The sequence below is a fragment of the Actinocrinis sp. genome (assembly GCF_035946395.1).
Taxonomy (GTDB): domain Bacteria; phylum Actinomycetota; class Actinomycetes; order Streptomycetales; family Catenulisporaceae; genus Actinocrinis.
This window is the reverse complement of record NZ_DASYZI010000401.1, coordinates 1-56887: the sequence shown is the minus strand read 5'-3', so window position 1 is coordinate 56887 and position 56887 is coordinate 1. Positions and strand designations below refer to the sequence as shown.

At 69.5% G+C, this 56887-nt stretch carries 56 protein-coding genes (1 of these 56 cut by a window edge); 26 read left to right on the top strand and 30 right to left on the bottom strand.

Annotated features, from left to right (window positions below):
* On the top strand, positions 1-599 hold the 3' portion of the coding sequence (locus VGS97_RS25215; protein ID WP_326856137.1) for a hypothetical protein. 181 nt of this gene lie to the left of the window's left edge; the window shows 599 of its 780 coding nt (coding positions 182-780); the start codon falls outside the window, past its left edge; it ends in the stop codon at positions 597-599.
* A 49-nt stretch (positions 600-648) separates the two neighbouring features.
* On the opposite strand, the gene VGS97_RS25210 is transcribed toward VGS97_RS25215, so the two are convergent.
* The 3 genes from VGS97_RS25210 to VGS97_RS25200 all read right to left on the bottom strand — a co-directional run bounded on the left by VGS97_RS25210 (position 649) and on the right by VGS97_RS25200 (position 3929).
* Positions 649-2070 carry a class II fumarate hydratase gene (locus tag VGS97_RS25210; RefSeq protein ID WP_326856136.1) on the bottom strand — a complete coding sequence of 474 codons (1422 nt, stop codon included), beginning with the start codon at positions 2068-2070 and terminating at the stop codon, positions 649-651.
* A 110-nt stretch (positions 2071-2180) separates the two neighbouring features.
* Positions 2181-3479 carry a site-specific integrase gene (locus tag VGS97_RS25205; RefSeq protein ID WP_326856135.1) on the bottom strand — a complete coding sequence of 433 codons (1299 nt, stop codon included), beginning with the start codon at positions 3477-3479 and terminating at the stop codon, positions 2181-2183.
* 12 nt (positions 3480-3491) lie between these two features.
* Positions 3492-3929, bottom strand: coding sequence for a hypothetical protein (locus VGS97_RS25200; RefSeq protein ID WP_326856134.1), 438 nt, complete (start codon positions 3927-3929; stop codon positions 3492-3494).
* A 193-nt stretch (positions 3930-4122) separates the two neighbouring features.
* On the opposite strand from VGS97_RS25200, the gene VGS97_RS29680 reads away from it, so the two are divergent.
* From VGS97_RS29680 to VGS97_RS25190, 3 genes are all read left to right on the top strand, one after another.
* Positions 4123-4404 (top strand): helix-turn-helix domain-containing protein, encoded by a 282-nt coding sequence (locus VGS97_RS29680; protein WP_349262255.1) that lies wholly within the window; start codon positions 4123-4125, stop codon positions 4402-4404.
* Between the two features lie 240 nt (positions 4405-4644).
* Positions 4645-5925, top strand: coding sequence for an AAA family ATPase (locus VGS97_RS25195; RefSeq protein WP_326856133.1), 1281 nt, complete (start codon positions 4645-4647; stop codon positions 5923-5925).
* Between the two features lie 265 nt (positions 5926-6190).
* Positions 6191-6697 (top strand): hypothetical protein, encoded by a 507-nt coding sequence (locus VGS97_RS25190; RefSeq protein WP_326856132.1) that lies wholly within the window; start codon positions 6191-6193, stop codon positions 6695-6697.
* A 265-nt stretch (positions 6698-6962) separates the two neighbouring features.
* Here VGS97_RS25190 and VGS97_RS25185 read toward each other — a convergent pair whose 3' ends face one another.
* From VGS97_RS25185 to VGS97_RS25160, 6 genes are all read right to left on the bottom strand, one after another.
* Entirely contained in the window at positions 6963-7577 is a 615-nt protein-coding gene (locus VGS97_RS25185) for a BRO family protein (protein WP_326856131.1), read from the bottom strand.
* A 38-nt stretch (positions 7578-7615) separates the two neighbouring features.
* A complete protein-coding gene (locus VGS97_RS25180; protein ID WP_326856130.1) occupies positions 7616-8344 on the bottom strand; it encodes a hypothetical protein in 729 nt (242 codons plus the stop codon).
* 102 nt (positions 8345-8446) lie between these two features.
* Complete coding sequence (locus VGS97_RS25175; RefSeq protein ID WP_326856129.1) at positions 8447-8785, bottom strand: hypothetical protein; 339 nt, start codon at positions 8783-8785, stop codon at positions 8447-8449.
* A gap of 51 nt (positions 8786-8836) precedes the next feature.
* Positions 8837-9427 carry a hypothetical protein gene (locus tag VGS97_RS25170; RefSeq protein WP_326856128.1) on the bottom strand — a complete coding sequence of 197 codons (591 nt, stop codon included), beginning with the start codon at positions 9425-9427 and terminating at the stop codon, positions 8837-8839.
* Positions 9424-9828, bottom strand: a complete 405-nt coding sequence (locus VGS97_RS25165; protein ID WP_326856127.1) for a hypothetical protein — start codon at positions 9826-9828, stop codon at positions 9424-9426. Before VGS97_RS25165 ends, VGS97_RS25170 begins: the two co-directional genes overlap by 4 nt.
* A gap of 53 nt (positions 9829-9881) precedes the next feature.
* Positions 9882-10175, bottom strand: a complete 294-nt coding sequence (locus tag VGS97_RS25160; RefSeq protein ID WP_326856126.1) for an excisionase family DNA-binding protein — start codon at positions 10173-10175, stop codon at positions 9882-9884.
* 116 nt (positions 10176-10291) lie between these two features.
* Between VGS97_RS25160 and VGS97_RS25155 the strand changes: the two genes are divergently transcribed.
* The 5 genes from VGS97_RS25155 (at position 10292) to VGS97_RS25135 (ending at position 14701) form a co-directional block, all read left to right on the top strand.
* Complete coding sequence (locus tag VGS97_RS25155) at positions 10292-10576, top strand: hypothetical protein (RefSeq protein WP_326856125.1); 285 nt, start codon at positions 10292-10294, stop codon at positions 10574-10576.
* 5 nt (positions 10577-10581) lie between these two features.
* Positions 10582-11079: a hypothetical protein gene (locus VGS97_RS25150; protein WP_326856124.1), complete on the top strand. Its 498-nt coding sequence runs from the start codon at positions 10582-10584 to the stop codon at positions 11077-11079.
* Positions 11076-11969: a hypothetical protein gene (locus VGS97_RS25145; protein ID WP_326856123.1), complete on the top strand. Its 894-nt coding sequence runs from the start codon at positions 11076-11078 to the stop codon at positions 11967-11969. Before VGS97_RS25150 ends, VGS97_RS25145 begins: the two co-directional genes overlap by 4 nt.
* Before the next feature lie 151 nt (positions 11970-12120).
* Positions 12121-12327, top strand: coding sequence for a hypothetical protein (locus tag VGS97_RS25140; RefSeq protein WP_326856122.1), 207 nt, complete (start codon positions 12121-12123; stop codon positions 12325-12327).
* A gap of 1 nt (position 12328) precedes the next feature.
* Positions 12329-14701 (top strand): carbohydrate binding domain-containing protein, encoded by a 2373-nt coding sequence (locus tag VGS97_RS25135; protein ID WP_326856121.1) that lies wholly within the window; start codon positions 12329-12331, stop codon positions 14699-14701.
* A 54-nt stretch (positions 14702-14755) separates the two neighbouring features.
* Here the strand turns inward: VGS97_RS25135 and VGS97_RS25130 are convergent, their stop codons facing one another.
* From VGS97_RS25130 to VGS97_RS25115, 4 genes are read right to left on the bottom strand one after another with little or no spacing between them, the layout of a single operon-like run.
* Positions 14756-15283, bottom strand: a complete 528-nt coding sequence (locus VGS97_RS25130) for a hypothetical protein (protein WP_326856120.1) — start codon at positions 15281-15283, stop codon at positions 14756-14758.
* Between the two features lie 33 nt (positions 15284-15316).
* On the bottom strand, positions 15317-15502 hold the full coding sequence (locus VGS97_RS25125; RefSeq protein WP_326856119.1) for a hypothetical protein: 186 nt from the start codon (positions 15500-15502) through the stop codon (positions 15317-15319).
* A gap of 20 nt (positions 15503-15522) precedes the next feature.
* Positions 15523-15708: a hypothetical protein gene (locus VGS97_RS25120; RefSeq protein ID WP_326856118.1), complete on the bottom strand. Its 186-nt coding sequence runs from the start codon at positions 15706-15708 to the stop codon at positions 15523-15525.
* Positions 15705-15974, bottom strand: a complete 270-nt coding sequence (locus VGS97_RS25115; RefSeq protein ID WP_326856117.1) for a hypothetical protein — start codon at positions 15972-15974, stop codon at positions 15705-15707. Before VGS97_RS25115 ends, VGS97_RS25120 begins: the two co-directional genes overlap by 4 nt.
* 175 nt (positions 15975-16149) lie before the next feature.
* Here VGS97_RS25115 and VGS97_RS25110 point away from each other — a divergent pair, with 175 nt between their 5' ends.
* Complete coding sequence (locus tag VGS97_RS25110) at positions 16150-17535, top strand: hypothetical protein (RefSeq protein ID WP_326856116.1); 1386 nt, start codon at positions 16150-16152, stop codon at positions 17533-17535.
* Here VGS97_RS25110 and VGS97_RS25105 read toward each other — a convergent pair.
* The 4 genes from VGS97_RS25105 to VGS97_RS25090 all read right to left on the bottom strand — a co-directional run bounded on the left by VGS97_RS25105 (position 17492) and on the right by VGS97_RS25090 (position 20077).
* Positions 17492-18052: an NUDIX hydrolase gene (locus VGS97_RS25105; RefSeq protein WP_326856115.1), complete on the bottom strand. Its 561-nt coding sequence runs from the start codon at positions 18050-18052 to the stop codon at positions 17492-17494. The two genes, VGS97_RS25110 and VGS97_RS25105, sit on opposite strands and share 44 nt — an antisense overlap.
* A gap of 58 nt (positions 18053-18110) precedes the next feature.
* Positions 18111-18716 carry a hypothetical protein gene (locus VGS97_RS25100; protein ID WP_326856114.1) on the bottom strand — a complete coding sequence of 202 codons (606 nt, stop codon included), beginning with the start codon at positions 18714-18716 and terminating at the stop codon, positions 18111-18113.
* A 148-nt stretch (positions 18717-18864) separates the two neighbouring features.
* Entirely contained in the window at positions 18865-19608 is a 744-nt protein-coding gene (locus VGS97_RS25095; protein ID WP_326856113.1) for a DUF2637 domain-containing protein, read from the bottom strand.
* A 1-nt stretch (position 19609) separates the two neighbouring features.
* On the bottom strand, positions 19610-20077 hold the full coding sequence (locus VGS97_RS25090) for a hypothetical protein (protein WP_326856112.1): 468 nt from the start codon (positions 20075-20077) through the stop codon (positions 19610-19612).
* Between the two features lie 185 nt (positions 20078-20262).
* Between VGS97_RS25090 and VGS97_RS25085 the strand changes: the two genes are divergently transcribed.
* Entirely contained in the window at positions 20263-21429 is a 1167-nt protein-coding gene (locus VGS97_RS25085; protein WP_326856111.1) for a lactate 2-monooxygenase, read from the top strand.
* A 150-nt stretch (positions 21430-21579) separates the two neighbouring features.
* Here the strand turns inward: VGS97_RS25085 and VGS97_RS25080 are convergent, their stop codons facing one another.
* Together VGS97_RS25080 and VGS97_RS25075 are read right to left on the bottom strand one after the other, a co-directional pair.
* Positions 21580-22149, bottom strand: coding sequence for an EF-hand domain-containing protein (locus tag VGS97_RS25080; RefSeq protein ID WP_326856110.1), 570 nt, complete (start codon positions 22147-22149; stop codon positions 21580-21582).
* A 158-nt stretch (positions 22150-22307) separates the two neighbouring features.
* Positions 22308-23942, bottom strand: a complete 1635-nt coding sequence (locus VGS97_RS25075) for an acyl-CoA dehydrogenase family protein (protein WP_326856109.1) — start codon at positions 23940-23942, stop codon at positions 22308-22310.
* Between the two features lie 303 nt (positions 23943-24245).
* Here VGS97_RS25075 and VGS97_RS25070 point away from each other — a divergent pair, with 303 nt between their 5' ends.
* The 4 genes from VGS97_RS25070 to VGS97_RS25055 are packed head-to-tail and all read left to right on the top strand — an operon-like array spanning position 24246 to position 27371.
* On the top strand, positions 24246-24602 hold the full coding sequence (locus VGS97_RS25070; protein ID WP_326856108.1) for a DUF6317 family protein: 357 nt from the start codon (positions 24246-24248) through the stop codon (positions 24600-24602).
* Positions 24599-25981: a hypothetical protein gene (locus VGS97_RS25065; protein ID WP_326856107.1), complete on the top strand. Its 1383-nt coding sequence runs from the start codon at positions 24599-24601 to the stop codon at positions 25979-25981. The genes VGS97_RS25070 and VGS97_RS25065 overlap by 4 nt, the downstream gene beginning before the upstream one ends.
* Positions 25978-26745, top strand: coding sequence for a hypothetical protein (locus tag VGS97_RS25060; protein ID WP_326856106.1), 768 nt, complete (start codon positions 25978-25980; stop codon positions 26743-26745). Before VGS97_RS25065 ends, VGS97_RS25060 begins: the two co-directional genes overlap by 4 nt.
* Entirely contained in the window at positions 26742-27371 is a 630-nt protein-coding gene (locus tag VGS97_RS25055; RefSeq protein ID WP_326856105.1) for a hypothetical protein, read from the top strand. The genes VGS97_RS25060 and VGS97_RS25055 overlap by 4 nt, the downstream gene beginning before the upstream one ends.
* 326 nt (positions 27372-27697) lie before the next feature.
* Here the strand turns inward: VGS97_RS25055 and VGS97_RS25050 are convergent, their stop codons facing one another.
* The 3 genes from VGS97_RS25050 to VGS97_RS25040 form a co-directional block, all read right to left on the bottom strand.
* On the bottom strand, positions 27698-28327 hold the full coding sequence (locus tag VGS97_RS25050; RefSeq protein WP_326856104.1) for a hypothetical protein: 630 nt from the start codon (positions 28325-28327) through the stop codon (positions 27698-27700).
* A 48-nt stretch (positions 28328-28375) separates the two neighbouring features.
* Positions 28376-28840, bottom strand: coding sequence for an alternative ribosome rescue aminoacyl-tRNA hydrolase ArfB (gene arfB, locus VGS97_RS25045; protein ID WP_326856103.1), 465 nt, complete (start codon positions 28838-28840; stop codon positions 28376-28378).
* Positions 28841-28968: 128 nt separating this feature from the next.
* The gene (locus VGS97_RS25040; RefSeq protein ID WP_326856102.1) at positions 28969-29691 is read right to left on the bottom strand and encodes a helix-turn-helix domain-containing protein; all 723 of its coding nucleotides are present in this window, start codon (positions 29689-29691) and stop codon (positions 28969-28971) included.
* Positions 29692-29804: 113 nt separating this feature from the next.
* Here VGS97_RS25040 and VGS97_RS25035 point away from each other — a divergent pair, with 113 nt between their 5' ends.
* Positions 29805-31382, top strand: a complete 1578-nt coding sequence (locus VGS97_RS25035; RefSeq protein WP_326856101.1) for an MFS transporter — start codon at positions 29805-29807, stop codon at positions 31380-31382.
* A gap of 225 nt (positions 31383-31607) precedes the next feature.
* Here VGS97_RS25035 and VGS97_RS25030 read toward each other — a convergent pair whose 3' ends face one another.
* The 3 genes from VGS97_RS25030 to VGS97_RS25020 all read right to left on the bottom strand — a co-directional run bounded on the left by VGS97_RS25030 (position 31608) and on the right by VGS97_RS25020 (position 38625).
* Positions 31608-34703 carry a hypothetical protein gene (locus VGS97_RS25030; RefSeq protein WP_326856100.1) on the bottom strand — a complete coding sequence of 1032 codons (3096 nt, stop codon included), beginning with the start codon at positions 34701-34703 and terminating at the stop codon, positions 31608-31610.
* The gene (locus VGS97_RS25025; RefSeq protein ID WP_326856099.1) at positions 34700-37414 is read right to left on the bottom strand and encodes a hypothetical protein; all 2715 of its coding nucleotides are present in this window, start codon (positions 37412-37414) and stop codon (positions 34700-34702) included. Before VGS97_RS25025 ends, VGS97_RS25030 begins: the two co-directional genes overlap by 4 nt.
* 362 nt (positions 37415-37776) lie before the next feature.
* Positions 37777-38625 carry a putative protein N(5)-glutamine methyltransferase gene (locus tag VGS97_RS25020; RefSeq protein ID WP_349262254.1) on the bottom strand — a complete coding sequence of 283 codons (849 nt, stop codon included), beginning with the start codon at positions 38623-38625 and terminating at the stop codon, positions 37777-37779.
* A 400-nt stretch (positions 38626-39025) separates the two neighbouring features.
* Between VGS97_RS25020 and VGS97_RS25015 the strand changes: the two genes are divergently transcribed.
* The 10 genes from VGS97_RS25015 to VGS97_RS24970 all read left to right on the top strand — a co-directional run bounded on the left by VGS97_RS25015 (position 39026) and on the right by VGS97_RS24970 (position 50986).
* Positions 39026-40066 carry a LacI family DNA-binding transcriptional regulator gene (locus VGS97_RS25015; protein WP_326856097.1) on the top strand — a complete coding sequence of 347 codons (1041 nt, stop codon included), beginning with the start codon at positions 39026-39028 and terminating at the stop codon, positions 40064-40066.
* A gap of 40 nt (positions 40067-40106) precedes the next feature.
* The gene (gene araB / locus VGS97_RS25010) at positions 40107-41843 is read left to right on the top strand and encodes a ribulokinase (RefSeq protein WP_326856096.1); all 1737 of its coding nucleotides are present in this window, start codon (positions 40107-40109) and stop codon (positions 41841-41843) included.
* A complete protein-coding gene (locus tag VGS97_RS25005) occupies positions 41836-42567 on the top strand; it encodes an L-ribulose-5-phosphate 4-epimerase (RefSeq protein WP_326856095.1) in 732 nt (243 codons plus the stop codon). The genes araB and VGS97_RS25005 overlap by 8 nt, the downstream gene beginning before the upstream one ends.
* Positions 42564-44105, top strand: coding sequence for an L-arabinose isomerase (araA, locus tag VGS97_RS25000; protein ID WP_326856094.1), 1542 nt, complete (start codon positions 42564-42566; stop codon positions 44103-44105). Before VGS97_RS25005 ends, araA begins: the two co-directional genes overlap by 4 nt.
* A 140-nt stretch (positions 44106-44245) precedes the next feature.
* A complete protein-coding gene (locus VGS97_RS24995) occupies positions 44246-45394 on the top strand; it encodes a substrate-binding domain-containing protein (protein ID WP_326856093.1) in 1149 nt (382 codons plus the stop codon).
* 1 nt (position 45395) lies between these two features.
* Positions 45396-46961, top strand: a complete 1566-nt coding sequence (locus tag VGS97_RS24990; protein WP_326856092.1) for a sugar ABC transporter ATP-binding protein — start codon at positions 45396-45398, stop codon at positions 46959-46961.
* Positions 46958-47989 (top strand): ABC transporter permease, encoded by a 1032-nt coding sequence (locus tag VGS97_RS24985; RefSeq protein ID WP_326856091.1) that lies wholly within the window; start codon positions 46958-46960, stop codon positions 47987-47989. The genes VGS97_RS24990 and VGS97_RS24985 overlap by 4 nt, the downstream gene beginning before the upstream one ends.
* Before the next feature lie 139 nt (positions 47990-48128).
* The gene (locus tag VGS97_RS24980; RefSeq protein WP_326856090.1) at positions 48129-49094 is read left to right on the top strand and encodes a TIGR01777 family oxidoreductase; all 966 of its coding nucleotides are present in this window, start codon (positions 48129-48131) and stop codon (positions 49092-49094) included.
* A 214-nt stretch (positions 49095-49308) separates the two neighbouring features.
* A complete protein-coding gene (locus VGS97_RS24975) occupies positions 49309-50100 on the top strand; it encodes an ABC transporter permease (RefSeq protein WP_326856089.1) in 792 nt (263 codons plus the stop codon).
* Positions 50101-50221: 121 nt separating this feature from the next.
* Positions 50222-50986 carry an ABC transporter permease gene (locus VGS97_RS24970; RefSeq protein ID WP_326856088.1) on the top strand — a complete coding sequence of 255 codons (765 nt, stop codon included), beginning with the start codon at positions 50222-50224 and terminating at the stop codon, positions 50984-50986.
* 100 nt (positions 50987-51086) lie between these two features.
* Here VGS97_RS24970 and VGS97_RS24965 read toward each other — a convergent pair whose 3' ends face one another.
* The 5 genes from VGS97_RS24965 to cmk all read right to left on the bottom strand — a co-directional run bounded on the left by VGS97_RS24965 (position 51087) and on the right by cmk (position 56581).
* The gene (locus VGS97_RS24965; protein ID WP_326856087.1) at positions 51087-51911 is read right to left on the bottom strand and encodes an ABC transporter ATP-binding protein; all 825 of its coding nucleotides are present in this window, start codon (positions 51909-51911) and stop codon (positions 51087-51089) included.
* 458 nt (positions 51912-52369) lie between these two features.
* Positions 52370-53509, bottom strand: a complete 1140-nt coding sequence (locus VGS97_RS24960) for a GNAT family N-acetyltransferase (RefSeq protein ID WP_326856086.1) — start codon at positions 53507-53509, stop codon at positions 52370-52372.
* Positions 53510-53645: 136 nt separating this feature from the next.
* A complete protein-coding gene (gene der, locus VGS97_RS24955; RefSeq protein WP_326856085.1) occupies positions 53646-55112 on the bottom strand; it encodes a ribosome biogenesis GTPase Der in 1467 nt (488 codons plus the stop codon).
* A gap of 69 nt (positions 55113-55181) precedes the next feature.
* The gene (locus VGS97_RS24950) at positions 55182-55883 is read right to left on the bottom strand and encodes a lysophospholipid acyltransferase family protein (protein WP_326856084.1); all 702 of its coding nucleotides are present in this window, start codon (positions 55881-55883) and stop codon (positions 55182-55184) included.
* Positions 55880-56581 (bottom strand): (d)CMP kinase, encoded by a 702-nt coding sequence (cmk, locus tag VGS97_RS24945; protein WP_326856083.1) that lies wholly within the window; start codon positions 56579-56581, stop codon positions 55880-55882. The genes VGS97_RS24950 and cmk overlap by 4 nt, the downstream gene beginning before the upstream one ends.
* Positions 56582-56887 lie beyond the last annotated feature (306 nt).

Sequence of the window (56887 nt, the reverse complement as noted above, 5' to 3'; positions counted from 1 at the left end):
TCGAGCCGGGCAACGCCACCCCCGCGCAGAGCGTCGACTGGGTGCTGATGCGCCGCGGCTCGGGATTCGACCCGACCGTTTACATGAACCTGTCCACCTGGCCGACCGTGCGCGCGGCCTTCCAGGCGCGCGGCGTGGCCGAGCCGCACTACTGGGTCGCCTCGTACGACGACGTCGCCGCGATCCCGTCGGGCGCGATCGCGAAGCAGTACTACAACAACGACGCCGCCGGCTACGACCTGTCAGTCGTCGCCGACCTCTGGCCGGGCGTCGACGCCACACCCAATGGCGCCCCGGCCGCCGTTTCCGTCAGGAGGAACGACTTGCACGCCGATCTCCAGCTGAATCAGCCCGTCGTGCTCACCAACCCGGCCGCGGTCCTCGGCGGCACCTCGCAACTGCTGCTCGCCTCGGACTTCGGCGACGCCACCGTGCGCGTCGCGCTGTTCAGCCTGAGCGCGGCCAACTGGTCGGTGAAGCAGTACAACGTCGGCCGGCTCGCCGGCGCGGTGAAGATCGCGCTGCCGCCCGACACGAACAAGATCAGCGTCGAGCTCACCAGCGGCCCCGGCACAGTCGGCCTAGACGTGCTGGCGTGACGCCGTGACCGGACGCGCCGAGGTGGCCTGACTTCCCACGTCGGCACGCTCACGCCGGTGGGCGCGCCATCCCGAGGACGTCGAGCAGCCGGTCCAACTGTTCCTCGGTGACGGTCCCGGCGGCCACGTGGCCGCGGTCGATCACGGCCTGGCGGATCGTCGTCCCCTCGCTCAGCGCCTGCTTCGCGATCTTCGCGGCCTCCTCGTAGCCGACGACGCGATTGAGCGGCGTCACGATCGCGGGCGAGGACTGCGCGTACTCGCGCAACCGCTGCACGTTGGCCTCGATGCCTGACACGCAGCGCTCGGCCAGCAGTCGCGACGCGTTGGCCAGCAGCCGGATCGATTCGAGCAGGTTGCGGGCCAGCACCGGAAGGGTGACGTTGAGCTCGAACTCGCCCGAGGCGCAGCCGAACGCGACCGCCGCGTCGTTGCCCACCACCTGGATGCACACCATGCGCACCGCCTCGGGGATGACCGGGTTCACCTTGCCGGGCATGATCGAGGAGCCCGGTTGCAGGTCGGGCAGCGCGAGCTCGCCGAGCCCGGCGCGCGGCCCCGAGCCCATCCAGCGCAGATCGCCGCAGATCTTGAACAGCGCCAGCGCCAGGGCGCGCAGCTGGCCGGAGCACTCGGCGAACGCGTCGCGGGCGCCCTGGGTCTCGAAGTGGTTGCGCGCCTCGGTGAACGGCAACCCGGTCGCCCGCGCCAGGTTCGCGACGGTGGCGGCGCCGAATCCGGGCGGGGCGTTGAGCCCGGTGCCGACCGCCGTCCCGCCGAGCGGCAGTTCGGCCAGCCGGGGCAGCGCGGATTCGAGCCGCTGCGCCGAACGGCGGATCTGCGCCGCGTAGCCGCCGAACTCCTGGCCGAGCGTGACCGGCGTGGCGTCCATCAGGTGGGTGCGCCCCGCCTTGACCGTCTCGGCGAACCGCGCGGCGTTGGTGGCCAGCGCCTGCTCCAGCAGGTCGAGTGCCGGCAGCAGCTCGCGCACCAGCAGCGCCGTGGCCGCGACGTGGATCGAGGAGGGGAAGACGTCGTTCGAGCTCTGTGAGGCGTTCACGTGGTCGTTCGGGTGTACCGGACGGCCGAGGCGCTCGGCCGCGAGGGTGGCGACGACCTCGTTGGCGTTCATGTTCGAGGACGTGCCGGAGCCGGTCTGGAAGACGTCGACCGGGAACTCGGCGTCCCAGCGCCCCGCCGCGACCTCGGTCGCTGCGGCGCGGATCGCGTCGGCCATGTCCGCGGTGAGCACGCCGAGCGCGCCGTTCGCCTCGGCGGCGGCCGCCTTGATCCGGCCGAGCGCCGAGATCTGCGCCCGCTCCAGCCGGGCGCCGGAGATCGGGAAGTTCTGCACGGCGCGCTGGGTCTGCGCCCGCCACTTCGCACGTGCGGGCACTAGGACCTCGCCCATCGAGTCGTGCTCGACACGCACGTCGGGATCCGGCCCCACCCGCGCCTCGCTGCTGTTCATGCGGGTCACCTCCATCTACCATCCTCACCCATGGCCCCAGGAGATCCAGCCCGCGACTGGTCCGCGTTCCAGTACGAGATCTACTATGACGCCATGCCTCTGACCTGCGATTAGATAGCTTTGAGAGTTCGAGAGGGCACTTTCGGGGCACTTTGCTTGGGGACGCTTCGGCCGAACGCCGCTTCTACAGCGGCCCGCGACGTGTCTTCGGCTTCTGGCCAAAGGTGCGAGTAGACGTCCAAGGTGATCGACGGCTTGCTGTGCCCCAGCCTGCGCTGCACCGTCTTGACCGACTCGCCCGCGTCGATCAACACGCTGGCATAAAAATGTCTAATGTCGTGGAGCGTGGCCCAGTCGGGAACCACCAGCGGGACGGCGCGTTCCCGGTCCGCCTGTCCGGCGAGCAGTGTGTTCGCCTTCCGCACCGTGGCAGCCCAGATGTCCGGCCACCGGCCGCGCAGGATGGGACGCCCGGCGTGGTTGGTGAACAGGAACCGCGCTTTCCGCAACACCGGCTTGTGTGGGTTCGTGCGGTCCCAAATCTCAATGTTGCGCGGCGGGAACTTCACGATGTGCTCGGCGATCTCGTCCACGACGAACTGCGGTACCGGGACGGTCCGGTAGCTGGTCTTGGTCTTGAGCGGCCCCAAATACGGCTTGTCGTGTTCCGGGTACACGAGCTGTTGGCGGATCTTCAGTTCGCGCCGCAGAAAGTCCAGCTGCTCGACCTCCAAGCCGAACAGCTCTCCCTGCCGCAGCCCGGTGCACGCGTCCAGCCGCAGCGCGGCCCCGTAGCGGGGATCAATGGCCTGAATCAGCGCTTCGACGACGGGCACGGGCAGCGGCTCAGTCTCCGCGTGCACGACCTCGGGCAGGTTGTCCACCCCGGCGCACGGGTTCACGGAAATGAGCCGGTCGATCATGGCCATCCGGAATATCGACCCGATATAGGAATAGTCCACGCGCAACGTGGTCGGGGCGATGACCTCGGATAGCTCTTTCACCCACCCCCGGATTTCCGACGTCCTAATCGCCGCGATGGGCCGGTCCCCGAGCGTCGGGTATATGCGGTTTTCCAGGGCGCTGCGCACGCGGACGGCGGTGGAATCGCGGTGGCGACTGTTCTCCCGCCACTGTTCGGCGACCACCCGGAACGACTGCTTCCCGAGCTTGGGGTCAACGAACAGGCCCTTCCGCAACTCCGAGCCGACATCGTCCGCGCGGTCGTCCGCCTCGGTCTTTTTGGTGAAGTTCTCTTTCCGCTGAATACCGCTCGCGTCGCGGTATCGAACCTGCCAGCGCTTTCCCTTTCCGTGGTCAGCCGAGGCAACTTTCCCTTTGTGTTCAGGACATTCCGGTTCGCCAGGTCCCGGCTTGGACTTATGCCATCTGTCATATACATCAGCCATTTGCTACTCCTCTCATCCCGCTTGGCCGGGTCGGACCGGCGCGAGTAGGCGGTGACGGTGTCGGGCGACGTGGACCCAGCGGCGCGCGGTCGTCTCGTTCACCTTGAACTCGTCGGCGACGGCTTGCACTGGCTTGTCACCGGCCGTCAGCGCGTCGCGGTACACCCGCGCGACCTCTTGGTAATGCTCGACGCCGAGCACGGGCGGGCGGCCAGTGCGCGGTTTGACCCACACGGTGCTGGGGTCGGGCGTGGGTCGCTGAGCAGCGATGATCTTTCCTAGCGGCACCTCGCGCAGTAGCGCCGCGTCGATCGTGCCGCGCCGGTATGCCGTGTCTCGCAGAGCTTTGACCTCAACGGCAATCACGTCGGGCGCGTAGGCGGCGGTCCACTGGAGTGTCACACGGAACAGTCGGTCGCGGATCACCACGTCGGTGTGGGCTTTGGGCATGGGTAAAGCGTACAGCGTTTGCGAATGGCTTAGCGCACCATTCATTCTGACCTTACGCTCACGCGAGTCCGTGACGTCCACCGTTAGCGGTTGCATGCGGTACGTTAGTCAGTTCATTGGTTTACTTTCCTGCATGGCGGTAAACTTTCATCGATGGCTTGACCAGCGGTTACACCGCTGAAGGGAACGTTCGATGACCGCCGCACCACTGTGGACGCACACGCAGACCGCGCAGTTTCTTGGCCTGCCAGTGTCCACGCTATATCAGCTTGTTTCTAAGGGAATCGGCCCGCGTTCGTTCCGGGTCGGCAGGTACCGGCGCTACCAGGAGAGCGACGTCCGATCCTGGCTTGAAGAACGCGCGTCAGACGCGCCGACGTTCGGAAAGACTACGGCGCCCCGGACGTCCGCACCGGCGGTGCGAGCCGTGACCGGTCCCGCCGACCGGAAGCGCGGGCGGCCGAAAGCGCGCTGAACCGGGCCGCATGAAAGACCACGGCCCCCGCCGGATAGACGGGGGCCGCACTGCCAACCCGCGCGGTGCCGATTCCGCGCAAAAGGAGAATCTGTCAGAGACTCTTACGAAATTGTACCGAGCCGGGCCGACAGTCTGCCGAAGATCGACCTCGCGAATCTGGTCCCGCCCTGGCGCCGGAACACCACTACGGCAGCGACCGCTGAGCCAGTACGCGGCAACCAGAAGATCACTGACGCGGTGGAGGCGATCATCGATGGCTGGCTCGACTCCGAGCGCGACCGGCCGGACGAGTCGGCCGACGAGTACGAGCCGCACGACGACGGCGACCCTTGGGGCGACTTCGAGCCGCCGGACACGAACGAGGACAGCATGCCTTCCGACGAGCCGCACGGTCCCGGCGGCACGGCGTACACCGTGCACGAGTCGGACACTGCTGAATCGGCGGCGACCGACGCGTTCGAGCGGGCCGTTTCTGGGCTGCTGGGCGAACTACTCGACAGCGACGGGCTCGACGACATCCCGGCGCTCGAACCGCTGATCGACGGCTACTTGTACCGCGACACGATCGCCCGCGTCATCGGGCCGTCCGGGCACATGAAGTCGTTCGTCGCACTCGACTTCGCCGCGCACGTCGGCACCGGCCAGCAGTGGCGCAACCGACACACCGTGCACGGCGACGTGATCTATTTGATCGCCGAGGGCGCGGGCGGGTTCCGCAAGCGCGTGCGCGCCTGGGAGCAGTACTACGGCCGCAAGATGACCGGCGTCCGGTTCCTGCCGCGCCCTGTTCAGGCCGCCGACGCGGTGAAGTGGAACGTCCTGATCGAGGTGTGCCGACGGTTGAAGCCCGCGCTGATCATTTTCGACACACAGGCGCGGATCACGGTCGGCGTTGAGGAGAACTCGGCGAAGGAGATGGGCTTGATCGTCGATCGTGTCGAACAGCTCCGCACTGCCACGAGGGCGTGTGTGGTGCTGGTCCACCACCAGGGCCTCAACGGTGACCACGGGCGCGGCTCGACAACGGTCAAGGGCGCGGCGCAGACCGAGCTGCGCGTGACGAAGCGGGGCAAGAAGGCGCCGGACGCGCGCGTGATCGTTTCGAGCGACAAGCAGAAGGATGACGAAGAACTCGACGACATGGCGTTCGGGATCACCGTGGTCAAGCTCAGCGGCGAGGCGAAGGAGGACGGGTCGCCGGTGACCTCGGTCGTACTGGTACCGGCGGACCTGCCGCCGGGCGACGACGCGACAGCCTCCCTGAAGCCGTCCGGTCGCCGCGTCCTGGCCGCGCTGCAAGGCGCGCTCGGCCCGCTCACCGTCAAGGGCATCGGCGATGTGTTGGCGGCACAGGACGACGGGCCGCTGAAGCCCCGAACCATCCAAGACGCGCTTGCCGGACTGGCGGAACAGAAGCTCGCCGAGGTCGCCGGAACTGACGGTTTCGCTCAGACCTGGCGCCCGGTGGTTGCCACCGAGGTCGGCAAGCTCTCCGACGCAGCGCAATATTCGGCCTGACCTGCGCGCATGCCACGCACGCATCCGCGCATGCGCGCCGCGCGACTCTTCACCCGTAGGCGCGCACGCACGCACGTCACCCTTAGGGGACGTGCGTGCGTGCGCGCCTTGGGAGAGCGGGGCCGAGCGGTCGGCGGGGTGGAGAAAGTCAAGATCAAAGACCGGCGCCGACGGGGATGGGTGCGCACCACGTTGCCGTCGTCGCTGCGGTGTCCCGTGCCCGGCCAACCGCACCGTGCCCACGTTCCATCGACAGGAGGCTTACATGGCGGATGACGAAGTGGACGAACGGACCGCGCACCACGAGGCCGGGCATGCGGTCGCGTACCTCGCCAGCGGGTTGTCGATCCGGTACGCGACGATCCGGGCGCGCGGCGGCAACCACGGCCGGGTCGCTCCGCCGCGTAGGCGGAGGATCGGGGTCACGGATGCCTACGTAACCGCATGCGCCGGGCCGGTAGCAGAGGGTTTATACCTGTGGCATGCCGCCGACGAAGACGACCGCGCGGGATGCGAGGTGAACGATTTCATCATGGCCGCCTGGCTGGCTGGCGGGTGCGGCGACATGCAGGTCTTCGACGGTGAGCGGGAGGGCGTCTGGGACTCCTGGCAGGACACTACGAAGACGATGGTGGTCGAACGGTACTGGCCCGCCGTGACCGCGATCGCCGAAGCGTTATTGATCCACAACACGCTGCCGGGCCGCGTGTTGCGCGAACTGGCTGAAGACAGCGGCCTGCCGCTGTGGTGCATGGCCGGGCTGCGTCGGTAACTGGGCGACGACCGGTAGTGGCAGCAAACCCGCGACCCATTCCCCGTCGGCGCGGGTTTTGGCCGTTCACCCATTCGGCCCAGTGCAGGTCCGTTTCTCCCGAGCCACCTGGATTTCGTGAAACATGGCCTCAACGGCGACGACCCCCCGGTGCAACGGGGGGTCGTCAGTGCCGATCCGCTCCTGAGAAAGGAATTGGCATGGACCACCTTAAGCGCCCGAGCGATCCGTCCGCAGTGCCCGCCCCCGACTCGCCGGACGTTGCTCAGCCGGACCCGTCGCACGCGCCGAACCGCCCGCGTCGGCCAGTCGCAGTGCCCTGGACTGTGGCGGCCGGGGTCGTCGTCGCGCTGCACGGTCCGATCGCCCCGATAGTCGTCCCCGTCGCGTTCGGTGCGGCGCTGGTCATCGTGGCGCGGGGAGGCGGTAGGCGCGACTGACGGGCCGCGCGGGAGCCGATGAAGACGGTCGTGGCTGACGCGACCACGACCGTCTTCAGGTCGGCCGTCAAGATGGCCGTCGTGGAGAACCGGCTCGGCGTGGTGATGTCGGGCAGGTCGATCGGCAGCGCCGTCTCAGCCTCGCGGGTCTTCACCGCGAAGTACGTTTGCGCGGCAGCCACTTCGGGCTTGCGGGGGTCGCCGTTCTGAGCGGTCAGGTAGCACGCATAGCGGGACAGGTGGACGTCGAGCGCGTCGGGGCCGCTAGCTGCAACTTTATGGGCGTCCATAAAGTGCTCGTCAGGGTCCATGCCGCTGCCCTTGCACGCGACACGTGCCCGCTCGATGGCCCGCGTGAAGTCTTGCCACTTGGTGTAGCCCATCAGCGGCATGAGGTCGCGTGCGGACCAGTACTCGCGGCCGTCGTCGTCGATGCACATGATCGCGTCGACCTGAGCGCGCTTCGCCGCGTGGTGCGTCAGACGGTGAACGTTTGGATGCCGATTTCCTGCATGTACTTGCTCCACTCGTCCGGTTCGAGGGCGCGAACCGGCATCATGATCGGCTTAGGCTTGACGCCGTCGGCGACAACCGTCACGACGATCAGTGGCTGGGTACTCGCTGGATCGACCTGAGCATCGATCAACGTGAACTCGCGCAGGACCCTGGCTACGCCTTCATGGACGAGCTGATCCGCTCCGCCGTCCCACTGGAACGCGGTGGCGCCGACCATGTTCGCCGAGGAGATGACCAACCATCCCGGCACCGGCTGCACGTTCATGAAGCCTCGAAGCCTGATTTGGACGCTGGCGTTGCGGGCGGAGTACTTCGACCGGTTGTAGACCACGACGCGGGCGCGGTTCTGTTTGAACGGCTCGATCGGGCGCCAACTCGTTCCGGGCAGCGGAGTGCCTAGCTTGAATACCGGCTCGTTCGGCTTGGAGTAGTTGAACGTAAGCTCGACATGAAGGTCGGCCGTACCGCTCGCCGCCCAGTACGCAGACAAGGCCAAGACCGTGGCGACGAGCCCGGCAAATAACGCGTCGGCCGTCAATGCGACTGTGACGGTGACACCGCGATCGTGTGTGCCAAGCCCGAGCGTCCACCCGGCGTAGGCCATCGCGACGATTACGACGCTCCCGACTATGACCACGACCGTCCCGACGACAACCCATTGCCGCAGGGACACCTGACGTAGACGCTTCATGGCCGGAGCATGTCAGAGCACGTCGCGCAGCGCGCCCATGTTCGCGAAGTTCGTTTGCGCGGTGGCAACTGCGTCCCAGTGACCAGCACAAACGCCGAGCTGTCAGCGTGCTGAGGGCTGGCCGGCCGGTGCACCCAACGCTTCGACGCGGTTGGCGATGCGCCGGGCCGATGCGGCGAGCGTTCGGTTCGGCCATGCGTTGGCGGCGACGACACGGCCGAGCGTTCCGAGGTAGTTCAGCGCGTCGCTGTCGGTCCGGTCGAAGAGCAGACGGAACTGTGCGCGGTCGCCGTGACGGCGGCGGGAAGCGTCGTCGAGCAGTTCGACAAGTCGTCGCCCAGCGGGGTCATCGACGCTGCGGAGCGCGGGAAGCACGGCTCTGACAAAGGTCGCCGAGACCGACACGACGACCGCGCTGCCGATGGTCGTCGGGATCGTCACGGCGACCTCCGATTACGAATCAAGGCTCGGATACTCACAACATAATCGGGATTATGAGGGGTCTGACAGTTGGGCATCGTCCTGGCCGGTCAATGCCTGTGCGGACGGTCCGGACGCAATGCCGCGTGCGTCGGCCAACTGGTCCAGCAGTCCGGCAATCTCGGCGTCCAGCTCGCTCGCCGACCGCATTTCGATCTTCGCTGGGGCGTCCACACCGTGCAGCTTCGCCCGGCGCTCCATGATCTTCAGCAGCCGGTCCACGGCCTGCAGGCGCGGCATGTCGTCCAGGAGCGGATCGCCGGTCGCCGGGTCGCGTGCCACCTGCCCGCCGGAGCCGGTCACGAGATGACGCGTGCCGAGGATCGTCAGGCACACCATGGTCAGTTGATCCAACTGCGCATCCATCAGCGTGCGCAGCTCGTCGGCCGGTTCGCGTACTGTGTCGCGCAACGCCCGTTCCACAGCTGACCGCGCGCTCGACGCGTCCGCTAGCCCCAGCTCGCGGGCGATGCGCGGATAGGACATCCCTTGGCTGCGCAGACGGCACGCCTTCGCGTCACGCTCCGCCGTAGCCAGTGAGCGGGTGAACTTCCCGTCGCCGCCGCGCACTAGGGCGCGGCCATCCTTGGTGTCGGCCGTCACAGTCGGCTCATCTCGGTGACGCCGCTGATCAGCTCACTGTCGAGCCGGATCGCCTTTTGAGCTGTGGCAACGGCAGCATCGTACGCGTATTCGGATATGGATTTGCCTTCGATGCGTGCCATCAGGATTCTGCGGTACACCTCGGGTCGGGCCAGCCGAGCAGCCCATGCCTCGCATCCGGTGAACGATTCGAGGTTGAGCGGATCATCGATGACCGATTCGACGATGCCGATATCCACCAGGGCGCCGATACGTTCATCGTCGGCGGTTTCGGCTTCTGTCGCCGACCGGGCACTCTCGGCATGGATTTCGGCGAGGGCGAGATCAGTGTTCGCTACGATCCACCGTTCCAACACGTTCGCCACGATGTCCATTGCGTCAGCTTCGTCGAGTGCGGTCATCGCGTTAGCCCTTATTGCTTTTGCTGATTTCCGGAGCGCTTCCGGGCTGCGGTTCACAAGGTCACCGCTTTCGCATGCACGGCGGCGAGCGACTTCTGGATTTCGTCGATCTGGTTTCCGTAACGCTCGATCTGCGCGCTCAGGGTGGCGAGGTCAGCGCGCACGTCACGGTATCCGTCGGTGTCCGTGACGGCCTTGACCATGACGGCCGACCGGGGGATGCGCACAGTGCGGCCGAGCCGTTGGGCGGGCAATTCGCCGACGCGGACCGCTTTCCGGATCGTGTCAACACTCACCGCGAGCAATGCGGCCGCTTCTGCGATAGTCACTGAGCCTTCGTCGGCCATTGCTTTCCCTCCGTCGTTTCGTCGAACGACTGTTCCCAACAATGCTAGCCTGTGCTGAGAGTGGTTTTCACGGCTGCGCATTGTGCGGGAGGTCTGTGGGTAAGGCGAATGGCGGCGTGGCTGTCGCGACGCTGCGAAAGATTGCGCAGCCGCCCGCGCGAAAAGCGGCGGCGAATACGTATCGGTACGCCTGGGAACGTGGCCCGGCGTATTCGGATGACCCGGCCGTGCGTGAACGCGCGTGGCAGGCCGAGAACGCCGGACCGGTGACGAAGAGTGCGTCGGTCGGGGACCGATCGCAGACGGTTGCGGCGCTGCTGGAAGTGGCGCGCACCGACCCGGACCCTGGACAGCGGGAAGCTGCATGGGCCGCGCTCGACGAGCTGACCAAGGCACGGTGAGATCAATGTTCGAAATCACAGAGCAGGCGCGCGCCGAGGTCGAGAAGCGCAGGCAGAAGAAGGAACGTGTGCACGTCGGCGGGACGCCCGCGCACGCGGCGGCCGAAGCCCACGTCGAAGCCGATCGTAAGGCGACGCGGACACCCATGGCTGAATCGGCGAAGGATCGCCACGACGTGCGTCACCCGACGTCGGGTCAGTTCATGCCGGGAACTAAGCACCCGTACTTAACCGATGGGCATGCGGCCGATTCGCCCGGCAACGCGCCCGCGACACCGCGCAGCGAACCCGCGCCATCGTTCCCTGTGCCGGTGATCACACCGAGCCCGGACGTGGTCGTCCACCAGTTGACCGGCTCGGACCACCCGGAGCGGTGGGTTCACGACGGCAACGTTCCTGTTCAGCGGCTTTCATTTGCTGATCCGCCGGTCCCGCTCAGCCCGTCGCCTCAGCAGTTGCCGTTCCACACTGCACCGATCAGCCCGACGGGGAGCGCCCGATGATCCTGACCGATGCCGTGTTCGACTCGTTGCCGCCTGAGGTGCGCGCCGCGTTCGATGCGAACCCTGGGCTTCGCGATGTCCTGGCCGGGGTGATGGAGTCGGCGGTTCCGGCCGAACTGACCGCGATGCTTACCCGCGCCGAGGCCGCGCAGTTCCAGCAGAGGGCCGCCGATCTTCTCGACCAGGCGGACCGCATCGACCATCAGGCCACGCTCGCCGGGGTGTCGGCGAAGGCTGACGCCGCGCTGGCGCAGACCGAGGACGACGCCGATCGGCTGGCGGCGGAGCTGAAAGCCCTGGTCGAAGCTGAACGCGACGCCGCCGACAAGTCCGGCGCGGCGGCCGACCATGCGCGCGAGCTGGCCGAACTCGCCGAGGACTTGGCGTCGCAGGGCGCTGACCCGGCGCAGCAGACGGACGCGATCGTGCGCCGGGACGCTGCCCGGCAAGTGGCCGACCGGTTCCACCAGGTCGCCGAACGCACCACGGCGCGCCGGGTGACCGGCGAGGCGGACCTCACGGCCGCGCGCGGCGCTGTGCGTCAGGCCAAGGCGGCGGCGAAGACGGCGCACGACGCCGAGTCGAGCCCCGGTACCGCACCGCTGACGTGGTGGACGCTACAGCTCGACGGTATCCGTCGCCTGATGGCCGGTCAGCTCAAGGCGGCCGACGACAAGGCGTTGGCCAGCGAGTTGGTCGAACAGGCGGCCGTGGCGGCTGGCGTGGACAAGCTGTTCGCCGCGCGCACCCGACAGAAGCTGGCCGACGATGAGCGGGCGCGCGTGTCGCAGCGGCTTCTAGCGCCGGTCCCGACGGGCAACCGCGACGCGTCCACGATCGTGGCGCCGCCCGGTGTCGGACCGATAGCCCCGCTGGCCGGCAGTCGCTGACCTGCGGTAATGACTCCGGGAACCGCAGCCTCCCGGACGCGCGGAGCTCCCCGCGCAACAGGCGCCACCCGGTCGGGGACTCTCCCTCCGGCGACCGGGTGGCGTCGGCTGCATATCAACTTTCGGTAACGCGAACGGCCAGGTGGACGCGGTGAGGGTGATGCAGGTGCTTGCGGAGAGCAAGCCTGAGGACGACGCGGACCGCGAGGAAATCAGGATTCTGCTGGCTATCGCGAAGTCCGCGTGCCCGGCGCTGCTCGCCGACGAGCTGGTGACAATGTCCTGTCATCTGCTCCCACAGCTCCGGCGGTTCGACCGCGAACTGATCGTGGACGTCGCCGAGCGGATGACCGGCTGAGATGGCGACTCCAAAGTGGTCTGCGCCGCGTTCAGGGCTGTTGGGCGACAACGGCGCGACGAACACGCAAGACCAGCTCAACCAGCTCTTGGGCACGCACGACATCACCCCGATCTATCAGGGCACGTCGGTACTCACGCCGCAAGGGTCGGGCGGCGACGGGTGGACGCACGCACTCGGTATTGAGGACATAGACCAGCCCTTCACGGTGGATATTGAGGACGTAGACCAGCCTTTCACGCTGGTCGGGACCACCGTCGGGCGCGTCGCCATCCCCGTGTTGCCGGTCGGCGACGGCGCGGACCTGATCGTCTCCTTGTGCAGCGACAGCGGCGGAGCGCCTGGCTCGGTGATCACGCAGACGAAGATCCCGGCGAACTGGATCACCTCGCTCGCCGCTGTGGCCGGGGTCGCCGGTCCCACATCACAGGCCCCGATCACGGTGTACACGGGTAGCCCGCTCGCGACGGCGGCGTTCAACGTGCTCAACCTTGGCGCGACCTCGCAGGTTCCGTGGCCGCTGCCCGCTGTCCAAGCCGCCGGGAGCGCGGTGTATCCGTCCGCCGTCGCGGTCGGCGGCTATCTGGTGCTGGTCGGTGGCGTGAACACGGCGGGCGGTACAACGTCGTTCAACAACGTATTTACGATCACTGCGGACGCGGACGGCAACGCCTCGCCCGCCGTGCCGCAACCTGCCTTCCCGACCACGATTAACCTCTCAACGCTCGCGGCCTCGACCGACCCGGCGAGCGGTGAGGTCACGATCATCAGCACGGGCGGCCAGATCCCGACCCCCGCTTCGGGGCCGAGCCCGCACGTGTTCACCGCGTCGTTGGACACTGCCACGGGCACGGTGGGCGCGTGGAATCAGCAAGCTGACTTGCCGATCCCGGTCGTCAACCACGGGTGCGCTGCCGTCAACGGGTTCGCGTATGCGGTCGGCGGCACCACGACCGGCAGCGCGACGACGCGGAACGTGTACTACGGCCCGTTGCAGAACGGCCAGATCACCACCTGGACGGCGACCACGCCGCTGCCGGTCACGCCGCTGCCCGGCGTGAACGTCCAGGTAGCGGCGCTGGACAGTGTCGTCCTGCTCAACTACTGGGACAGCAACGGCTTGCTGCGGTCGCTCTACGCACCGGCGAACGCGAACGGCACGCTCGGCACCTGGCAATCGTTGCCCGCCGTACCCGACAACACGACGTCGGGTTTCCCCGGAAACTCCCTGCTGGCCGTCGGCAATTACGGGGTGTTCGACAACTGGGGCGACAAGTTCACGCTGCTGTCGGTCACGCCGAACGGGCCAGGGCTCCAGTGGTACGCCAACCCGTTCTCCACCGGCCCAATATTCAGCTTCGGCGACTGGCACTTTTTTGCGCCGGGGGACGATGGAAGCTGGCAGTTCTATATGTTCGGAGTGCCAGTCTCCCCCTCCGCGCAGACCTCTTACGTGACTGGGCAGATGCGCCTGACGCCGTCCATCTCGATACCGCTTCCCGCCGTCGGCCTGACGAACGGCGCGACGTACCACGTCCTGATGCAGCAGGCGGGCGGCACGCTGAACGACTATCTGTGGCTGATGGACGACTTCAACGTGTTCCCCGGCAATCCGACGGCCCTGTTCCGAGACAGCGACCACCCGGCATGGCACGCAGGTTCCACCGGTCACGCGATCCCGATTCAGGTCTTTGACAAGTCGGCGACCGGCCCGCTGTGGCACCTCTGGGACGACGGCGGCGCCCGGATCACGACCAGCGTGCAGTCCACCACGCCAGGCCAAAACATCCTCGGCGTGCTGGAAGCCACCATGCAGCCCGGCCCGGTACTGAATCAGTGGCCTACGTTCGCGGACGGCATCGGCCCCTGGCATCCGACCGGCGCGACACTGACCACGTCCGCCGCGCAGACACAGGGCAACCTGCCGCTCTCCGCGCTGCTGACGCCGTCCGGGTCGGCAACGCTTGCATACGCCGAATCGGACCTTGTGCCGATCCAGCAGGGCCACCAGTACATCCTGAGTGCTTGGTACTACAGCCCGACGGGGTATAGCGACGTCAACCTGTCCGCCAACTGGTTCTCCGGGGGCGGCGGCTACATATCGACCACGTCCGGCACGTCGGCGGCCATCCCGGCGAACACCTGGACGTTCGTGCAAACAACAGTGACGGCGAATATCGTCACCGCCGCCTTCCTCGACATCGTCGCCATCGAAGGCTCCACCCCGCCCGCGACCGCGCTGCTGTATATCTCTGCCGCGACCGTGCAGGACGTCAGCGGCCCGCAGGTGTCCACCGTCACCGGCGTGACCTACGGGGGTTCGTGGCCGTCGCCGTCCGCCCGTCCGCCGCTCGGCACCGTGACGCTGGCGTGATACGACAGCGCCCGCCGGATCGTGGGGTTCCGGCGGGCGCTGGTCTCGGGTACGTCAGTCGGCAAGTGCGGCTTGATACGCCTTCGCTTGGTCCGGGGTGAGCACTTCCGAGACGCGCAGCAGCACGTCACCGGACACGTAGTCGTACTCGGTGCCGAGCATCGGCATCGACTTCTCGGCGCCCTGGATGTACTGCTCGCGCGCCGTGGCCTCAGCGCCGGTGGCGAACACCTCGACGCTGCCGCCCAGGTCCACCGAGCCCGCCGAGGTGTCGCGCGCGTCGGACGGCTTCACGCGCGTGTCGATGAACGCGGCTTTGGACGTGTACCCGTTGGGTCGGCCGAGCAGGTGGTTTGGATCGTTGGCCGCCGTGTACACGGTCACCGCGCCGACCGGCAGGCGCGCGGCTTTCAGTTTTGTCACCACGCCTGCCGCGTCCAGCGCGGTCGGCGTGGTGGGGCTCGCGCTGGCCGGACTGGACATCGCTGCCGCGTTGGCGGCGGGCGTGGTCGGGGTCGGCGTGGTCGAGCAGGCCGCCATCAGCGGGATGACGGCGAGAAGCATGACGGTTCGACGTTTCAAGGTTCCCCCTGGTCAGGATTTCATGAACGGACGTTACGGGCTGGCGGGCCGCCGGTTCGGCAGTTCGCCGGATTGTGACCGCCGTGGCCTGCCCGTGGGGTGCGCTTCGGCGAGTCGGTGAAGCCGTTCGAGCCCTGCGAGCACGCGCTCCAGAAGCGCGGCGTCGGGCGGCGCGTGGGCCGGAACCCACGCGTACGGCAGGTGCGGGTCATCGACCATCTCAGCGAGTCCTGACCCGGTCACGGTCCGTCCGCCAACCGGTCGGCAGCCCACAGCGCGAGCGCGCGCAACGCGGCCGGGGGAAGCGGCTCATGCCCGTACTTCTCCCGGTCACGCCACACGTCCAAGACCTCGCCGCCCAGCTCGACGGCGAACGGGAACAGGAGTGTCTTCAGCTCTTCGAACGTGTCCTTGAGGTCGCTCATCGGTCGGCCCGGTACGCGACGTAGGCCCAGTGATATCCCTGGTCGGCTGCCAGGGACTTGCCGTCCTTCAGGTCCAGCGGACATGTCGGCCCGGACACGCGGTCGGTTTGCACGAAGTCCCATAGGCCGCGCGACGGCGCTTGTCCGGCCTTGGACACGGCGCGGTTTTGGTCGGCTTCAGTAACACCCCACACGAGCAGACGGACCGGCGTCGCGCCGGGACGTGTCGTTGCGTGCGGTGGCATGGCGGTGTGCACGGCGTCCATGACCTCACACAACCGCGACCGGCACCGCAGGTCACCGCGTGCGTTGCCGCGTGGGGCGTGAATCGGGGGTGTGAATGCGAGCGCAGAGACACAGATGGGCGACGGCCCGTGATCTCAGGGTCGTGAGTGTCTACGCTTTGTGTAGACCACCGGGCCGGACCGCACGGGAGGCCGCATGCCCGCGAAGACGCCTAACGCACACCTCGCCGACCACCTCGCCGAAGCGGGGATCAGTCGCGGCGGGTTGGCGCACCGGATCAACACCCTTGCCGTGCGGCGAGGTCTGCCCGCTCCCCGCTTCAACCACGCGTCCGTGGCGCGGTGGCTGCGCGGAGAGCAGCCGCGCGGGCGTACGCCCGACCTGATCGCCGAAGTACTGTCCGTGCCGTTGGGCCGCACGGTCACGCGGGCGGACATCGGGATGCGCTCCGCGTTGCCGGTGGCGGACTTGGGGCTGAGCTTCGAGAGCGACTTGAACACGGCGGTCGTGGCCGCTTCCGACCTGTACGCGACTGATGCGCACCGGCGGGCGACGCTGACCCGGTCGGCGTACACGTCGGTCGGGTTCGTCGTACCGGCCATCCGATGGATGACCGCACCGGCTGCCGACCTGATGGACCGGGCTGGTTCCCGGCGTGTCGGCGGCGCGAACATCATCGCCATCCGGGAAGTGACCTCCACCTTCCGGCGGCTCGACAACATGTTCGGGGGCGGATATGCCCGTTCCACCGTCGTGCAGTACCTCGCCGACGAAGTCAGCCCGCTGTTGCGGCACGGCGCGTACACCGCCGACGTCGGGCGCGAGCTGTTCTCCGCCGCCGCCGAGATGACCTTGCTCGCGGGGTGGATGGCGTTCGACCTGGAGCAGCACCCGATCGCACAGCGGTATCTGATCCAAGCGCTCCGGCTGGCGCAAGCGGGCGGGGACGTCGCGCTAGGTGCCGAGACGTTGGCGGCGATGTCATGCCAGGCCGGGTATTTGGGCGAGGGCGCCGACGCGGTGGACATGGCGCGCGCCGCACACCGGTCGGCGCGCCGGTCCGGATCGGCGGCGCTGATGGCGGAAACGCTGGTGACCGAGGCGCACGGGCACGCGCTGACCGGGGACCAGCGTGCGTGCGCGGTCGCTCTGACGGGCGCTGAGACGGCGTTCGACCGGTCCCGGCCCGGTGGCGAACCGGCGTGGCTTCAATACTTCGACGGCGCGTACTTGTCCGCGAAGACCGGCCGCGCGTTGTTGGACGCGTCCGACGCGCCTCGATCGGCGGACGCGATGCGGCTGTCGCTGGACATGAAAGGCGGGTTCGAACGCGGGCACGTGTTCAACCTGGCCCTCCTCGCCGGTGCGCTGCTGGACTCCGGCCGGGTCGATGAAGGGTGCGCGATCGCGTTGCACGCGATCGAATCGGCGGACGGCATCGCATCCGAGCGGGTCAACGGCGAGCTCGCGGCCGTCGCGGGACGGTTGGAACGCTACGGCGATTTCGCCCCGGCGCGGGAAGCGTTGGCGGCGTTGCCTACCGCACGCCGAGGCGGTCGCGGGCGGCGAGCAACCCGATGACCGAGGCCGCCCCGAGCGTCATCCCGCCGACCATGGCGGGCACGTCGGCCAGCGGCACCCACCGCACCGACTGAGCCTCGTTGACGTCGGTCGTGGCGCCGTCCACCGGGTGCGGGTCAAGCCCGAGATACACATGGTTGGGCGCGGACGCCGTACCGGTCATCGGCTCGAACGTGACCAGGTGCTCAACCTTCGACGGACGCCAACCCGTCTCTTCGACAGCTTCCCGCAGCGCTGCGTCGGCGGGGCTCTCGCCGGGGTTGAGGTAACCGCCTGGCACTTCCCACACCCACAGGTCGGGGATGAACCGGTGCCGCCGCATCATCAGCGCTTCCGCACGATCGTTGACGACAACGCACATAGCGGCAGCGTCTACACGAATCACGACCTGTTCGAACTGGACGCCGTCCGGCAGCGTCACGTGCGCGACGGTAAGCCGGGAGTGCTTGTTCACGGCCGCGTCGGGCAGCGCCACGGGTTGTTCGGTCACGATCCACTGCGTCGGGTCGGTAGTCACAGGACCCGAACCTACCTGAGGGCATTCCCGCCGTCGGTTAGACGAGCTGCAACCAGCGCTACCAAGCCTGAAAACGGGGCGGAACGCTCAACGGGACCTCGCTCTTGACGGTCCAGGGTTCGAAACCCTCGCGCGTGCATTTGAGAGTAAGGCGCAGCGGCGTGCCGTCCCATTGGTCGCGCCACGCCTGTGGGTCGCTGTACCAGTGCGGAGACAGCGTGACGTCTACAGCGAAAGGCCGGGATTCGCCGACGGGCAGTTCGAACGTGTCAACGGTGCGTCCGTCGGAGCTGCCGCCGTCCACGCCGCGCACGAATCGTAGGGGTCCCCAAATCTGCTGCCTGATTTCGTCGGCGGACACGCCGTTCTCGGCCGTGAGTTCGGCCCGGCCCGGCATGTCATCGCGGATGGTCATCTCGATCGTGTCCAGGTGACTGAGAGTCGTTGGACCTTCAAGACCGACGTAGAGGACGGTTCGGGTCATGCTTGGGTCCTTGAGCGTGATCTTGAACTTAGGCGTCATCTCCGCGTGCCAGCGATCCCGTTCGATAGATGTCAAAGCGGTGGCAGCTTTGTCGGAGCGCCCGGCCGCCTTCCACGATCCAACTGCGGCTACGGCGGCGACGAGGGTTCCACCGGCGCTGAGAGCGGCTTCCAGGTCCACGACGGCACCGTAGTTGTTTACGACGTGTGCCTGCCTACCCAATGCCGAAGCTTGTTGTTTCGCAGGCATAACAATTGCGTCGGCTCCACTCGATCCGGGTACGCGAACGCCCCGGCACCTATGTACCGGGGCGTCGCGTCGAGTGGGGTCAGTGGTGGGCGTACCCGTTGGCTAGGGCCACCTCAGCCTGTGGCTGTTGGGGGTGTAGCGGGTAGGTACGGGTACCCGACGGGGGGTCTGTGGGTAGTCCGGCGAGGTGGTCCCGGAGTCGCTGCGCCCGGTCCTGCCCGACCTTCAGTTCCTTCCGCAGTCGGGTGATACCCGCTGGCTTGCCCGTCGTCGCCCGGCTCTTGGCGTCCACCTGCCGGGCTTCGCGGACTAGGTCGGCCCATTCCTTCCCGTCGGCGTCGCGGGGTGTACGCGGCCGGGTAACTGGGGGATCGGACGGTGCGTTAGCCGCCAGTCGTGGCGCCTCGGCGGGTACGGGTACTGCGACCGGCACGGGTACGGGTACCGCATCGGGTACCCCGGAAGAGTCGTGGCTTAGCAGGGTGCACACCAGGAACGCCACGGCGGGCCACACGCCGAGGGATACGGCCACGAACCTGTCCGGGTTCTGCCACACGGCCGCGATGTTCGCCGCCAGGGACGCGGCCAGGCCGAGCAGAAACGCCCACCACGCGAGCCCGGTCGGCGCGGCCGACGATCGCGCGGCCATCAGCTTGCGGTACGCGGCGACGGTGAGCAGGTCCACGCTCAGCGGGTAGAGCCACGCTTTCCACCCGGCCTGCCCGTGCGCAGCGGCGAGGTCGTGGATGTGCGAGAACGACAGTGAGCCGGTCAGGACGGCTTGGAAGACTACGCCGTCGGTGAAGCGCCGCAGCTTGCCCACGTCACACCCCCGCGTTCAGCGTCGCGGCGGGGTGCGCGCAGGAGCCCGACGTCCCGGCGGGTAGCGGCAGGTTCGGCGCGTGCGGCAACGTGTCGCCGTCCGTGACGCGGATCGTCCAGCCGCAATCCGACGTGACGTGCAGTCGATGCTGGCCCGGATCGTCGCCCACGTATCCGGTGGCGGAACCGCCGGTCGCGTCCACGATCGCCACGCCGTCCACGGCGCCGCCGGACTCGATAACGCGGATCGGGCACTCAGCGCTGTAGCTGGCGGACCAGTTCGGCCCGGTCGTGAACACGGGCGACACGGTGTCGCCGTTGCCGGACAAGGTCAGCCCGGCGGGGGCGTGCGGCGTGGTCGCGACGACGACGGGAACGGTGATCGCGGCGGCGACGGCAGCGGCCGTCAGCGCGGTGAGCGCGAACCGGGTGCGGCGGGATGGTTGGTGAGTGTGCGCGGGGTCGTACATGGCTGTCTCCCTGGGTGAGGTCCGATCGGTCGCAGTGGTGCGGACCGACCGGTGGGCCTCGGGGCACACAGGGCACAGGCAGGGCACACGACGTTCGAAAACGACGGCAAACGATGGTGAACGTCGGATTACATCTCTGCACGTCACACGGCCTTTCGCCATGATCGTGCAGGTCAGAGAGCCATATGCAGCAGTACGAGATCTATCTCAACGGCTTGGCCGGAGCGGTACCGGGCCTGCCGACGGACCTGGCCCGGCTGGAGGAGCTGGCCGAGCGGCGGCTCGGGCCGGGGCCGTTCGGCTACGTCGCGGGCGGGGCGGGCGACGGGAAGACGGTGCGGGCCAACCGCGAGGCGCTGGACCGCTGGCGGATCGTGCCGCGGATGCTGCGCGACGTGCAGCGGCGTGACCTGTCCGTGGAGCTGTTCGGCACTCGCCTGCCCGCGCCGGTCGCGCTCGCACCGGTCGGCGTGCTGTCGATCATGCACGAGGACGCCGAGCCGGCCGCCGCTCGGGCGGCCGCCGCGCAGGGACTGCCGTTCGTGCTCTCGTCCGCGTCGAGCACGCCGCTGGAGCAAGTGGCGCAGGCGATGGACGACGTGAGCGAGGGCGCGGCGCGCTGGTTCCAGCTGTACTGGCCGAAGGACCGGGACGTGACCGTCAGCTTCCTGGCACGCGCGGCGGCGGCAGGCTACCGGGTGCTGGTCGTGACGCTGGACACGTGGCTGCTGGCCTGGCGGCCGCGCGACCTGGACCAGGCGTACCTGCCGTTTCTGCACGGGATCGGCACGGCGAACTATTTCACCGATCCGGCGTTCCAGGCCGGACTGGCCAAGCCGGTGCACGAGGATCCGAACGCCGCCGTGCTGCACTTCGCGCAGATGTTCGCCGATCCGTCGAAGACCTGGGAGGACCTGGCGTTCCTGCGCGAACACTGGGACGGCCCGATCGTGCTTAAGGGCATCCTGCACGCCGACGACGCGCGGCGCGCGGCCGATGCGGGGATGGACGGCGTCGTCGTCTCGAACCACGGTGGCCGACAGGTCAACGGCGCGATCGGCGCGGCCGACGCGCTGCCCGAAATCGTACGAGCGGTCGGTGACCGGCTGACCGTGCTGTTCGACAGCGGAGTGCGGACCGGCGACGACGTCTTCAAAGCGCTCGCACTCGGTGCGCAGGCCGTGCTGCTGGGCCGTCCGTACGCATACGGTCTCGGTCTGGATGGCCAGGCCGGAGTCGAGCACGTGCTGCGCTGCCTGCTGGCCGAGTTCGACCTGACGCTCGCCTTGTCCGGTTACACCGAACCCGGCCAGTTGACCATCGATGCGTTAACGCGCCCGGATGTGCGCTAGGGGCGCTGAAGGTCTTGGCCGGATCAGCGCAATAACCATCAGCGCCCGGATCGCAAGGCGCCGGCCGGACTGTGTTTGATTAACCGCGTGAGGCCAATCGCGCCCGGCCAAGACCTTCAGCACACTCCATACTCCTAGCGCCTTGGCACACTAGTGCGAGGCGGCAACGACCGGTAGCGGGCCGAAGATCCGGTTGCCCGGCGCTTCCGGGTCGTCGCTGGTGTAGAACTCCTTGAGCGCCTGCTGTACCTCGTCGAGGTCGAGCACGCCGTCGCCGTTGCGGTCCAACGCCCGGAAGGCCTGCTCGGCGTCGTCCGCGCAGACGCCGTACGCGTTGGCCCAGTTCGCCAGTTCCTCGACCTCAAGCGTGCCGCTGTCGTCCTCGTCGATGAGGTCGAAGATGGTCTGCGCGACCGGCCGGATGACCCGGTCGTAGCCGCGCTCCGGCTCGACGATGCTCTCCGCGCAGGACTGGACGAACTGCTCGCGGGTGATCCGGCCGCTCCCGTCCGGGTCCGTCTTCCGGCTGAGCGCGGCCCACAACCGCAGGTAGATCACGTGGATCCGTTCGTGCTGTGGCGAGCCCCCGGCGAAGTCGAAGGCCTCGCAGACGTGCGCGGCGGCCAGATCGTAGTCGGCCGCGGTGATGAAGCCGTCGCCGTCGGCGTCGAGCAGTTCGAACCGCCGGTCCAGCTTGGACTTCTGAACGTCGGTGAGCATGGTGCACTGACTCCTCGCTCTGGCTGGTCGGCGCGGAACGAACCGTTCGGCCCGTCCCGCGCCTCGCCCTCCAGTCATCCGGTTGCGCGCCGCCGCCGCATCCCCGCACAGCCAGACGAGTGACCGGTGAGCGTCCGTCAGAGGGAGTCGACGCGCCGTCAGCCGAGGCGCGGCTGGGCGCGCTGGAGGATCGCCTTCGTATCCGTCCCGGCCGGAAGAGTGCCGAAGGTATGGCCACCGTCTCCGGCCAGCCGAGTGGCGCAGTACGCGTCCGCGACCGGCGCGGGTGCGTACCGGATCAGCAGCGAGGCCTGGAGCACGACGGCGAGCCGTTCGACCAGGCGGCGGGCCCGGAACTCGGCGTCGTCGAGGTCTGCCAGGCCGCGCCGCAGCTCGCCGAACGCCGCGTCGAAGCGCGGGTCGCCGCCGAGCGCCGTGCCCGCCTCGGCCAGGAACGCCTCGGCGGACTCCGGCTCACGGACCAGCGCGCGCAGCACGTCCAGCGCGTTGACGTTCCCCGAGCCCTCCCAGATCGAGTTGACCGGGGCCTCGCGCAGCAGCCTCGGCATGCCGGACTCCTCGACGTAGCCGTTGCCGCCGAGGCATTCCAGCGCCTCGGCCGCGACGCCGATCGCCCGCTTGGTCACCCAGTACTTGCCGACCGCGACGGCCAGCCGGCGCAGCGCCCGCTCTGCCGGCTCGTCGGAGTCGAAGGCCGCGGCCAGCCGGATGCCGAGCGCGGTCGCCGCCTGCGACTCGACCGCGAGGTCGGACAGCACGTTGCGCATCAGCGGCTTGTCGATCAGGGCCGAGCCGAAGGCGTGCCGGTACGTGGCGTGGTGCGCGGCCTCGGTGACCGCGCGGCGCATGATGGCCGCGGAGCCGAGCACGCAGTCCAGGCGGGTCATCGAGACCATCTCGATGATGGTCGGCACGCCGCGGCCCTCGGGCCCGAGCCGCCGCGCCCAGGCGCCGTCGAACTCGATCTCGCTCGACGCGTTCGAACGGTTGCCGAGCTTGTCCTTGAGCCGTTGCAGCGCCAGCCGGTTGCGGGCGCCGTCCGGCAGCACGCGCGGCACCACGAAACAGGTCAGGCCGCCCGGCGCCTGCGCGAGCACGAGGAACAGGTCGCTCATCGGCGCGGAGCAGAACCACTTGTGCCCGGTCAGCAGGTACTCGCCGTCGGCGTCGAGCGGCGTCGCGGCGGTGGTGTTCGCGCGCACATCGGAGCCGCCCTGCTTCTCGGTCATCGCCATCCCGCACAGCAGCCCGGCCTTCGCGGCCGCCGGCCGCAGCCCGAAGTCGTAGATCAGCGACTTGAGCCCCGGCTCCCAGATCGCCGCGACTCCGGGGTCGGCGCGCAGCGCGGCGACACTCGCGTACGTCATCGAGACCGGACAGCCGTGCCCTGATTCGGCGGTACTCCACACCATGAACCCGGCGGCGCGCGTCACGTGCGCGGCCGGTCCGCCCGCCCACGCCGCGCCGGCCAGACCGTGCGAGACCGCCGCCTCCATCAGGTGGTGCCAGGCCGGATGGAACTCGACCTCGTCGATGCGGTTGCCGTAGCGGTCGTGCGTACGCAGCACCGGCGCGTTTACGTTCGCCTGCTCCGCCCAATGCAGCGTACGGTGCGATCCGGCAAGACGGCCGAGTGCGGCCAGGCCGTCCAGCGACGCGCGGCTTCCGTGCCGTTCGACCGCTTCCACCAGCGCATCGTCAGTGCTGAACACGTCGTAGTCCTGGAGTGGGGGCGCCTGGTTCGCCGCGATGCGGGCGTCGTTGACCGTCATGTGGTCAGTGTTACCCGTGAGTGCGCCTGCGTACAGCGCGCATACCGTGCTTGATCAGCTCTTCGAACTCGGCCGGGGCTTTGTGTGCGGCTGTACGGCTGTAGGCTCGTCCGTCGCTAGGCGTCGGCCACTCCCGCGCCGCGGCCCCGGCCAAGTTCGAAGAGCTGCGTCGCTACGGATCCACAGGCAGATAATCCGATCCTGCGGCTGACGGTTCCGCAGCGTCCTGTCTAGGGTCTAAGGTCTTCGTGAGCTTCCCAGGCAAGCGGGGAGTTCGCACGGACAATCCGGGGAGGCACGACGGTGGGGAGCTTTTTCCAGGTCGATCTCGACGTGTTGCAGCGCATGACGAAGACGCTGTCCGACGCGGGCGACCAGATGGAGGCCGCGCTCAAGTCGATGAGCTCGGCGCAGTCGGGGCAGATCGGCGACGGCGCGCTCAACGGCGCGGCCGACGACTTCCAGCACACCTGGCAGTACGGTCTCGGCCAGTTACACCAGATGATCAAGGAGACGAACGAGGGCGTCAGCAAGGCGCACGACGCGTACAAGCAGTGCGACGACGCCGTCGGTCAGGCGATGCAACAGATCAACGGTCAGGCGATGGGGCAGATCGACTCGATGGTGAGCGCGGCGACCGTGCACGGAGCGGCCAAGTGAACGCTCTGGCCGAAGACACCACGACCTACCCGAACCTCGGCTTCAACCCGGTCCCCGGGGTGCCCGCGAACGTCGAGTCGATGAGCGCCGCAGTGCAGCAGGCCGTCGATTCGATGCAGGAGTCCGGGTCGCTGCTGGACCAGATGCGCGACTCGACCAGCGGCGTGTGGCAGGGCGACGCGGGGAACGCGTTCCGCGAGCACTTCAACGGCAAGCTCGCCACCGACCTGCAGAACGCGCACACGTCGCTGAACACCGCCGTCGGAGTGCTCAAGAACTGGCACGGCGACCTGCTCGGCTTCAAGGACACCGCCGCGAAGCTCGACCAGGAGGCCGCCGACGCCAAGCAGGCCGTGCAGCGCGCCGACCAGCAGTTGCAGCAGGCGCAGAGCAACCCGGACCTGCAACTGGCCGGGCAGTTCTTCAACACGCAGCAGGCTTTGCAGCAGGCGCAGTCGCGAATAGACGCGGCCGAGTCCGTCGTGCGCGACGCGGGCAACGCGGCGCAGAACGCGCACGACGAACTGGCGTCCGTGATGAAGCGCGCCGAGGAGCTGGCCGCACAGCACGAGACGATGGCACGCAAGTACGCGCAGCAGCTTGAGCAGGCGACCAAGGGGCTCGCGCCGCACAAGCCCGGCTTCTTCAGCAGCATGTTCAGCGACTTCACCCATGCTCTGGGCGCCGTCGGCAACTGGGTGAAGAACCACATCGACGTCATCCACTCGGTGCTGTCCACGATCTCGGCCGTGGCCGGGCTGATCGCACTGTGCACACCGCCGCCGATCGACGCGGTCGCGGGCGCCGTGGCGATCGTCGCCGGAGTCGGCGCGCTGGCCTGCGACCTGGCCAACCCGAAGGTGCGCGACGCCGTGGGCGGCCTGCTGACCGGCCATTTCACCATGGCCAACCTGAAAAACGCCTCGACGATGGGCCTGGACGCGCTCAGCCTGATCCCCGGCGGGAAGCTCGTCGGCTCGGCGTTCAAGGAGGGCGACGTCGCGCTCGGCGTCGCGGCGAAGGTCGCCTCGGACGGCACGGTGCTCAAGGCCGGCGTGGACGCGGTGGACACCATACCGACGCTGGCCGCGAAGATCCCCGGGCTCTCCAGCCTCGGCGGGGACGCCACGACCGCGTTCGCCGACGCCGCGGACAGCGCCGGCAACGTCATGAAGACCGGGTCGAACCTGGCGCACAGCCTGAGCATTCCGGTCAAGCTCGGCGTGGGCGCGGCGAACAAGGTGTTCCACTTCGCCGACGTCGCCACGGTCGACGGCGCGAAGACCTTCGCGCAGGTGGCGGGCAACGCGCAGCTCGGCTGGCAGGCGAAGTCGGTGGTGACCAGCCTGTACGGCGACATCAAGCAGGCGGTTTCGTGAACGGATTCGCCGGTATCCTGCGCGACCCCGCGGACCCGTCCGCGGCCGGACCCGCCGCCGTGGACGCGGGCGGCGAGGACCGCCTCGACTTCTGGATCGAGCTGCCCCGCGGCTACTTCCCGCTGCCGCTGGACGACATCGACACGACGCTGGCCGCCGCCGAGGCCAACCTGCTTGAGCTGGCCCCCGAGGGCCGGCGGCCGCTGGTCTCCGCAGTGGTCGACACCTTCGCGGCGCTGCTCGAACAGCTTCAGGAACGCAACACGGCGTATTGCGGCCTCGGCTGGCACACCGCCGAGGACGGCGCTGTCGTCCCCTCCAGCCTGGTGATCTCGCTCCAGCAGTTCCCGGAGCGCCGAAACCCGCGCCTGGTGCTCAGGGACCTGGTGCAGATCCGGGCCGAGGCGGGCGAGCACGGCCAGGTGGATCTGGTCGACCTGAAACCGGGCCCGGCGCTGTTCTTCGAGAGCGTGCTGACCCTGCCGCGTCCGCGCATCCCCGGGCGGGCCGAGGAAGCCGCCGATACGACCGCAACCGAGCCGAACGCCGACGTCTACCAGTTGCAGGCGCTGGTCCCGAGCCCGGACGGCACGAAACTCGCCGCGATCGACTTCACCACCCCCGACATCCCGCACGGCCCGCGCTTCCGAGCCATGATGGTGCTCATGGCCGACTCGGTGTCCTTCACCGCTGCGGCAGGCGCCCAGGACGCGGGGAACACGGCCCGGTCGATCGGCCGGATCCTTGGAGGACTCGCCCCGTGACCGGCACGCTCCCGCCGTGGTCGCCGCTCAACGACCCGCAGCTGTCCGCCCGGATCCAGGCGGGTCTCCAGGACTCGCGGGAGGGCGCACGGCGCGACGCCCAACGCGACCTGTACTTCCTGGAGCGCTACGCCTGGCAGGAGTACCCGGTCAAGTGCGGCCGCTGGCGGCGCATCGACGACCCCGGCGCGCTGACCTCGGGCACGAACATGTCCGGGCCGTGGACCAAGAAGACCTGGACCGCCGATTTCGGCTGGCTGCTGCTGATCGATCCGGCCGGCAACCGGCCGATCGCCGCGCACAAGGTCGACTGGCCGACGCAGCAGCAGGGCAATCGGATGGTCAGCCCGGTCGGCGCGCAGACCAGAAGCATCTGGCTGGCCGGCGACCCCCGGGTCGGCGGCATGTTCTCGCCGGTGGGCGACGGACACACCGCCGCTTTCGGGAACCGGGCCGACAAGAACGGCCTGCGTCGCTGGGAGGGCCCCCAGCACTTCGAGCAGTCGGCCGCCGCGGTCGCTGCGGAGCCGTACCGCGAGCCGGGCGGCGGCGACCTCGGCCCGTGGCTCGCCGACCAGCCGCAGGCCCCGCCGGACCCGAAACGCTTCGGCGCCACGCGCGGCTGATTGGGCCGCTTGCTCTCCCTCAGCTCAGCACGGCGCAGAGAACGCAGGCACTCGATGACGTCCCGCCACGTGGTGTAGTCGATCTCGCCTGGGGTCAACCCATCGTGTCCCGCTGACCGGGGACATGTGTTTCCCGGCCGAGAACGTCGCAAGCTGATACGCCGACCGGGCACCGGAAGGTGCATTGCCTGCGGCCTATGCCTATGCCTATGCCTACAACTGTGAGCTGCGGCCTGCGGCTACGAGCTGTGCATTCTCCATATCTCGGCTGCATCACTCGGCAGGGCACGACCAGACATTACTGTGATTACTGCAATATGGGCCTGTCATCCCTGCGCCAGCTCGCGGACCACCGGCTCAAGCAGCGCCTCATAACCGGCGCGATAATCGCTCAACGCGCGACTGATCAGCACGTGGTCACGGCGCACCCGTCCGCCCCACAGGCCGCTCACCGGCAGAATGCTGATCACCAGGTCGAACGGCTCGGCGGGGCGGCCGAGTTCCGCCTCCACATCCCGGACGATCCGGCCGAGCCCACCGGCGAGGCCGAGCGCCGACGGCTGCGGAGAGCTTCGGCGCCTCTCAAGATTCCGATGCTTGTCCGCCGTGAACCACGCGTCGGCGGCAGGCAGGCCGTTCCCGATCAGCGCACGCAGATCAGCGTCGAGCGCCGGGTCGGGGTCGGTCACCAACGGAGGCACACCGCGGAACTCGGGATGGCGATTCAGCAGCGACTCCCACCATTCGCTCCACGCCGCCGCGGCGCGCTCGGTGGCGTATGGCGCGAGCCGGGCGTCCAAGTCGACGGCGGGTTCGAGCAGCGGCACCGTGACGTCCGGGCCGCTACTCGCGATAGGAGTGTCGAGTCCAGCGGCGTCGCGTACGTGCAGTGCGACGACCAATGCGCGCGGCGTGTCAATGGACGCCTGCCAGCTTGCCGTTCCAGCGGACCTCACACGCCGAGCGTAAGACGCCCGCGGCTTGCAGGGCGGGTGAACCCGGGCCTATTCCGGCGGCAATCGTCGCAGACGTTTGATCTGCGAGCGGCGCGTCTTGTCATCCAGCCGGCGGGCGACCGCCGCCTTCGACGGCTTGGTCGCGCGCCGCGCCCGCCGCGGCGGGGCGACGGCTTCGGCGAGCACTGCGGCGAGCCGTTCCCTGGCCGCCTGCCGGTTGCGCAGCTGCGAGCGGTATTCGGCGGCCGCGATCGTGATCCGGCCGTTGGTCAGCCGCGCGCTCAGTCGGGCCAGCGCGCGGGACTTGAGTTCAGGCGGCAGCACGTCCGACCCGGCGAGGTCGAAGGTCAGCTCGACCCGGCTGTCGGTCGTGTTCACGCCCTGACCGCCGGGCCCCGACGAACGGGAGAATCGCCAGGCCAGCTCGTGGGCCGGGATGACCAGCGACGGGGTGATCCGCAGCGGGCCAGAGGCGAGGTCCTCGTCCGAGGGCATGGCGGCGGCCGACGACATGGCAGGACCTCCTTCCGGCCGGATCGTGCAGTCTCCCCGGATCGTGTCGTCTCCGGTCGGCGCAGTCTATGGCGAACGGCGATCATCGGCGAGCGAATAGCCGGTCGCCGGAACGAGAGGCCGCTGCGTCAGACCTCTGAGCTCAAGACCTTCGGGCCGCGCTTCTCAGGCGTCGATGTGGGCGTCGTCCAGCGCAGCCGCGGCCATGCGTGCATCGCCTCGTGCATGTCGTCGTCGTCGAGCTCCGGCTCCGGCAGCCGCGTCGGGTGGTCGCGGCGGGCGCTGATGCCGTCCAGGAGCATCGTCAGATAACGGCGCCACACCTCCGGGCGCACGTCCCGGCCGAACTCGACCGTCATCGCGATCATCATCAGCAGCGCAGGCACGTCGGCGGCCCGGAAGTCGGCGCGCAGCCCGCCCTGGCGCTGCGCCCGTTCGACCGCCTGCTCCAGCATCGGCTTGATCCGGTCGCGCAGCTGGGCTACCCGGTCGCGGCCGTAGGCCTCCGACAGCATGATGTCGCGCAGCCCGCGGTCCGCCGCCTGGATCTCGGCCAACTCGGTCACCAGGTTGACCATGCCCGCCCAGGCGTCCGGATTCTCCAGCGACCGCTCGGCGGCGGCGACGACCCGGCCGAAGCCCTCCTCGAACAGCGCGTCGACCAGCGCCTCCTTGTTCGGGAACCGCCGGTAGACGGTCCCGACGCCGAGCCCGGCCTGCCGGGCGACGTCGTCGAGGGTCGCCTCCAGGCCGCGCTCGGCGAACACCTCGCGCGCGGCGGCCATGATCCGCAGCCGGTTGAGTTCTGCGTCCCGGCGCAGCGGGCGCGGGACGGCGGCGGGCGTGTCCATGGTGTGGCAGTCTACCTCCCGGGCCAGGCAAGTGGAGGAGAGTCCTCCACTTCTATGGTACGCTTCCGGAGAAGAAGCGGAGAACAATCCTCCAGATATTGGAGCGGCAGATCATGCCAGAGACCGAGACCATGAACACGGGCGAAATCCCGCGTCCGGCTCCCGCCGGGACGCGACAACTCCAGGACACCCGCCCGCACCGCGACGACGCACGCGACGCCGCGCCGGGCCACGCGGCGCACGACGACCCACACCACGCCCGCCGCTGGCTGATCCTCGCCGTGATCGGCATAGCCCAGCTGATGATCGTGCTCGACGCGACCATCGTGAACATCGCGCTGCCGGACGCGCAGAAGGCGCTCGGCTTCTCCAACGCCGACCGGCAGTGGATCGTGACCGCGTACTCGCTCGCCTTCGGCGGGCTGCTGCTGTTCGGCGGGCGGCTGGCCGACCTGATCGGCCGGCGCAACACCTTCCTGATCGGCCTCGTCATGTTCGCGGCGGCCTGCGCGCTCGGCGGCGCCGCGCCGAACTTCGACGTCCTGGTCGCGGCCCGCGCGCTCCAGGGCGCCGCCGGGGCGCTGCTGGCCCCCGCCGCGCTGTCGCTGCTGACCACCACGTTCACCGACGCGCGCGAGCGCGCCACCGCCTTCGCGGTGTTCGGCGGCATCGCCGGATCGGGCGCCGCGATCGGCCTGCTGCTCGGCGGCCTGCTGACCGAGTACCTGGACTGGCGCTGGACGCTGTTCGTGAACGTCGGCTTCACCGTCTTCGCCCTGGCCGGCGCGATCCTGCTGCTGCACACCCGCCGCCCCGAGCACCGCCCGAAGCTGGACCTGTTCGGCACGGCGACCGTCTCCGGCGCGCTGTTCGGCCTCGTGTACGGGTTCTCCAACGCCTCCACGCACGGCTGGCATTCGCCGTCGACCTGGGGCTACCTGGTCGCGGCCGGAGTGCTGCTGATCACGTTCACCTGGTGGCAGAGCCGCGCCTCGCACCCCCTGCTGCCGCTGCGCATCGTGCTGGACCGGGACCGCGGCGGTTCGCTCGCCGCGGTGTTCATCACCGGCGCGGGCATGTTCGGGGTCTTCCTCTTCCTGACGTACTACCTCCAGACGATGCTCGGCTACTCGCCGGTCAGGACCGGCCTGGCGTTCCTGCCGATGATCGGCGTGCTGATGATCGCCGCCACCATGGCCACGACGCGGCTGCTGCCGCGGGTCGGCGGCCGCCCGCTGGTCGGCTTCGGCATGGTGATGGCGGCGGGCGCGATGGCCTGGCTGACCGGGATCGGCGTCACGACCAGCTACCCGGCGCACATCCTCGGCCCGCTGCTGCTGATGGGCATCGGCCTCGGCCTGGTCATGGCCCCGGCGATGAACACCGCGACGCTCGGCGTGGACCCGGACGACGCCGGAGTCGCCTCGGCCATGGTCAACACGATGCAGCAGATCGGCGGCTCGATCGGCACCGCGCTGCTCAACACGCTGGCCGCGTCCGCCGCGTCGGCGTACCTGGTCGGCAAGCGGCCCACACCGGACGTGCTCGCCCAAGCGCAGCTACACAGCTACACGACGACGTTCTGGTGGTCGGCCGGCATCTTCGCCGCCGGAGCGATCATCTGCGGGCTGCTGCTGCGGCCCGGAGTGCGCGCCGCCGACCCGAACGCCGCGCCCGCAGTGCACATGTAGAGCAAGTAGAGCAATGTGCGCATGCAGCGCCTCCGGTACGGCGCCGGAGCAGAGCCAGGGGCGTTTGAGCTACGGCGTTTGAGCTATGGCGGTCGTGCCACCTGTCGCGCACGCTCACCACGTTGTCAGATCGCTCCCGGACAACCAGTCCGGGAGCGATCCTGCGCCTTGCGATCGCACGCGCTGCGCGCCACGCCCTGACCCAATCCCATACCTCAAACGCCCCTAGTTCGACCCCTGACCCGCCTGGTCCCTCGCACGGTCCGCGAAGTAAGCGGCGTTCTCGCGGGCCGTGCGCGCGTACTCCGGGAAGCCCCAGCGCTCGCAGCCTGCTGCGAAGGCTTCCTGCCACTGCGCGGCGGCGCCCGGATGTCCGCCGACTGCCGCGATGGACAGCGTCAGGGGTTTGAGCGCGGACTCCAGCGCCGCGACGAACTCGTCACGCGCGTCACCCTCGCGCGGATCGTCGAGCATCGCCCACAGCTCCCGGGCCCCGGCCTCCGCCACCTGCTGCGTGAGCGGCAGCAGTTCTGCCGCGTCGGCCTCGGGAAGCGTCCCGGTTTCGATGCGTTCCATCACGTGCTTGAAGCCGAGTGCGTGGGCCTCGGCAACGAGAAAGTCCCGGTATCGGGCGCCGTCCGCGTCGTCGGCCTCGCGCACGTGCGCGATCGCGTCCTCAAGGCACTGAAGCGTGGCCCTGATATCGATGGGCGCGAGCAGACGCGCGGCCGACTCCAACGCGACGATCGTGAGCTGCCGCTCGCCGGCGCGGCGCCCCTCCTGCGCGCACGCGCGGTACGTCTCGATCGCGGCTTCGACATCGCCGTCCTGCTCGGCTGATTCGGCCAGTTGGTGCAGCAGCCAAGCCCGCGCGTTCGCGTAGTCGTCGGGGACGACGGCGAGTACCGAGCGCAGTACGCGCACCGCGTCACGCGCGCGGCCCAGTACGCAGAGGCTGATCGAGCAGTGCAGGGTGCTCAGTTGAATCAGCTGCCTGCACGACTCGTCGTCCCAGCGTCCGATGATCTCGGCGAGCGCCGGCTGGTAGAAGGACACTGCTTCCGCATGCCGCTGTGCGCGGTGATGGACCTCACCCATCAGCAGCCTGCCTCGGGTCGCGCCGACCGCGTCGGCCCCGGCGAGCATCCGTGCCGCGCTCGCCGCCGCCGACGCCACCTCGTCATCGTGACCGCCCAGCACGCTCAGCGACTCGGCGAGCAGCAGCGCGGTCGGGCCGAGCAGGTCCTCGGCGACCGGCGGGCTGTTCAGCGCGGCCGCCCGGCGCGCGCAGCGCTCGGCGTCTTCGGGCCGACCGGCGACGAGGAAGGCCTGGCCGCGCCGCAACTGCGCCTCAGCGGCGGACCAGGGCTGGAAGACGCTCGTGTAGAGCTCGACGACGCCGCCGAGCCGTTCGACCAGCGCGTCGTTGTAACGAGCCGCCTCGTCGTGATCGCCTTCGCGGGCGAACATTCGGGCAATGGCCGCGGTCACCTCGGCCCAGGCGCGCAGCGCCGCCGCGTACTGCGGCGCCGCGCCGTGCGCGTCAGCCAGTTCCCGGAAGGCTCGCATCTCCCGCGATCCCGTCTCCGAGATCAGCCTGCTGACCTGTTCGTCGGGCCCCGGTTCGGCGTCCACGGCCCGCCGCCACCGGTCGAGGTGCTGGTAGAGCCCGTAGAGGCGCACCGTCACCAGCTGCTCGGCACTGACCCGCCCGGCCTCGAACTCGGCCTGCGTCGCTGCCCACGCCGCAGCCTGCGCCGCCATGCCCGCGTCGTCGTCACCGGTCAGGTACAGCTGGTGCGCGGCCATCGCGTGGCAACGCAGCGCGTCACCCCCTCGTCCGAGCGCCGCGTAACGCCCGGCGGCGAACTCAAAGCTCTGATGAGCCGCACGGTGGTCGGCGCTGTGGTCGGCGCGGTGGTCGGCGGCGTGATCAGCACGATGATCGGCACGCCGCGCCAGCGCGGCGGCGCGGCTCTGCGCGACTTCGGCCTCGATGTCGTCGCTCGACCCGCCCCCGCACGCCGCGGCGCGCTCCCACACCGCACTGCTGTGTGGGTGTTGCAGGAAGCTGAGATATCGGGCGCGGGCCGCCAGCGCGTCCACGCGCTGCATCCCGGACGGCAGCGAGGGCGCGGCCGCGCCGTCGGCGCCCGGGTGGCTCTCCCACGGCGCCGCGATCGGTGCCCATCCGGACTCGGGATCCTCGTCGGAGGGCGCCGGGAGCACGTCGTGCGGCAGCTTCGCGGCGCGCCAGCTCTCCAGGGTCTCGGCGAACTCGGCGGCGCCGGTCGCATGGTCCTGATGCGCTGCGTAGTCGGCCAGGACCGTGTCGAGTCCGGCGTACAGCGCCGAGGCCGTGACGACCCGCCGCGCGGAGCGGGTCACCGGCAGGTCCCCGTGGCCCTCGTTGATCAGGAGCTTGAGGAAGAGCAGGAAACCGCCGTGCACCCGCCAGAATTCGCCGACCGTGTGCCGGTCTTCGGGCAGCCAGTCGATGTGGTCGTGCAGGATCTCCAGCCCGCGCACCACGTCGCGGACGCGGCCGGCGAACAGCATGTGCAGTTCGAGCTGCCTGGGCAGGTCCCGGCGCCGGCGGATCATCGGATAGCCGAGCCGGTGGTGCCGCCCGGCCTCGTCGAGCCGCTCCAGGTTGAGCAGGTCGATCATCACCTCGCCGTGCGCGATGGCGACGTGTTGCTCCTGGCAGCTGGGGACGCCGGCGATGATGGCGAGCCAGAACTCGACCGCACGGGGCAGGTCGTCCAGCTCCTCGTACCAGTAGGCTGCGGTAGCCAGGTCACAGGCGTCGCAGGACGCTCCCTCGTCGGCCTCCTCGGCGAGCAGGGCCTTGATGCGCTCGGTGGCCTGCCCGGTCTGCCCGCGCCGCCGGTGGATCCGGTATCGGCTGCGATGCACCTCGCGCAGGCTGTAGCCGCCCGCGCGGTAGAAGGCCTCCATGTCGTCCATGAGCCGGTCCACGTCGGCGGCAGGTACCCGCGCATCCTCACCAAGCACGTCCACGACGTGCTTGAAGTGCTCGCGGAACCGGAAGCGCAACGTGTCGTCGAAGGCGTCGGGCCGGGTCTGCCAGATCCGCCAGGCGTGCCCGAAGGCGACCACCATGCCCTGGTTCTCGCCATGCCGCTGCCAGTCGTCGGCGAGACCGAGCAGCGCGGCCGCGAGGGTGGCCGGGTCCCCACACTCCTCGGCGCGAGCGACCAGTTCCTCGCGGCGCTCGGCACGCTCAAGGCCGTAGGGCAACTCGTCGGCGGCCGCGAGGGCGGCCCGGATCCCGGCGACGTCCGTGGTCGCGCTCATCCCGCCGCCCTCTGCGGCGGCACCCTGACCACGGAACCGTCCGCGCTTACGCGGTACCGTCTGAGCCCTTCCATCACGGACATCGCCGTCTTCAGCCGTGCGGGCAACTGGTCCGCCTCCGCCCCGCCGTCGGCGTCACCGGCTTCGACCAGCCGCCGCAGGCCATTGATCGCGCCGGTGATCTCCTGCTGCGCCTGCCCGATCAGCAGCGCGCTCCCGTCACGCGGCAACCGCCCCTCATCGGCGAGATCGAGCACCATCCGCGCCCGCTGGAGGTGCGTCTCGGCCAGCTCCAGCCTTATCAGCCGTCGAAGCTGCGCGTTCCCGCCTGGCCCGCCCGGCACGCCGCCGCCGTCGGTCGCGGCCAGCAACCCGACCAGCTCGCCGCCCGCGCGGTCCATCAGCGCGAGCGCCGTGTCCATGTCCTCCCCGGCCAGCAGCCAGGACGCGGATCGCAGACACCTGACGCGCGCCGGCGGCTCGCCGACCAGGTGCCACAGGTCCGCCGCGCGCTGGAACGCCGCCGCCGCGTCGCGGGGCCGGCCCGAGCGCTGAAGCGCGGCAGCCGCGTCGGCGGCCATCGTCGCGTGCGGGATCTGATTCGGCCAGTCCTTGACCCGCTCGGCGCTGTCGAGCAACAGCTCGGCGGCCCGGCGCGGATCACCCGACGCCATCAGGCTACTGCCGTAGGCCCGCACCGCCTGGGCGATCAACCACTTCCACTCGTCCTCGTCCCAGCGCGCCTCAAGCGTGTGCAGGGCAGGCTCGAAGAGCGCGGCCGCCTCGTCGTGGCGCCCGTCGGCGGCCAGCGCCTCGGCCGCGCGCAACTGCGCACGCGCCTCGTCGGCCGCCGCTCCCTCCTGACGCGCGAACGCCGCCGCGGCGGCCAGCGCCGGAGCAACGGCCTCCCCCGCGCGCCCGCCCTGAAACCAGATCGCTTCGGCGAGCATCATCGCGGCCGGGCCGCGCAGAGCGGGGTCGACGTTGTGCTCGACGGCCGCGCGGGCGTACCGCTCGGCGGCGGCGAAATCGCCCCGCGCGCGTTCGAGCCGGCCGAGATCGAGCTCAGCCGTCGTCGTGGACCACGGAGCGCCGCCGTCGAGGTAGAGCTCCACCGCCTGCCGGAAGCGCTCCTCGGCCGCCTCGACCTCGCCGCAGCCGAGATGCACGTCGGCGGCCATCGCGGCGGCAGCCGCACCGTGCAGGCTCAGCTCGAAACGACGGCACTCCTCGATCACCTCGACCAGTTCGTCCAGCGCCTCGCGCGCCGCCGCGGCGACGATCGCCGGCTTCTGCACCGAGAAGGCGGACGCCGCCGACACCCATGCGTCAAACCGCTGATAACCGCCGCCGGTGCGCACGGCCATGTACTCGCGCGGCGTGATCTCGCGGCCGGCCAGCGCGTCGGCCGCGGCCAGCCGGAGCGCGAACTGCTCGCTCGCCGCCTCGTCCGTCCGGCCACCGCGGAACAGCGCGAGCGCCGCGCGACTGGCCGCCCGCAACGACGGACCGGGCTTGCCGATGATGCGGTACCGGTCGGCGATCTGCATCAGGCGCGCATATCGGCCGGCCACGGCTTCGGGTCCGTCGTGCGGCGTCGCGTCGCGCTCCGCGAGCAGCAGCTGCTCGTCGAGCTCGATCTGCGCGTCCTCGGCCAACTGCCGATCGCTCGCGGCGCAGGCGGCCTGCACGTGCCGCCACGCATCCAGCGCGCCGGGATGCCACACGAGTGTCAGCCGTCTGGCCTCCGCGAGCAGCTCTTCCACCGGCCTCGCCTTCGCACGCACCGGCGCGGGCTCACGCGGCGCGGGGCGCGGCAACGTGGTGTGCGCACTGAGCGGCAGAGAGCTGAGAAATGGCTGCCTGCTGCGGCGCTGCATGAGCCGCCGGCTGAAGGCGGTGGTGCCGTTGCGCTCGTCGAAACGCGCGGCGAGGCCGGACAGTTCCTCGCCGACCTCTTCGCGCAGCTCGCCGAGCGGCCGCAACGCACCGCCGGCGAGAGCACCGTCGGCCGCGCCGCCCACGACGGCGAACGGCATGTCCTCGAAGCCTGACTCGCAGAGGATGCGCAGCAGCACCTCGACGCCGCCGAGGAACTCGGCGCGGCGCTGCGTGCCGGAGCGGTCGGCGAGCCAGTGCCCGTGTTCGGCCAGCAGTTCGAGACCACGCGCGTTGTTTCCGGTGAGCGCGCAGAACTCGATGTGCTCGCCGACGGCGGCGCTCATCGACGGTTTGAGTCTGCTGATCCGGTGGCCGGCCACGTGGTTCGCGCGGGCCTGGTCCGCACGGCCGGCCCTGACCAGCGGGATGAGCGACCGGCCGAGTGCGCGATGCGGCTCGGCGCCGCAGAACAGCGCCCCGGTGAAGAGCGCATCCCAGGCCTCGAAGGCGCGTCCGTCGTCACCGCACTGCGCGTACCAGTCCCCGATCAAGCCGCGTTCGCAGGCCACGCATCCGCTCGACAGGTCCCGCCGCGCCTCGGTCCAGAGGTCGAACTCCCGCTGCGCAGCCGCGAGGTCGCCCAGGTGCCGCGCCACCTGATGACGGGCCAGATGCAGTGGCCGCGGGCTGTCGCCGAGGCCGCGGGCTCGGCGCTCGACGTCGTCGACCTCGGCGAGGATGCGGTCGAGCGGGACGCTCGGGTCGTCGAGCAGCGCATCGAGCCCGAAGCCATGGGACGAAGCGACACGGAGCGCGGTGTTACTGGACACAGTGTTATTGGGCACAGCCCTGTTGGCTGGAGCGCCGTTGGACGGAGCGCCGTTGGACACAGCGCCTTCGGACATCGTGCGACCGAATGCCGCGTCATCGACCAATTTTTCGCCGAACACTGTGCCGTCAACCGCTGCATCTTCGACCACTGCGCCATTGCCATTGCACGCGGTGCCGCCGACGCCTGCGCCGTCAAACACCGTGCCGTCAAACATCTTGCCGCCGAGAGCAGTGCCGTCGACCGCCGTCACCGCCGTGCGCCTCCCGAACCGTGCTGTTCTCTCGCCCGGCAACCTATCGCACTCACTCGGTGCACTGTTACCGGCACCATCCGTATGCCGAGACTTCCGGATCCGTTGACTCAGACCTCAGGACTAGTTGCGACGACGGCCGTCGCGTCCAGTTCCTCGCACTCGGCGACCTGCGGAATCAGGCCGCTGCGGCTCAGGATCCGCGTCGCCTGCGGCGCCTGCCGCTCGCTGGTCTCGATCAGCAGACTGCCGCCCGGCGCCAGCCAGAGCGGCGCCTGCGCCGCCGCGCGGCGCAGCATGTCGAGGCCGTCCGCGCCACCGTCGAGCGCCACGCGCGGCTCGTGTTCGCGCGCCTCCGGCGGCAGCAGCGCGATGTCCCCGGTGGGCACGTACGGCAGATTTGCTATGAGGATATTGATACATCCGCGCAGCTCGCCCGGCAGCGCCTCGTACAGATCGCCCTGGTAGACGCGACCGCCGAACAGGGCCAGGTTCCGCCGGGCACAGGCGACCGCCACGGGATCGATGTCGGCGGCGTGCAGTTCGACCCGTTCCACGCCCACCGCCACGGCGAGCGCCATGCCCAAAGCCCCCGAGCCACAGCAGAGATCGACGACCAGAATCGGCGGCTTCGGCGCGTCCCCGGCCGCGTCGCCGCGGTCCGCGGCGGCATGCCCGGGAACCAGTTTGGCGGCCTCGCGCACGAGCAGTTCGGTGCGACGACGTGGCACGAACACGCCAGGCTCCACGGCGATGCGCAAGTCGGCGAACTGGGCCCAGCCCAATACGTACTCCAGCGGTTGTCCGAGGACCCGCCGCCGCACCATCCGCGCCAGTTCCGGCTCGGAGCGCGCTTCGGCGATCAGCAGCCGCGCCTCGTCCTGCGCGAAAACGCAGCCGGCCGCGCGCAGCTCGCCGGCGATGGCGGAAAAGCTCAACGAAGCAGAATGTACATGCATGGAAATCAACGCCTTCCGGTTTCCAACCGAGGGCGCCTTCGCTCAGCGGTGCACGAGTCCTGCACGGCTGCGAGACGAGAACGCCCCGCCTGACCCAGCGGTAATCGGTCTCACCTCCCGGACTCGAGTGCTTCACGGCCGAGACCAGACGTTACCGCAGACGCGCGCCTTCCACCTGGATTTTCCGCCTCGCACGCGCGCCGCGCCGCCTCGCGCACCCTTGACCGCACGGAATGTTTGCGCTAACAATTCTCCCACGGCAGCCGCACGGCCCACCCGGCGGCCACGGCGAGCGGCCCGATCGTCCGGGCGATTCCATCACCCGAGCGCTACGGTTCAACACGGTGAACGTTTCATCAACGCGGGTACGCGCCGACAGCGGAGGGAGGCCGAGCAGGACATGCCAGTCATCGACGGCGATCGCGCACCGGTGATGGCCGACGTCGCCCGCATCGCCGGCGTCTCCCACCAGACCGTGTCGCGCGTGCTCAACGGCCATCCCAACGTCCGCCCGGCGACCCGGGACCGGGTGCTCGCGGCCATCCGCGAGCTGGGGTACCGGCCGAACGCGGCCGCCCGCACGCTGGTCACCCGGCGCACGAACACGCTCGGCGTGATCAGCTTCAACACGACGCTCTACGGCCCCGCCTCCATGCTCTACGGCATCGAGCAGGCCGCCAAGCAGCACGACTACTTCGTCACCGTCGCCGCGCTGGCCACGCTCGACCGGCGCTCCGTGCTCGACGCGGTCGAGCGGCTGCGCGATCAGGCCGTCGAGGGAATCATCGTCATCGCCCCGCAGACCACGGCGGTCGGCGCGCTGGCCAGCGTGCCGTCCGACGTGCCGCTCGTCGCGGTCGGCTGCGGCACGGGCACCCACGTCTCGCTCGCCTCGGTCGCGGTCGACAACGAGGCAGGCGCCGAGCGCGCCACCTCCTACCTGCTCGACCTCGGCCACCGCACCGTGCACCACCTGGCCGGACCCGCCTCCTGGCTCGACGCGCAGGAGCGCGAGATCGGCTGGCGGCGCGCCCTGGAGGCCCGGGCGGCGACCGTGCCCGCCCCGCTGACCGGCGGCGACTGGTCCTCGCGCACCGGCTTCGAGCTCGGCCGACGGATCGCCGACGACCCGCGGATCACCGCCGTGTTCTGCGCCAACGACCACATGGCCCTCGGCCTGCTGCGCGCGTTGCAGCAGGCCGGACGCCGGATCCCCGAGGACCTGAGCATCATCGGGTTCGACGACATCCCGGAGGCCGAGTACTTCGGGCCGCCGCTGACCACCGTGCGCCAGGACTTCGACGAGCTCGGCCGCCGGGCACTGCGCGCGCTGATCGAGCTGATCGACGCCGACCAGCGCGGCGTGCCGGCGGCCGTCCCGCGCGTCTCCATCGAGCCGGGTCTGGTGGTCCGCGCGTCGGCCACCCGCCCGGCCGGCTGACCGGCGATCCCGAGAGAGGTTGTTCTGACAGTGGTTTGCCATGGTTGTTAACGCTCACAACGACAGTGGCGCCGTCGACGGACACGTCGGCGCCGACCGCCGCTACGTGGTCGGGGTGGACTACGGCACGCTGTCCGGGCGGGCCCTGGTGGTCCGGGTCGCGGACGGCGCCGAGCTGGGCACCGCAGTGCACGAATATGCGCACGGCGTGCTCGACGACGTGCTGCCGGGCGGCGGCGCGCTGCCGCCCGACTGGGCCCTCCAGCACCCCGACGACTACCGCGAAGTGCTGCGTCACGCCGTGCCCGCCGCCGTCGCGGACGCGGGGATCGATCCGGCGCAGGTCATCGGGATCGGCATCGACTTCACCGCGTGCACCGTGCTGCCGACGATGGCCGACGGGACGCCGCTGTGCGAGCTCGACGAGTTCCGCGCGCGACCGCATGCTTACGTCAAGCTATGGAAGCACCATGCCGCGCAGCCGCAGGCGGACCGCATCAATGCCCTGGCGCATAAGCGCAACGAGCCGTGGATCGCCCGCTACGGCGGCCGGATCTCCTCCGAGTGGGAGTATGCCAAGGGCCTGCAACTGCTGGAGGAGGACCCCGAGATCTACGCGCGCACCGAGCGCTGGATCGAGGCGGCGGACTGGATCACCTGGCAGCTGTGCGGCGTCGAGACCCGCAACGCCTGCACCGCCGGGTACAAGGGCATCCTCCAGGACGGCGCGCGCCCCTCGGCCGCGTTCCTGACCGCGCTCGCCCCCGGTTTCGGCGACTTCACCGCGAAGCTGGACCTGGCTCCCGGCGTGCCGGGGGTCTCTCCGCTCGGCGGCTACGCCGGGCCGCTCACCGCGCAGGCCGCCGCCTGGACCGGGCTGCCGGAAGGCATCGCGGTGTGCGTCGGGAACGTGGACGCGCACGTGACCGCCCCGGCCGCGCGGGCCATCGAGCCGGGCCAGATGGTCGCGATCATGGGGACGTCCACCTGCCACGTGATGAACGGCGAGCGGCTGGCCGAGGTCCCCGGCATGTGCGGGGTCGTACGGGGCGGCATCGTCTCAGGGCTCTGGGGATACGAGGCCGGGCAGAGCGGCGTCGGCGACATCTTCGCCTGGTTCACCGAGCAGGCCATGCCCGCGTATGTGCGAGCCGAGGCCGTCACGCGCGGGATCCCGGTGCACGACGTGCTCGCCGAGCAGGCCGCGGCGCACCCGGTGGGGGCGCACGGGCTGATCGCGCTGGACTGGCACAGCGGCAACCGGTCGGTGCTCGTCGACCACCACCTCTCCGGGGTGATCATCGGCCTGACGCTGAGCACGAAGCCGCACGAGATCTACCGCGCGCTGCTGGAAGCCACCGCGTTCGGCACCCGGGTCATCATCGACGCGTTCGAGGAGAACGGCGTCCCGGTCACCGAGCTCGTGATCGCCGGCGGGCTGATGAAGAACAGCTTCCTGATGCAGTTGTACGCCGACATCACCCGCAGGCCGCTCAGCCTGATCGGGTCGTCGCAGGGCCCTGCGCTCGGCTCCGCGATCCACGCGGCCGTGGCCGCCGGGGCGTACCCGGACGTGCCCGCTGCGGCGCAGGCCATGGGGAAGATCGAACGCGCCGTGTACACCCCGGATGCGCGGCGGGCAGCCGCCTACGACGCCCTATACGCGGAGTACCTGCGGCTGCACGACTACTTCGGCCGGGGCGCGAACGAGGTCCTGCACCGGCTGCACGCGATCCGGCTCGCCGCGCGCGACGAGAACGGGGCCGCAGATGAATGACTCAGCGCACATAGACGCAGAGCACATCGACTCAGCACTGCGCGCGGCGATCGACCGCCTGCGCGACGAGGTCTGTCGGCTGCACGAACTGCTGCCGCGCAACGGCCTGGTGGCGTGGACCGCCGGAAACGTCTCGGCGCGGGTGCCGGGCGCGGACCTGATGGTGATCAAGCCGAGCGGCGTGGACTACGAGAATCTGACGCCTGAGTCGATGGTGCTGTGCGACCTGTCCGGCAACGTCGTCGAGGGCGGATTCAGCCCCTCAAGCGACACCGGCTCGCACGCCTACGTCTACCGGCACCGCCCCGACGTCGGCGGCGTGGTCCACACGCACTCGACCTACGCGACCGCCTGGTCCGCGCGCGGCGAGGCGATACCGTGCGTGATCACCGCGATGGCCGACGAGTTCGGCGGCGAGATCCCGGTCGGCCCGTTCGCGCTGATCGGCGACGAGGCGATCGGCAAGGGCATCGTCGAGACCCTGGCCGCGCACCGCTCCCCCGCAGTACTGATGCGCAACCACGGCGTCTTCACCATCGGCAGGGACGCGCGCGCCGCGGTCAAGGCCGCGGTGATGGCCGAGGACGTGGCGCGCACCGTGCACCTGGCCCGTGCCTACGGCGAGCCGATCCCCATCCCCAGCGCCGACATCGACGCGCTGCACCACCGATACACCCACGTGTACGGGCAACAGCCCCCTGCGGACGGAGCCGAGGAACGATGACGTCACTGGACGCCGCCCCCGACGCCGAATACGAGGTCTGGTTCCTCACCGGGAGCCAGGGCCTCTACGGCGAGGACACCCTGCGTCAGGTCGCCGAGCAGTCGCGGCAGATCGCCGAGACGCTCTCGGGCGCGCTGCGCGGACTCGACGGCCGGCCGCCGGCCCCCGTGAAGATCGTGTGGCTGCGCGTGCTCACCGACGCGGACGCGATCCGCCGGGTGTGCCTGGAGGCGAACGGCGCGGACCGCTGCGTCGGCCTGATCGCCTGGATGCACACCTTCTCCCCGGCCAAGATGTGGATCTCAGGGCTCGATGCCCTGGACAAGCCGCTGCTGCACCTGCACACGCAGGCCAACGTGGCGCTGCCGTGGGACACGATCGACATGGACTTCATGAACCTGAACCAGGCCGCGCACGGCGACCGCGAGTTCGGGTTCGTACAGACGCGGCTCGGCGTGCCGCGCAAGACGGTGGCCGGGCACGTGAGCGACCCCTCGGTCGCCAAGCGGATCGCCACGTGGACGCGCGCCGCGACCGGCCTCGCGCAGCTTCGCACCCTGAAGCTGGCCCGCTTCGGCGACAACATGCGGGACGTCGCGGTGACCGAGGGGGACAAGGTCGAGGCGCAGCTGCGCTTCGGCGCCTCGGTGAACACCTACGGCGTCAACGACCTGGTCGCCGTCGTCGACTCGGTCGCCGACGCGCGGATCGGCGCCCTGGTCAAGGAGTACGAGGACAGCTACCACGTCGCCGCCGAACTGCGCGTCGGCGGTGAGCGGCACGCGTCGCTGCGTTACGCCGCGCGGATCGAACTGGGCCTGCGCGACTTCTTGACCGGCGGCGGCTTCCACGCCTTCACCACGAACTTCGAAGACCTCGGGGGGCTGCGCCAGCTGCCCGGCCTGGCCGTGCAGCGGCTGATGGCCGACGGCTACGGCTTCGGCGGCGAGGGCGACTGGAAGACCTCGCTGCTGGTGCGCGCGGTCAAGGCGATGTCGGCGGGGCTGCCCGGCGGCACGTCGTTCATGGAGGACTACACCTACCACCTGGAGCCGGGCCGCGAGCTGATCCTCGGGGCGCACATGCTGGAGGTCTGCTCCTCCATCGCCGCGGCCACCCCCTCCTGCGAGATCCACCCGCTGGGCATCGGCGGCCGTGAGGACCCGGTGCGCCTGGTCTTCGACGCGCGTCCCGGGCCCGCGGTGGTCGTCGGCCTGGCGGACCTGGGCGACCGGTTCCGCCTCGTCGCCAACGAGATAGACGTCGTGCCGCCGCTCGAACCGCTGCCGCGCCTGCCGGTGGCCCGCGCGGTGTGGACGCCCCGGCCGAGCCTGCGCACCTCCGCGGAGGCCTGGCTGACCGCGGGCGGCCCGCACCACACGGTGCTCTCGGCGGCCGTCGGCACCGAGGAGCTGCACGATCTGGCCGAGATGCTCGGCGTCGAACTGCTCGTCATCGACGCCGACACCACGCTGCGCCAGTTCACCAAGGAGCTGCGCTGGAACCAGGCGTACCACCGCCTGGCCCGCGGGCTCTGACCCCCGGACTTGCTAGCCGAAGTCCCGACCCCACCCACACCGACCGCAACATCCGCACCACTGGTGTTCGCATTCTGTTAGCGCTCACACGCTGACAAGGCTCACGTCCGATTCCGACTCACGAAGGGCACCGATCAACGATGATTGGCACTGGCAAGACCCGTACCGCCGCCGCGGTCGCCGCGGTTTCCCTGCTCGCCCTCAGCGCCACGGCGTGCTCCAAGAGCCCCACCGGCTCGACTTCGACGAACACGAGCTCCGGCTCCAGTTCCGCGCCGGCGATCACGCTGAGCGGCTCCGTCACGTTCAACCAGGACAACCTGGCCAAGCTCGACGCGGCGCTCAAGTCCGCGCTGGCCGGCAAGGACCTCTCCGGCGTGAACATCGCGATGGTGGTCAACGTGGCCGCCGACTACTGGAAGGCCGGGCAGGTCGGCTTCCTCAAGGGTTGCTCCGACCTGGGCCTGGCGAGCAGCAAGTGCACGTACTTCGCGCCGCCGAACGGCAAGCTGACCGAGCAGAACTCTGAGCTGGAGACGCTGCGCTCGCAGGGCGTCACCGGGTACTCGATCTCCGCGATCGACCCGACCTCGGCCGCCGGCACCATCCACACCGACGTCTCCCACGGCATCAGCGTGCTCGCCATCGACTCGCCGCTGCCGGGCACGGACGCCGCCTCGCTGTACCTGGGCACGCCGAACTACACCGCCGGCATGCAGGCGGGCACCGCGATGAAGCAGGTGCTCGGCGGCAACGGCAAGGTGGCGGTCCTGGTCGGCTCGCTGACCGCGTCGAACGCCACGCAGCGCATCCAGGGCTTCGAGGACGCGCTGAAGGGCACGAACATCACGGTCGTGCAGAAGGTCAACGACAACCTGTCGGCCAGCACCGCGACCTCGGACGCCGAGACCATCCTGGCCAACAACCCGGACGTCAACGGCCTGTACGGGGTCTACTCCTACGACGGCCCGGCGCTCGCACAGGCGGTGAGCTCGGCCGGCAAGAGCTCGTCTGTGCACATCGTCTGCGACGACTCGGACGCGCAGACCCTGTCGTTCATCCAGTCCGGCGTGATCTCCGGCACGGTCGTGCAGATGCCGTACCAGCAGGGCTACACCGGCGCGTACCTCCTGGCCGCGCAGAAGGTGCTGGGCAAGGACGCCGTCATGCAGCTCGTCAAGCCGTACCTGGAGAGCGACGGCTCGACGCTGAGCTCCGGCGTCGGCCTGGTCACCCGGTCGGACCTCAGCGACTACAAGAGCCTTGAGTCGCAGCTGGGAATCAGCTGACATGACGGGCAGCACTGCCGCCCCGGGCCGCGCGGTCACCGCGCGGCTGCGGGGGGTGCACAAGTCCTACGGCGGCGTGCGCGTGCTCGACCTGCCGCGGCTCGACCTGTACGCCGGGCAGGTGGTCGGCGTGGTCGGCGAGAACGGCGCGGGCAAGTCCACCCTGATGGGCACGCTGTCCGGCTCGGTGCACCGCGACGGCGGCGAGATCGAGATCGGCGGCAGGCCGCTGGCACCGGGTTCGACCGAGGCGGCCGCAGCACTGGGCATCGCCATGGTCTCCCAGGAGTTCCCGCTGGTCGGCCAGCTCTCGGTGGCCGAGAACCTGCTGCTGGGCCGCCGCCCGCGGGTCTCGCGCCGCCGGATCCTGGTGGACGGGGCCGCGCTGCGCGCCGAGGCCGAGGCGATGCTCGCCGAGATCGGCCTGTCCCCCAAGGCGGTCCCCGTCACCCGCGAGGTGCGCACGCTGCCGGTGCCGACCCGGCAGATGATCGAGATCGCCAAGGCCTGGGGCCGCGAACCCAGCCTGCTGATCCTGGACGAGCCGACCTCCTCGCTCGGCCCGGTCGAGGCCGCCGAGGCGCTGCGGCTGGCCCGCAAGCTGGCCGACCGCGGCGGCACGGTGCTGTTCATCGGACACCGGCTCGACGAGGTGCGGCAGGTCAGCGACCGGATCCTGGTGCTGCGCAACGGCCGGCTCGTCGCGGACCTCGCACCCGGCGAGGCCACCGAGGAGCGGCTGATCCGTGAGATGGTCGGCGGCGAGGTGGCACACGGCGAGCCCAAGCCCGCCCCGGTCGCCGCGCCGGTCCTGCTCGAAGTCGACAACCTGACGGCGGACGGCCTGGGACCGGTGAACCTGACGCTGCGCGCCGGCGAGATCGTCGGCATCGCGGGCCTGATGGGCTCCGGCCGCAGCAGGCTGATCCACACCGTGGCCGGCGCCCAGCCGGCCACCGGCGGCGAGATGCGCCTGAACGGCAAGGCCTACGCGCCGGGCGGCCCCGGCGACGGCGCCGCGGCCGGGATCGCGATGATCCCGGAGGACCGCAAGGAGCAGTCGCTGGTCCTGTTCGCCCCGATCCGGGCGAACGTGACCGTCTCGATCCTCAAGCGGATCAGCTCCTACGGCCTGCTCGGCCCGAAGCGCGAGCGCGCCGAGGCGAAACGGATCGCGCAGAACGTCAACGTCCGCATGCAGTCGGTCGAGCAGCCGATCGGCTCGCTGTCCGGCGGCAACCAGCAGCGCGCCATCTTCGGCCGCGCCTTCGCCGCGCGGCCGCGGCTGCTGCTGCTCGACGAGCCGACCCGCGGCGTCGACGTCGGCGCGAAGGCGGAGATCTACCAGCTGATCGACCGGGCGGCCGAGCAGGGCGCGGCGGTCCTGGTCGCCTCCTCGGAACTCGAAGAACTGCTGTGGATCTGCCACCGGATCGCGGTGATGAACCACGGCCGGGTCGTCGAGGTCATCGACCGCAACGAAGCCACCAAGGAACGGATCATGAGGGCGGCTGCCGGGACGCACGCGACCACCGTCCAGTTGCTCAGAAACGGAGTCGCACCATGACCGCGCAGAGCACCCTGACGCCGGCGCCGGAGGACGCGGTCGCCCAGCGCGGCTCGTCGGCCGTAGCCAGGCTGCTGCGTAAGCTGGCCGAGTCCCCTGAAGCCGGCGTGATCCTCGCGTGCGTGCTGGTGTTCACCAGCATCGCGCTGGCCGCGCCAACCTACACCGCCACCGGGAACCTCCAGGTGATGGGGCGCGACCTGGCGCAGGTCGGCATCCTGGCGATCGGCGAGTCGCTGGTGATCCTCACCGGCGGCATCGACCTGTCGGTCGGCGCGCTGGCCGGCCTGGCCGGCATCCTGGCCGCCTGGTTCAACGTCAACCAGGCCATGCCGGCGCCGCTGGCCATCCTCGCCACGCTGGGGATCTGCGCGGTGGTCGGCCTGTGGCACGGCGCGATGGTCACCAAGCTCAACGTGCCGCCGTTCGTCATCACCCTGGTCACGTTCACGGTGTCCCAGGGCCTGGCCCTGGCGATCACCAGCGGCTCGCCGATCAACGGGATCGACCCGATGTTCAGCAACCTGAGCCAGTACTACGTCGGCGAGGTCCCGGTGCCCGCGCTGTTCTTCATCGGCGCGGCGGTGATCGCCTGGTTCGTGCTCGAACGCACCTACGTCGGCAGACAGATCTACGCGGTCGGCGGCAACAAGGAGGCCGCGCGGCTGGCCGGCATCCCGGTCGCCCGCCGCATCACGGCCGCCTACGTGTCCGCCGCCGTGCTCTCCGGCGTCGTCGGCATCCTGGTCATCGGCCGGATGAACGTGGCCGACCCCTCCGTCGGCGGCAGCGGCTGGGAACTGACCGCCATCGCGGCGGCCGTGGTCGGCGGAGTCTCGCTGTTCGGCGGAGAGGGCCGCATCGTCGGCATCGCCGCCGGCGCGATCCTGCTCGAATTCATCACCAACGGCCTGCTCGCGCTGAAGGTCAGCCCCTACAAGCAGCAGATCGTGCAGGGCGCCGTGCTGGGCGTCGCCATCCTCGCCGACCGCTGGCGTGCCAGACGCTTCGGCCGCGCCCAACGCTAGGACGGACGCGCCGAGCGGCAGTACCCAAACGGCAAGCGGCAAACACCAGGCCCCGCGCCGGTCGAGATCTCCGCACAGATCCCGACCGGCGCGGCATGCCGCCGGAACACAGCGCTCCCGGGGCTCCTACTGTGGTCCCATGCGCGTCGTCATCGCAGGCTCCAGCGGCCTGATCGGCTCGGCCCTGACCGCGTCCCTCACCGCCGACGGCCACGCCGTCGTCCCCCTGGTACGCCGCCCGCCGAACCCACCCTCCGGCCGCGTCAGCGAAACCCGATGGGACCCCGCCCACGGCCACCTGCCCGCATCCGCACTGGACGGCGCGGACGCCGTGGTCAACCTCGCCGGCGCCGGCGTCGGCGACCACCGCTGGACGCGGTCATACCGTCGGCAGATCCGCGACAGCCGTGTCCTGACCACCGCGACTCTCGCCACCACCACGGCCGCGCTCACCAGCCCGCCCCCGGTCTTCGTCGCCGGATCCGCAATCGGCTACTACGGCGAAACCGGCGACACCCCAACCGACGAATCCGCTCCCCCCGGCAAAGACTTCCTCGCAGATGTCTGCCAAGAATGGGAAGCCGCGGCCGACCCCGCCCGCAAAGCAGGCATCCGAGTAGTTCATCCGCGCTTCGGCATAGTCGTCGCGAGCCACGGCGGCGCATTCGGCAGACTGCTGCCACCCGCCAGATTCGGCCTGGGCGGCCGGCTAGGCACCGGCCGCCAATACTGGAGCTACATCTCACTCACCGACACCGTCCGCGCCTTACGCCACATCATCGCCCCCACTACGCCCGCCGCCAACGCACCCACCCCGAGCGCACCCGACACATCCGCCCTCACCGGCCCCGTCAACGTGACCACTGCCCACCCCGCCCGCAACCGCGAGATCACCGCCGACATCGGCCGAGCACTGGGCCGCCCGATGCTTTTCACGGTGCCCGCCCCCGCCCTGCGCCTCGCGATAGGCGGCTTCGCCGAGGGGACCCTGATGAGCCAGCGCATCATTCCGGCCCGCCTACTCGCCTCAGGCTTCATCTTCACGCACCCCACCTTCCCCGAGTCCCTCGCATCCGCCCTAACCGTCCCAAACCCCTCCGCCTGATGCCCCGCCCGCCGTCCACCCGTCCCAGCACTCGATTATTCGATTGCCCCTCGCCCCGGCGCCCGCCAGAATGCTGCCTCCCCCCATTTCTGACGGCGTGATACCCCCTCTTCGAACTTGACCGTGGCCAGCGGCGCAGTGTCGGCCGACGCGCAGCGGCGGGCGAGCCTACCCACGGTCAAGGTCGAAGAGCCGTGATACCGGGAGCTGCCGCGTGCGCGTGTACCTGACCGCCGCCCGATTATCGTTCCGCCGCTACATCACCTACCGCTCCGCCACCATCGCAGGCCTCATCACCAACACCTGCTTCGGATTCATCCGCGCGTACATCCTGCTGGCCATGTGGCACGAGAAGCCGCACATCGGCGGCTACGACGCGGCCGACGCGGTCACGTACGTGTTCCTCACCCAGGGCCTGACCACGCCGATCGGCATCTTCTTCGGCTCGACCGAGCTCGGCCTGCGCATCCGCACCGGCGAGGTGGCCACCGACCTGTACCGGCCCTGCGACTTCCAGCTCTGGTTCCTCGCCCTCGATGTCGGCCGGGCCGTCGCAGGCCTCGTACTGCGTACCGCTCCCCCGGTCGTCATCGGGACGCTCTTCTTCCCCACCAGGCTGCCCGCGGCGCCCCTGCCCTGGCTCGAATTCGCCCTCAGCTGCACCCTCGGCCTGCTGATCAACTTCGCCATCCGCTACCTGGTCAGCCTCAGCGCGTTCTGGACGCTGGACGAGCGCGGCTCGGCCGCCCTGCTGCTCGTCGTCTCGATGTTCTTCTCCGGCATGATCATCCCCGTGGCGGTCATGCCCGGCTGGCTGGGCGCCCTGGCCCGCACGCTGCCCTGGTCGGCCACCCTCCAAGTCCCGATCGACGTGCTGCTCGGCACCGGCACCGCCGGCTTCCTCAACGCCCTGGCCTTCCAGCTGCTGTGGGCCGCAGCCCTGATCGCCCTAGGCCGCGCCGTGACCACCGCCGCACGCCGCAAGACGGTGGTGCAAGGTGGCTGATTCCCACACTCACACGCCCACCCCAACCCCAACCCACACCCACACCCACACGCCCGAGCCACGCCTCACCCCCGAGCCACGCCCCATCCCCTCTCCCGCCGCGTATCTTCTCCTGACCCGCATGTGGTCACGCGCCGCGTGGCAGTACCGAGCATCCCTCCTGCTCACCGGCACCGCTCAGATGCTCGGCGCCAGCCTCGACCTGGCCGCGCTGCTCGTCATGTACTCGCAGGTCACCACGCTTGCCGGATTCACCCTGCCGCAGACCCTCTACCTCTACGGCACCACACGCCTCGCATTCGCGCTCTCCGACGTGATCGCCAGCGGCATGGAGACCCTCAGCGACTCGATCCGCCTCGGCACCTTCGACGTGATGCTCATCCGTCCGGTCGGCACTCTCGCGCAGGTCCTGGCCGACCAGTTCACGCCGAAGCGTTTCGGCAAGCTCATCCCGTCCACCGCAACCCTCGTCTGGGCGGCCCAAGCGCTCCCGATCACGTGGACGCCGCTCAAAGCAATGGTCTGCGTCGGCACGGTCGTGTGCGGCACGGTGATCTACTGCGCGTTGTGGGTCCTCACCAACTCGATCAGCTTCGTGGCCACCGACGCGCGTGAATCAGCCAACGTGATCACGTACGGCGGCGAACTGATCACCGAGTTCCCGTTCGCCATCTACCAGCGCTCCCTCGCCCTGCTGATGACCTTTGCGATCCCACTCGCCTTTGTGACCTGGGAACCGTCGCTGTACGTCCTCGGCCGCCGCGACCCGCTCGGCCTGCCCGGCTTCCTGAGCTTCGCCCCACCCGTCGTCGCGCTGCTGCTCAGTCTGCTCGCGGCACTCGTCTGGCGGGTCGCCGTCCGTCACTATCGTTCGACCGGTAGCTGACCAGCTCGATTCCTCATGCCAGTCATCGCGGTTTCACATCAGTGACCGCCGATACGAAGTAGCCGCCGACAGCCCTCAGCGACCAGTCAATCAGAAGTCATCAATCGCTGAGCGCCGCAGCACCGTCCTCCTGCTCCTGCCCCTGCTCCCGTTGCACGCCCCCTTCGGTATAAAGCTCTTTGATCGCGGTCTCCAGGTCCCGCTCACCACGCAACACGTCAATACTTCCGTCGTACGTGACGCGACCGTGGTCAATAGCGACAACACGCGAGCACAACCGCTCAATGTCCCCGACGTCATGGGTCGTCAACAGGATCGTCGTCCCCGTCACAGCATTGAGCTCGTGCAAGAAGTCACGCACCACGTGCTTCGAGACGATGTCGAGCCCGATCGTCGGCTCGTCGAGATACACGATCGTCGGATCGTGCAGCAACGCCGCCGTGATGTCACCACGCATCCGCTGACCAAGGCTCAACTGCCGCACCGGCTGGTCAAGTATCGGTCCCAGGTCCAGCGCCTCGATGTACCGGTCCAAGTTCTCCTTGAACCGCGGCGCGGGAATCCGGTAGATCCGCTGGATCAGAGCGAACGAGTCGCGCAGCGGCAGATCCCACCACAACGTGGTCCGCTGCCCGAACACCACCCCGATCCTCCGCGCCAGCTTGATCCGGTTACGCTGCGGCTCCAGCCCCGCCACTCGCAGCGTCCCGGCGGTGGGCATCAGAATGCCGGTCAGCATCTTGATGGTTGTCGACTTGCCCGCGCCGTTAGGCCCGATGTACCCGACCAACTCCCCGGGCTCCACGCGCAGATCGATCCGATTCACCGCGGTGAAGTCGGCTCGCTCACGGCGTAACCGTCCCGAGCGTTGGTAACGGATGAACGTCTTCGTGAGTTGTTCGGCAACGATGATCGACTCAGGCACCGTCTCAACCCCCTGTCGAACGGGCCAGCAGGCGACCACGACAGCCCGCCAGAAACCGGAAAGCTACGCATCATCGCGGATGACGACACACCACCGCAACTGGTTTTGACAGTCGTACAGCCGAAAATTGCGCCAGCCCGGCAAGTGGGGGTGAATGGCACACGACAAATACACTTGCGAGCAAGGCAGAGCAGGCCTGTGAATCAGGGTCCACTTACTCTGGGTCCTGATTCACGGGTGATCTATCGAACAATTTATTCCTCGGCTCAACCCAGCTCAAGCGGGGTAAGGGGAGCTCTCGACGGATCGAGGGAGTGCATTTCATCACTCCGTTCGCCACTTCAGCGGCGCTCTACGCCTGTGTCGCCGACGCTCACCCGATAACTCTTCAGACTGATTCGTGGGCTCGTGAAAACATGTCGCCACAAACGCGTGTGTGGCGACGATATACGCGAGACTTACGGTTCTGGAACGATCTCGTACTTCAGGTACACGCCGAGCTGCCGTTCGACTTCGCCTTCGAAGCGCATGCCGAGGCGTTGGACGACGCGGATGGACGGTTCATTGCGCGGGCGTATGAGCGCTACTACAGGGGCGCCGGGGGACGACTTGGCCGCTAGGGCGAGGGCGGCGCGGCCTAGTTCGGTGGCGTAGCCCTTGCCCCAGGCGGCAGGACGGAAACGGTAGTAGAGGTTGAGGAAGTCCTCGTCGGGAAGCGGGGGGCGTACGCCGCCGAAGCCCAGGACTCGGCCGTCCTCGGGGGCTCGCACGACCCAGTAGCCGTAGCCCGCCTCGCACCAGTGCCGCTGCCAACTCTCCAGGATCGGGATCGCCATCGCGGGGTCCACCATGGTGCCGGCGGGGTTGTGCACGTTGGTCGCCGGGTCGCCGTGGATCGCGAAGTAGGCGTCGGCGACGTCGGTGGTCGGCAGGCACAACAGCAACCGCTCGGTACGCTGCCAGTCAGGACCCTGCGACACGCCGCGCGGGAGGCTCGCGCCCGCGCCGGCTGGAAGATGGCCGAGCAGATCGGTATCCGGCGGGCGGGTGAGCTTGCGGGCCATGAGCACGATGTCGTGCCTGGCCGAGCCGATCGCGACCACGTTGGGCAGGTTGCCCACGGACCGGAAGCCGTTGCGTTCGTAGAGGGCCAGCGCGCCGTGGTTGTTGCCGCGCGCTTCCAGCATGAGGACTTCGATGCCCGCCGCCCGCGCGTCGGTGACGACCGCTTCGATCAGCGCCCGGCCTGCGCCTGTGCCGCGTGCCGACGGGCTGACGACGACGTGGTCCAGTTCACCGAGAACCCTGCGCGTGGGGTACGCACTGCGGGTCCACTGCGCTGTGCCGACCACGGCGCCGCCCGGCGTCCGCGCCACGGCCAAGGCGGCGTCACGCCGCTGCGCGCTAGCCATGAGGCGTTCGAGGTGATGATCGTACTGCTCACGGGTGATCGTCGGGCTCAGGCCTAGGGCCTCGCCGCGGCTTGCAGCGGCTACGAGCAGATCCGCGACGGCATCGAGCGTTGCGCGATCGGCGGCGTGAACGAGTTCGACCCAGGGCGTACTGCGCTCACGCCTCGGGCCGCCTTTCGTACGCACTCCGCGATCATATGACCGGTGCCGCCGAATGGGTGCTCTGAGCGCTCTGGACGTTCTGGGCGCCCGCAGCGGGCTCGCGTCATAGGTTCCGTGGCTGCATGTGGCTGCGCTCACGCAATGGATCTACTTCATGGACCTACTTCTTGGTGCGGGACCGCTTCTCGCGTACACGCACTGAGATCTCGACCGGCGTGCCGGCGAAGCCGAACTCCTCGCGCAGTCGGCGCTCGATGAACCGGCGGTATCCGGCTTCCAGGAAGCCCGAGGCGAACAGGACGAACCGGGGCGGGCGGTTGGATGCCTGGGTGCCGAAGAGGATACGTGGCTGTTTGCCGCCGCGCACCGGGTGCGGGTGCTCGGCCGCGAGGGCGTTCAGGAAGGCGTTGAGCTTCGCCGTCGACACACGCGTCTCCCAGCCCTCAAGCGCGGCGTCGATCGCCGGCACGAGCTTCTCGACGTGTCGGCCCGTTTGCGCCGAGATGTTGACCCGGGGCGCCCAGGTGACCTGGACCAGATCCTGCTCGATCTCCCGCTCAAGGTAGTTACGGCGCTCGTCGTCGAGCATGTCCCACTTGTTGTACGCCAGCACCAGGGCGCGGCCGCTCTCCGCGACCTTGGTGATGATCCGGGTGTCCTGCTCGGTCAGGCGGTCGCTCGCGTCGATCAGCACCACCGCGACTTCCGCCTTCTCGATCGCGGCCGAAGTGCGTAGCGAGGCGTAGAAGTCAGCGCCGTAGGTCTGGTGCACCCGGCGGCGGATGCCCGCGGTGTCCACGAAGCGCCAGGTCCGCCCGCCCAGCTCGATCAGTTCGTCGACCGGGTCGCGAGTGGTGCCCGCCACCGCGTCCACCACGACGCGCTCCTGCCCGGCCAGCTTGTTGAGCAGCGAGGACTTGCCGACGTTGGGCTTGCCGACCAGGGCCACCCGGCGCGGGCCGCCCGGCCGGCCGATGCCGATGAGCTCGGACGGCGCCTCGGGCAGCGCGTCGAACACCGCATCGAGCAGGTCGCCCGATCCCCGGCCGTGCATCGCGGAGACCGGGTGCGGCTCGCCGAGGCCGAGCGACCACAGCGCGGCGACCTCGATTTCCTGCCGCGCGTTGTCCACCTTGTTGGCGGCCAGGACGACCGGCTTCTTCGTCCGGCGCAGCACCTTCACGAACGCCTCGTCGGTGTTCGTCACGCCGACGGTCGCGTCCACCACGAGCACGACCGCGTCCGCCAGTTCGACGGCGATCTCGGCCTGCTCGGCGACGCGCGCGTGCATGCCGTCGACGTCGACCTCCCAGCCGCCGGTGTCCACCACGGTGAACCGGCGCCCCGTCCAGTTCGCTTCGTAGTACACACGGTCGCGAGTCACGCCGGGCACATCCTGCACCACGGCCTCCCGGCGCCCGATGATCCGGTTGACCAGCGTCGACTTCCCGACATTGGGCCGTCCGACGATGGCCAGCACAGGCAGTACCGCCTGGTCGGCCGCGAACTCGTCCTCGTCGCCCGGTCCGGCGGGCAGCGGCTCCGCGTTGCCGAACTCGTCGACGAACTCGCTCGGGTCGAACGGCGCGCCGAATTCGTCGTCGAACGCGTCGTGGTCCACAGTCATCGCAAGTTCGTCCTTACCGATAATCCAACTGTTGTCACTCGGTGCCGCCGTGTCGCCGTTACTGAACGATCATTGCTCGACGGCTGCTGCCGCGTCGCCTGCCTGCGGTATCGACGCGCGCCCGGTTTCCATGCGGGCGTGCTCGATGTGCGTACGCAACACGTCACGTAGGCGTTCGCTCGCGGCGTCGACGGCTTTACGTCCGGTACCACGCCCTAGCTCGACCGGAGAGCCGAACACCACGTCGAGCCGCGCGCGAAGCTTGGGTAACTTCTTGACCGACGTGCCACGGACATCCGTGCCGAGGCAGGCCACCGGCACGACGGGCGCGCCCGAGCGCAGCGCGAAGTACGCCAGACCATTGTGCATGGTGGCGAAGTCTTCCGCCGAACGCGTGCCCTCGGGGAACACCCCGAGCACGCCTCCCTGTTCCAGCACTCCGAGCGCCGCCTGGATCGCCGCGCGGTCGGTGCGATGCCGGTCGATGCTGATCTGGCCAAGCCAGTGCAATGCCGGGCCCATCGGTCCGCTGAACATCTCCTGCTTGATCATGAAGTGCACCGGCCTCGGCGAGAGGCCGACGAGGAGGAGGCCATCGAGGTACGCGTTGTGGTTCCCGGCCAGGATCACCGGGCCGGTCACGGGCACGCGCTCGGCTCCGTGCAGCACGATCTTCCAGAATGGCCGCAGCACGAACGGCCCGATGCGGCGGGCGCGTACGGCCTTGTGCGGCGGGGGCACGAGCGGGCGTTCCTTGACCGGCTTGTTCATATACGCACCGCTTCGACGAGTTCAACGACACGATCGATCACCTGAGTCAACGTCAGATGCGTAGCGTCCACGACGACGGCGCCAGGCGCGGCTTCGAGCGGACGCGTCGTCCTGGCGTCTTCGGCGTCGCGTCGCTGAAGATCGGCGAGCGTGTCTTCCGCTACCGGGCCCTCCCCGTCGGAGCCGTCGGCGCCATCCAGTTCGGCGTTGCGCCGCTCCGCGCGCGCCTCGGGTGACGCGGTCAGGTAGATCTTGCTCGCCGCCGCCGGATAGACCACGTCCGCGATATCGCGTCCTTCGGCCACGACGCCGTCGGACTCGGCGAGCGCCGCCGCGATGATCTGGCGCTGGAGCGCGATCAGGCGGTCGCGTACCGGCTGGACCGCGGCGACCGCGGAGACGGCCGCCGTCACTTCTGGCGTGCGGATCTGCTCGGCGACATCCTGGCCGTCCACGGTGATCGCCGGGTCATCAGGGTCCGTGCCGGAGACGACGACCGGCTTGTCGCAGGCCGCGGTCACAGCCTGCCGGTCCGCGACGTTGACGCCGTGGCGCAGCATCCACCAGGTCATCGCGCGGTATTGGGCACCGGTGTCGAGGTAACGAAGGCCGAGTCTGCGCGCCACTGCCCTGGACACGCTCGACTTTCCCGCGCCGGACGGCCCGTCCACCGCGACCACGATCGCCTTGCCGATCACGTACGCACCACGCTTCTCTCCTCGAACCGGCGACAGACGGCAAAAGGTTATCGGTGCCGACGATGCGTCAGACCGCTACCTGATGCGTAATGAGCGCGACGGCGACGGTTGGCGCACAGTACTCAACGCACGGTGTTCAATGTTCAACTGCTCAACGTTCAACTCGGTACAGGGCTCAGCTCCGCACGGTCCAGCCGCGCTCAGTCAGCCGCGCGCTCAGCTGGCCGGCGGAGTCCGGCGCGACCTGGAGGGTGACCAGGCCGACCGCCTGGCCGGGAGAGTGCTCGATCCGCACGTCCTCGATGT

Bases quoted from the DNA above. Each gene is read 5' to 3' on its own strand.
- VGS97_RS25015 (WP_326856097.1), top strand. From the start codon at position 39,026: ATGCCAGTCATCGACGGCGATCGCGCACCGGTGATGGCCGACGTCGCC.
- VGS97_RS25125 (WP_326856119.1), bottom strand. From the start codon at position 15,502: ATGGTCGATGACCCGCACCTGCCGTACGCGTGGGTTCCGGCCCACGCG.
- VGS97_RS24985 (WP_326856091.1), top strand. From the start codon at position 46,958: ATGACCGCGCAGAGCACCCTGACGCCGGCGCCGGAGGACGCGGTCGCC.
- VGS97_RS25020 (WP_349262254.1), bottom strand. From the start codon at position 38,625: ATGCATGTACATTCTGCTTCGTTGAGCTTTTCCGCCATCGCCGGCGAG.
- VGS97_RS25040 (WP_326856102.1), bottom strand. From the start codon at position 29,691: ATGGACACGCCCGCCGCCGTCCCGCGCCCGCTGCGCCGGGACGCAGAA.
- VGS97_RS25135 (WP_326856121.1), top strand. From the start codon at position 12,329: ATGGCGACTCCAAAGTGGTCTGCGCCGCGTTCAGGGCTGTTGGGCGAC.
- VGS97_RS25200 (WP_326856134.1), bottom strand. From the start codon at position 3,929: ATGCCCAAAGCCCACACCGACGTGGTGATCCGCGACCGACTGTTCCGT.
- VGS97_RS25145 (WP_326856123.1), top strand. From the start codon at position 11,076: ATGATCCTGACCGATGCCGTGTTCGACTCGTTGCCGCCTGAGGTGCGC.
- VGS97_RS24990 (WP_326856092.1), top strand. From the start codon at position 45,396: ATGACGGGCAGCACTGCCGCCCCGGGCCGCGCGGTCACCGCGCGGCTG.
- der (WP_326856085.1), bottom strand. From the start codon at position 55,112: ATGACTGTGGACCACGACGCGTTCGACGACGAATTCGGCGCGCCGTTC.
- VGS97_RS25190 (WP_326856132.1), top strand. From the start codon at position 6,191: ATGGCGGATGACGAAGTGGACGAACGGACCGCGCACCACGAGGCCGGG.
- VGS97_RS29680 (WP_349262255.1), top strand. From the start codon at position 4,123: ATGACCGCCGCACCACTGTGGACGCACACGCAGACCGCGCAGTTTCTT.
- VGS97_RS25185 (WP_326856131.1), bottom strand. From the start codon at position 7,577: ATGTGCATCGACGACGACGGCCGCGAGTACTGGTCCGCACGCGACCTC.
- VGS97_RS25075 (WP_326856109.1), bottom strand. From the start codon at position 23,942: ATGACGGTCAACGACGCCCGCATCGCGGCGAACCAGGCGCCCCCACTC.
- VGS97_RS25115 (WP_326856117.1), bottom strand. From the start codon at position 15,974: ATGGACGCCGTGCACACCGCCATGCCACCGCACGCAACGACACGTCCC.
- VGS97_RS25080 (WP_326856110.1), bottom strand. From the start codon at position 22,149: ATGCTCACCGACGTTCAGAAGTCCAAGCTGGACCGGCGGTTCGAACTG.
- VGS97_RS25030 (WP_326856100.1), bottom strand. From the start codon at position 34,703: ATGAGCGCGACCACGGACGTCGCCGGGATCCGGGCCGCCCTCGCGGCC.
- VGS97_RS25120 (WP_326856118.1), bottom strand. From the start codon at position 15,708: ATGAGCGACCTCAAGGACACGTTCGAAGAGCTGAAGACACTCCTGTTC.
- VGS97_RS25005 (WP_326856095.1), top strand. From the start codon at position 41,836: ATGAATGACTCAGCGCACATAGACGCAGAGCACATCGACTCAGCACTG.
- arfB (WP_326856103.1), bottom strand. From the start codon at position 28,840: ATGTCGTCGGCCGCCGCCATGCCCTCGGACGAGGACCTCGCCTCTGGC.
- VGS97_RS25085 (WP_326856111.1), top strand. From the start codon at position 20,263: ATGCAGCAGTACGAGATCTATCTCAACGGCTTGGCCGGAGCGGTACCG.
- araA (WP_326856094.1), top strand. From the start codon at position 42,564: ATGACGTCACTGGACGCCGCCCCCGACGCCGAATACGAGGTCTGGTTC.
- VGS97_RS25210 (WP_326856136.1), bottom strand. From the start codon at position 2,070: ATGAACAGCAGCGAGGCGCGGGTGGGGCCGGATCCCGACGTGCGTGTC.
- VGS97_RS25205 (WP_326856135.1), bottom strand. From the start codon at position 3,479: ATGGCTGATGTATATGACAGATGGCATAAGTCCAAGCCGGGACCTGGC.
- VGS97_RS25110 (WP_326856116.1), top strand. From the start codon at position 16,150: ATGCCCGCGAAGACGCCTAACGCACACCTCGCCGACCACCTCGCCGAA.
- VGS97_RS24995 (WP_326856093.1), top strand. From the start codon at position 44,246: ATGATTGGCACTGGCAAGACCCGTACCGCCGCCGCGGTCGCCGCGGTT.
- VGS97_RS25160 (WP_326856126.1), bottom strand. From the start codon at position 10,175: ATGGCCGACGAAGGCTCAGTGACTATCGCAGAAGCGGCCGCATTGCTC.
- VGS97_RS25165 (WP_326856127.1), bottom strand. From the start codon at position 9,828: ATGACCGCACTCGACGAAGCTGACGCAATGGACATCGTGGCGAACGTG.
- VGS97_RS25035 (WP_326856101.1), top strand. From the start codon at position 29,805: ATGCCAGAGACCGAGACCATGAACACGGGCGAAATCCCGCGTCCGGCT.
- VGS97_RS24970 (WP_326856088.1), top strand. From the start codon at position 50,222: ATGTGGTCACGCGCCGCGTGGCAGTACCGAGCATCCCTCCTGCTCACC.
- VGS97_RS24950 (WP_326856084.1), bottom strand. From the start codon at position 55,883: ATGAACAAGCCGGTCAAGGAACGCCCGCTCGTGCCCCCGCCGCACAAG.
- araB (WP_326856096.1), top strand. From the start codon at position 40,107: ATGGTTGTTAACGCTCACAACGACAGTGGCGCCGTCGACGGACACGTC.
- VGS97_RS25150 (WP_326856124.1), top strand. From the start codon at position 10,582: ATGTTCGAAATCACAGAGCAGGCGCGCGCCGAGGTCGAGAAGCGCAGG.
- VGS97_RS25180 (WP_326856130.1), bottom strand. From the start codon at position 8,344: ATGAAGCGTCTACGTCAGGTGTCCCTGCGGCAATGGGTTGTCGTCGGG.
- VGS97_RS25090 (WP_326856112.1), bottom strand. From the start codon at position 20,077: ATGTACGACCCCGCGCACACTCACCAACCATCCCGCCGCACCCGGTTC.
- VGS97_RS24980 (WP_326856090.1), top strand. From the start codon at position 48,129: ATGCGCGTCGTCATCGCAGGCTCCAGCGGCCTGATCGGCTCGGCCCTG.